Annotated in this window: 64 protein-coding genes and 2 pseudogenes (2 of these 66 running past the window's edge); 10 read left to right on the forward strand and 56 right to left on the reverse strand. The window is 40.2% G+C overall.

Annotated elements, in window-relative coordinates; genetic code table 11:
• Both ppsA and ACQKFO_RS18750 read right to left on the reverse strand, forming a co-directional pair.
• Positions 1 to 1118, reverse strand: the 5' end (the start) of a protein-coding gene (gene ppsA, locus ACQKFO_RS18745) for a phosphoenolpyruvate synthase (RefSeq protein WP_427600352.1). It extends 1471 nt beyond the left edge of the window; only the first 1118 of its 2589 coding nucleotides appear in the window; the start codon lies at positions 1116 to 1118; the stop codon falls past the left edge of the window.
• A gap of 313 nt (positions 1119 to 1431) precedes the next feature.
• The gene (locus ACQKFO_RS18750; protein WP_427600353.1) at positions 1432 to 1917 is read right to left on the reverse strand and encodes a GyrI-like domain-containing protein; all 486 of its coding nucleotides are present in this window, start codon (positions 1915 to 1917) and stop codon (positions 1432 to 1434) included.
• 112 nt (positions 1918 to 2029) lie between these two features.
• Between ACQKFO_RS18750 and ACQKFO_RS18755 the strand changes: the two genes are divergently transcribed.
• Positions 2030 to 2992, forward strand: coding sequence for a helix-turn-helix transcriptional regulator (locus ACQKFO_RS18755; protein ID WP_427600354.1), 963 nt, complete (start codon positions 2030 to 2032; stop codon positions 2990 to 2992).
• A gap of 47 nt (positions 2993 to 3039) precedes the next feature.
• On the opposite strand, the gene ACQKFO_RS18760 is transcribed toward ACQKFO_RS18755, so the two are convergent.
• The 3 genes from ACQKFO_RS18760 to ACQKFO_RS18770 form a co-directional block, all read right to left on the reverse strand.
• Positions 3040 to 3702 (reverse strand): AraC family transcriptional regulator, encoded by a 663-nt coding sequence (locus ACQKFO_RS18760; RefSeq protein ID WP_427600355.1) that lies wholly within the window; start codon positions 3700 to 3702, stop codon positions 3040 to 3042.
• 60 nt (positions 3703 to 3762) lie between these two features.
• Positions 3763 to 4110, reverse strand: a complete 348-nt coding sequence (locus tag ACQKFO_RS18765; protein ID WP_427600598.1) for a VOC family protein — start codon at positions 4108 to 4110, stop codon at positions 3763 to 3765.
• Positions 4111 to 4351: 241 nt separating this feature from the next.
• Entirely contained in the window at positions 4352 to 4591 is a 240-nt protein-coding gene (locus ACQKFO_RS18770) for a hypothetical protein (protein WP_427600356.1), read from the reverse strand.
• A gap of 348 nt (positions 4592 to 4939) precedes the next feature.
• Between ACQKFO_RS18770 and mraY the strand changes: the two genes are divergently transcribed.
• Entirely contained in the window at positions 4940 to 5890 is a 951-nt protein-coding gene (mraY, locus tag ACQKFO_RS18775; protein ID WP_427600357.1) for a phospho-N-acetylmuramoyl-pentapeptide-transferase, read from the forward strand.
• Between the two features lie 231 nt (positions 5891 to 6121).
• On the opposite strand, the gene ACQKFO_RS18780 is transcribed toward mraY, so the two are convergent.
• From ACQKFO_RS18780 to ACQKFO_RS18845, 14 genes and pseudogenes are all read right to left on the reverse strand, one after another.
• Positions 6122 to 6964: an alpha/beta fold hydrolase gene (locus tag ACQKFO_RS18780; RefSeq protein WP_427600358.1), complete on the reverse strand. Its 843-nt coding sequence runs from the start codon at positions 6962 to 6964 to the stop codon at positions 6122 to 6124.
• A gap of 408 nt (positions 6965 to 7372) precedes the next feature.
• Positions 7373 to 7936 carry a GNAT family N-acetyltransferase gene (locus tag ACQKFO_RS18785; protein ID WP_427600359.1) on the reverse strand — a complete coding sequence of 188 codons (564 nt, stop codon included), beginning with the start codon at positions 7934 to 7936 and terminating at the stop codon, positions 7373 to 7375.
• A gap of 320 nt (positions 7937 to 8256) precedes the next feature.
• Positions 8257 to 10212: a prolyl oligopeptidase family serine peptidase gene (locus ACQKFO_RS18790; protein ID WP_427600360.1), complete on the reverse strand. Its 1956-nt coding sequence runs from the start codon at positions 10210 to 10212 to the stop codon at positions 8257 to 8259.
• 43 nt (positions 10213 to 10255) lie between these two features.
• Positions 10256 to 10945, reverse strand: coding sequence for a phosphopantothenoylcysteine decarboxylase (locus ACQKFO_RS18795; protein WP_427600361.1), 690 nt, complete (start codon positions 10943 to 10945; stop codon positions 10256 to 10258).
• A gap of 85 nt (positions 10946 to 11030) precedes the next feature.
• Entirely contained in the window at positions 11031 to 11516 is a 486-nt protein-coding gene (locus tag ACQKFO_RS18800; RefSeq protein ID WP_427600362.1) for an NUDIX hydrolase, read from the reverse strand.
• A 58-nt stretch (positions 11517 to 11574) separates the two neighbouring features.
• Positions 11575 to 12048 (reverse strand): GNAT family N-acetyltransferase, encoded by a 474-nt coding sequence (locus ACQKFO_RS18805; protein WP_427600363.1) that lies wholly within the window; start codon positions 12046 to 12048, stop codon positions 11575 to 11577.
• A gap of 99 nt (positions 12049 to 12147) precedes the next feature.
• Positions 12148 to 12423 (reverse strand): hypothetical protein, encoded by a 276-nt coding sequence (locus tag ACQKFO_RS18810; RefSeq protein ID WP_427600364.1) that lies wholly within the window; start codon positions 12421 to 12423, stop codon positions 12148 to 12150.
• 86 nt (positions 12424 to 12509) lie between these two features.
• Positions 12510 to 12863 (reverse strand): annotated as a pseudogene (locus ACQKFO_RS18815) (GNAT family N-acetyltransferase); the annotation flags it as partial.
• Between the two features lie 149 nt (positions 12864 to 13012).
• Positions 13013 to 13537 carry a DinB family protein gene (locus tag ACQKFO_RS18820; RefSeq protein ID WP_427600365.1) on the reverse strand — a complete coding sequence of 175 codons (525 nt, stop codon included), beginning with the start codon at positions 13535 to 13537 and terminating at the stop codon, positions 13013 to 13015.
• Positions 13538 to 13554: 17 nt separating this feature from the next.
• Positions 13555 to 14469 carry a GNAT family N-acetyltransferase gene (locus tag ACQKFO_RS18825; RefSeq protein ID WP_427600366.1) on the reverse strand — a complete coding sequence of 305 codons (915 nt, stop codon included), beginning with the start codon at positions 14467 to 14469 and terminating at the stop codon, positions 13555 to 13557.
• Between the two features lie 94 nt (positions 14470 to 14563).
• Positions 14564 to 15418, reverse strand: coding sequence for a DUF2785 domain-containing protein (locus tag ACQKFO_RS18830; RefSeq protein ID WP_427600367.1), 855 nt, complete (start codon positions 15416 to 15418; stop codon positions 14564 to 14566).
• A gap of 401 nt (positions 15419 to 15819) precedes the next feature.
• Positions 15820 to 17286 carry a hypothetical protein gene (locus tag ACQKFO_RS18835; protein ID WP_427600368.1) on the reverse strand — a complete coding sequence of 489 codons (1467 nt, stop codon included), beginning with the start codon at positions 17284 to 17286 and terminating at the stop codon, positions 15820 to 15822.
• Positions 17279 to 17743, reverse strand: coding sequence for a sigma-70 family RNA polymerase sigma factor (locus tag ACQKFO_RS18840; protein WP_427600599.1), 465 nt, complete (start codon positions 17741 to 17743; stop codon positions 17279 to 17281). The genes ACQKFO_RS18835 and ACQKFO_RS18840 overlap by 8 nt, the downstream gene beginning before the upstream one ends.
• Before the next feature lie 376 nt (positions 17744 to 18119).
• On the reverse strand, positions 18120 to 18731 hold the full coding sequence (locus ACQKFO_RS18845) for a CGNR zinc finger domain-containing protein (RefSeq protein ID WP_427600369.1): 612 nt from the start codon (positions 18729 to 18731) through the stop codon (positions 18120 to 18122).
• A 120-nt stretch (positions 18732 to 18851) separates the two neighbouring features.
• Here ACQKFO_RS18845 and ACQKFO_RS18850 point away from each other — a divergent pair, with 120 nt between their 5' ends.
• From ACQKFO_RS18850 to ACQKFO_RS18860, 3 genes are all read left to right on the forward strand, one after another.
• A complete protein-coding gene (locus ACQKFO_RS18850; RefSeq protein ID WP_427600370.1) occupies positions 18852 to 19325 on the forward strand; it encodes a hypothetical protein in 474 nt (157 codons plus the stop codon).
• A 146-nt stretch (positions 19326 to 19471) separates the two neighbouring features.
• Positions 19472 to 20272 carry an AraC family transcriptional regulator gene (locus ACQKFO_RS18855; RefSeq protein ID WP_427600371.1) on the forward strand — a complete coding sequence of 267 codons (801 nt, stop codon included), beginning with the start codon at positions 19472 to 19474 and terminating at the stop codon, positions 20270 to 20272.
• A gap of 85 nt (positions 20273 to 20357) precedes the next feature.
• Positions 20358 to 20780, forward strand: coding sequence for a VOC family protein (locus ACQKFO_RS18860; protein ID WP_427600372.1), 423 nt, complete (start codon positions 20358 to 20360; stop codon positions 20778 to 20780).
• A gap of 205 nt (positions 20781 to 20985) precedes the next feature.
• On the opposite strand, the gene ACQKFO_RS18865 is transcribed toward ACQKFO_RS18860, so the two are convergent.
• From ACQKFO_RS18865 to ACQKFO_RS18890, 6 genes are all read right to left on the reverse strand, one after another.
• A complete protein-coding gene (locus ACQKFO_RS18865; protein ID WP_427600373.1) occupies positions 20986 to 21552 on the reverse strand; it encodes a DUF2812 domain-containing protein in 567 nt (188 codons plus the stop codon).
• Positions 21539 to 21856 (reverse strand): PadR family transcriptional regulator, encoded by a 318-nt coding sequence (locus tag ACQKFO_RS18870; RefSeq protein WP_427600374.1) that lies wholly within the window; start codon positions 21854 to 21856, stop codon positions 21539 to 21541. Before ACQKFO_RS18870 ends, ACQKFO_RS18865 begins: the two co-directional genes overlap by 14 nt.
• 619 nt (positions 21857 to 22475) lie before the next feature.
• Positions 22476 to 23723: a DUF4153 domain-containing protein gene (locus tag ACQKFO_RS18875; RefSeq protein WP_427600375.1), complete on the reverse strand. Its 1248-nt coding sequence runs from the start codon at positions 23721 to 23723 to the stop codon at positions 22476 to 22478.
• A 28-nt stretch (positions 23724 to 23751) separates the two neighbouring features.
• A complete protein-coding gene (locus ACQKFO_RS18880) occupies positions 23752 to 23967 on the reverse strand; it encodes a helix-turn-helix domain-containing protein (protein WP_148995982.1) in 216 nt (71 codons plus the stop codon).
• An 11-nt stretch (positions 23968 to 23978) separates the two neighbouring features.
• Positions 23979 to 24461, reverse strand: coding sequence for a DUF2975 domain-containing protein (locus ACQKFO_RS18885; protein WP_427600376.1), 483 nt, complete (start codon positions 24459 to 24461; stop codon positions 23979 to 23981).
• A 686-nt stretch (positions 24462 to 25147) separates the two neighbouring features.
• Positions 25148 to 25816: a DNA alkylation repair protein gene (locus ACQKFO_RS18890; RefSeq protein WP_427600377.1), complete on the reverse strand. Its 669-nt coding sequence runs from the start codon at positions 25814 to 25816 to the stop codon at positions 25148 to 25150.
• Positions 25817 to 26030: 214 nt separating this feature from the next.
• Between ACQKFO_RS18890 and ACQKFO_RS18895 the strand changes: the two genes are divergently transcribed.
• Together ACQKFO_RS18895 and ACQKFO_RS18900 are read left to right on the forward strand one after the other, a co-directional pair.
• Complete coding sequence (locus tag ACQKFO_RS18895) at positions 26031 to 26894, forward strand: helix-turn-helix domain-containing protein (protein ID WP_427600378.1); 864 nt, start codon at positions 26031 to 26033, stop codon at positions 26892 to 26894.
• 53 nt (positions 26895 to 26947) lie between these two features.
• On the forward strand, positions 26948 to 27325 hold the full coding sequence (locus ACQKFO_RS18900) for a VOC family protein (RefSeq protein ID WP_427600379.1): 378 nt from the start codon (positions 26948 to 26950) through the stop codon (positions 27323 to 27325).
• Positions 27326 to 27655: 330 nt separating this feature from the next.
• Here ACQKFO_RS18900 and ACQKFO_RS18905 read toward each other — a convergent pair whose 3' ends face one another.
• The 15 genes and pseudogenes from ACQKFO_RS18905 to ACQKFO_RS18975 all read right to left on the reverse strand — a co-directional run bounded on the left by ACQKFO_RS18905 (position 27656) and on the right by ACQKFO_RS18975 (position 39022).
• Positions 27656 to 28405, reverse strand: a complete 750-nt coding sequence (locus tag ACQKFO_RS18905) for an ABC transporter permease (RefSeq protein ID WP_427600380.1) — start codon at positions 28403 to 28405, stop codon at positions 27656 to 27658.
• Positions 28395 to 29168: an ABC transporter ATP-binding protein gene (locus ACQKFO_RS18910; protein ID WP_427600381.1), complete on the reverse strand. Its 774-nt coding sequence runs from the start codon at positions 29166 to 29168 to the stop codon at positions 28395 to 28397. Before ACQKFO_RS18910 ends, ACQKFO_RS18905 begins: the two co-directional genes overlap by 11 nt.
• A gap of 155 nt (positions 29169 to 29323) precedes the next feature.
• Positions 29324 to 29668, reverse strand: coding sequence for a DUF1048 domain-containing protein (locus ACQKFO_RS18915; protein ID WP_427600382.1), 345 nt, complete (start codon positions 29666 to 29668; stop codon positions 29324 to 29326).
• Position 29669: 1 nt separating this feature from the next.
• Positions 29670 to 30008 (reverse strand): PadR family transcriptional regulator, encoded by a 339-nt coding sequence (locus ACQKFO_RS18920; RefSeq protein ID WP_427600383.1) that lies wholly within the window; start codon positions 30006 to 30008, stop codon positions 29670 to 29672.
• Between the two features lie 192 nt (positions 30009 to 30200).
• Entirely contained in the window at positions 30201 to 31109 is a 909-nt protein-coding gene (locus ACQKFO_RS18925; protein WP_427600384.1) for a sensor histidine kinase, read from the reverse strand.
• A 20-nt stretch (positions 31110 to 31129) separates the two neighbouring features.
• Positions 31130 to 31879, reverse strand: a complete 750-nt coding sequence (locus ACQKFO_RS18930) for an ABC transporter permease (RefSeq protein ID WP_427600385.1) — start codon at positions 31877 to 31879, stop codon at positions 31130 to 31132.
• On the reverse strand, positions 31872 to 32795 hold the full coding sequence (locus ACQKFO_RS18935; RefSeq protein ID WP_427600386.1) for an ABC transporter ATP-binding protein: 924 nt from the start codon (positions 32793 to 32795) through the stop codon (positions 31872 to 31874). Before ACQKFO_RS18935 ends, ACQKFO_RS18930 begins: the two co-directional genes overlap by 8 nt.
• A gap of 107 nt (positions 32796 to 32902) precedes the next feature.
• Entirely contained in the window at positions 32903 to 33595 is a 693-nt protein-coding gene (locus tag ACQKFO_RS18940; protein ID WP_427600387.1) for a response regulator transcription factor, read from the reverse strand.
• A gap of 153 nt (positions 33596 to 33748) precedes the next feature.
• The gene (locus tag ACQKFO_RS18945) at positions 33749 to 34345 is read right to left on the reverse strand and encodes a class I SAM-dependent methyltransferase (RefSeq protein ID WP_427600388.1); all 597 of its coding nucleotides are present in this window, start codon (positions 34343 to 34345) and stop codon (positions 33749 to 33751) included.
• A gap of 93 nt (positions 34346 to 34438) precedes the next feature.
• Complete coding sequence (locus ACQKFO_RS18950; RefSeq protein WP_427600389.1) at positions 34439 to 34909, reverse strand: N-acetyltransferase family protein; 471 nt, start codon at positions 34907 to 34909, stop codon at positions 34439 to 34441.
• A 442-nt stretch (positions 34910 to 35351) separates the two neighbouring features.
• Positions 35352 to 35794, reverse strand: a pseudogene (locus ACQKFO_RS18955) (GNAT family N-acetyltransferase).
• Between the two features lie 257 nt (positions 35795 to 36051).
• Positions 36052 to 36606: a hypothetical protein gene (locus ACQKFO_RS18960; RefSeq protein ID WP_427600390.1), complete on the reverse strand. Its 555-nt coding sequence runs from the start codon at positions 36604 to 36606 to the stop codon at positions 36052 to 36054.
• Positions 36607 to 36621: 15 nt separating this feature from the next.
• On the reverse strand, positions 36622 to 37425 hold the full coding sequence (locus ACQKFO_RS18965; protein ID WP_427600391.1) for an SAR2788 family putative toxin: 804 nt from the start codon (positions 37423 to 37425) through the stop codon (positions 36622 to 36624).
• A gap of 13 nt (positions 37426 to 37438) precedes the next feature.
• Positions 37439 to 38263, reverse strand: a complete 825-nt coding sequence (locus ACQKFO_RS18970; protein WP_427600392.1) for a S8 family serine peptidase — start codon at positions 38261 to 38263, stop codon at positions 37439 to 37441.
• 276 nt (positions 38264 to 38539) lie between these two features.
• Complete coding sequence (locus ACQKFO_RS18975; RefSeq protein ID WP_427600393.1) at positions 38540 to 39022, reverse strand: hypothetical protein; 483 nt, start codon at positions 39020 to 39022, stop codon at positions 38540 to 38542.
• A gap of 174 nt (positions 39023 to 39196) precedes the next feature.
• Between ACQKFO_RS18975 and ACQKFO_RS18980 the strand changes: the two genes are divergently transcribed.
• Positions 39197 to 39559: a hypothetical protein gene (locus ACQKFO_RS18980; RefSeq protein ID WP_427600394.1), complete on the forward strand. Its 363-nt coding sequence runs from the start codon at positions 39197 to 39199 to the stop codon at positions 39557 to 39559.
• 195 nt (positions 39560 to 39754) lie between these two features.
• Here the strand turns inward: ACQKFO_RS18980 and ACQKFO_RS18985 are convergent, their stop codons facing one another.
• The 5 genes from ACQKFO_RS18985 to ACQKFO_RS19005 all read right to left on the reverse strand — a co-directional run bounded on the left by ACQKFO_RS18985 (position 39755) and on the right by ACQKFO_RS19005 (position 44187).
• A complete protein-coding gene (locus ACQKFO_RS18985; protein WP_427600395.1) occupies positions 39755 to 40039 on the reverse strand; it encodes a hypothetical protein in 285 nt (94 codons plus the stop codon).
• A 76-nt stretch (positions 40040 to 40115) separates the two neighbouring features.
• Complete coding sequence (locus ACQKFO_RS18990) at positions 40116 to 40841, reverse strand: alpha/beta fold hydrolase (protein ID WP_427600396.1); 726 nt, start codon at positions 40839 to 40841, stop codon at positions 40116 to 40118.
• A 141-nt stretch (positions 40842 to 40982) separates the two neighbouring features.
• Positions 40983 to 41726 carry a GNAT family N-acetyltransferase gene (locus tag ACQKFO_RS18995; protein WP_427600397.1) on the reverse strand — a complete coding sequence of 248 codons (744 nt, stop codon included), beginning with the start codon at positions 41724 to 41726 and terminating at the stop codon, positions 40983 to 40985.
• Between the two features lie 14 nt (positions 41727 to 41740).
• The gene (locus tag ACQKFO_RS19000) at positions 41741 to 42145 is read right to left on the reverse strand and encodes a hypothetical protein (protein WP_427600398.1); all 405 of its coding nucleotides are present in this window, start codon (positions 42143 to 42145) and stop codon (positions 41741 to 41743) included.
• A 461-nt stretch (positions 42146 to 42606) separates the two neighbouring features.
• Positions 42607 to 44187, reverse strand: a complete 1581-nt coding sequence (locus tag ACQKFO_RS19005; RefSeq protein ID WP_427600399.1) for a bifunctional metallophosphatase/5'-nucleotidase — start codon at positions 44185 to 44187, stop codon at positions 42607 to 42609.
• 856 nt (positions 44188 to 45043) lie between these two features.
• Here ACQKFO_RS19005 and arr point away from each other — a divergent pair.
• On the forward strand, positions 45044 to 45460 hold the full coding sequence (arr, locus tag ACQKFO_RS19010) for an NAD(+)--rifampin ADP-ribosyltransferase (RefSeq protein ID WP_427600400.1): 417 nt from the start codon (positions 45044 to 45046) through the stop codon (positions 45458 to 45460).
• 154 nt (positions 45461 to 45614) lie between these two features.
• Here the strand turns inward: arr and ACQKFO_RS19015 are convergent, their stop codons facing one another.
• The 8 genes from ACQKFO_RS19015 to ACQKFO_RS19050 all read right to left on the reverse strand — a co-directional run bounded on the left by ACQKFO_RS19015 (position 45615) and on the right by ACQKFO_RS19050 (position 54273).
• On the reverse strand, positions 45615 to 46160 hold the full coding sequence (locus ACQKFO_RS19015; RefSeq protein ID WP_427600401.1) for a hypothetical protein: 546 nt from the start codon (positions 46158 to 46160) through the stop codon (positions 45615 to 45617).
• A 119-nt stretch (positions 46161 to 46279) separates the two neighbouring features.
• Complete coding sequence (locus tag ACQKFO_RS19020; RefSeq protein ID WP_427600402.1) at positions 46280 to 46663, reverse strand: VOC family protein; 384 nt, start codon at positions 46661 to 46663, stop codon at positions 46280 to 46282.
• A 95-nt stretch (positions 46664 to 46758) separates the two neighbouring features.
• The gene (locus ACQKFO_RS19025) at positions 46759 to 47037 is read right to left on the reverse strand and encodes an ArsR/SmtB family transcription factor (protein ID WP_044339464.1); all 279 of its coding nucleotides are present in this window, start codon (positions 47035 to 47037) and stop codon (positions 46759 to 46761) included.
• 144 nt (positions 47038 to 47181) lie between these two features.
• Positions 47182 to 48753 (reverse strand): SagB family peptide dehydrogenase, encoded by a 1572-nt coding sequence (locus ACQKFO_RS19030; protein ID WP_427600403.1) that lies wholly within the window; start codon positions 48751 to 48753, stop codon positions 47182 to 47184.
• 20 nt (positions 48754 to 48773) lie between these two features.
• On the reverse strand, positions 48774 to 50720 hold the full coding sequence (locus ACQKFO_RS19035) for a TOMM precursor leader peptide-binding protein (protein ID WP_427600404.1): 1947 nt from the start codon (positions 50718 to 50720) through the stop codon (positions 48774 to 48776).
• Positions 50717 to 52621 carry a putative thiazole-containing bacteriocin maturation protein gene (locus ACQKFO_RS19040; RefSeq protein ID WP_427600405.1) on the reverse strand — a complete coding sequence of 635 codons (1905 nt, stop codon included), beginning with the start codon at positions 52619 to 52621 and terminating at the stop codon, positions 50717 to 50719. The genes ACQKFO_RS19035 and ACQKFO_RS19040 overlap by 4 nt, the downstream gene beginning before the upstream one ends.
• Positions 52622 to 52757: 136 nt before the next feature.
• Complete coding sequence (locus tag ACQKFO_RS19045; protein ID WP_427600600.1) at positions 52758 to 53027, reverse strand: heterocycloanthracin/sonorensin family bacteriocin; 270 nt, start codon at positions 53025 to 53027, stop codon at positions 52758 to 52760.
• A 304-nt stretch (positions 53028 to 53331) separates the two neighbouring features.
• Entirely contained in the window at positions 53332 to 54273 is a 942-nt protein-coding gene (locus ACQKFO_RS19050) for a DHH family phosphoesterase (RefSeq protein ID WP_427600406.1), read from the reverse strand.
• 93 nt (positions 54274 to 54366) lie between these two features.
• Here ACQKFO_RS19050 and ACQKFO_RS19055 point away from each other — a divergent pair, with 93 nt between their 5' ends.
• Positions 54367 to 54672, forward strand: a complete 306-nt coding sequence (locus ACQKFO_RS19055; protein ID WP_427600407.1) for a YtpI family protein — start codon at positions 54367 to 54369, stop codon at positions 54670 to 54672.
• A gap of 276 nt (positions 54673 to 54948) precedes the next feature.
• On the opposite strand, the gene ACQKFO_RS19060 is transcribed toward ACQKFO_RS19055, so the two are convergent.
• The 3 genes from ACQKFO_RS19060 to ACQKFO_RS19070 form a co-directional block, all read right to left on the reverse strand.
• A complete protein-coding gene (locus ACQKFO_RS19060; RefSeq protein WP_427600408.1) occupies positions 54949 to 56268 on the reverse strand; it encodes a DRTGG domain-containing protein in 1320 nt (439 codons plus the stop codon).
• 299 nt (positions 56269 to 56567) lie between these two features.
• A complete protein-coding gene (locus ACQKFO_RS19065) occupies positions 56568 to 56816 on the reverse strand; it encodes a hypothetical protein (RefSeq protein WP_427600409.1) in 249 nt (82 codons plus the stop codon).
• A 104-nt stretch (positions 56817 to 56920) separates the two neighbouring features.
• Positions 56921 to 57114, reverse strand: partial view of a metal-dependent hydrolase gene (locus tag ACQKFO_RS19070; protein ID WP_427600410.1) — the final stretch only. It continues 487 nt past the right edge of the window; only the last 194 of its 681 coding nucleotides appear in the window; its start codon lies beyond the right edge, outside the window — the gene reads right to left on this strand; it ends in the stop codon at positions 56921 to 56923.

The raw sequence follows: 57114 nt of genomic DNA on the forward strand, positions 1-57114 counted from the left end.
AAACGAGGCGTGCAATCAACAAACAACCTCCCACCTGCCACTCTCATCGGCGCAGGAGTCGTCAACAGGTAAAAGGACAAACCGAGCGGCTTCATGGCATCCGTCATCATTTGCTGGTGACCGACCGATATATACACATGATTGTCCCCATCAGCCGCTTCCGGGATCGGGAATAAGGTCGTAATCGGCCGACTTTGGACAATGTAGAAGGTGTCGTCTTCCAAGCACCATTCAATATCTTGGGGACAGCCAAAATGTGCTTCGATCTGTCTACCCAGGCGTGCCAGTTGTACGATCTGTTCATCTGTAAGGGCTGCTGCCATCTGCTGATCCGGATGGATGGAGTGTGTCTCCGTTCCTCCACCATTCCGTCCATGGATAGCCAATTTCTTTGATGCGATCCTCTTTTCGATGATCTTTCCGTCCTTCACTTTATAATTGTCCGCTGATACCAAGCCGGAAACCAATGCTTCACCAAGTCCAAAGCCTGCGTCGATGGAGACTACCTTCCGGTTGGAACTCACTGGATCAGCGGTAAAGAGAATCCCTGAAACCTGAGGGGAAACCATTCTTTGAATGATGACAGAAATGTGAATTTCACTGTGGTCGAACCCATTTTGCATATGGTAGATGACTGCACGATCAGTGAAGAGGGAGGCCCAGCATTTGCTGATATGCTCCAGGATGGCTTCTTTGCCGATGATATTGAGGTAAGTGTCCTGCTGCCCTGCAAAAGAAGCATGAGGCAAGTCTTCGGCCGTTGCACTAGAACGAACGGCATAAGCATGGTCTTCTCCGAACCGGGAGAGATATTGAGTAACGGCTTTCGCAACACCGGAAGGAATGGCTACCTCTAGAAGGACTTGTCTGATCTTCCGGCTGATTTCACCAATTTGATCCCGGTCCTCTGGTATGAGCTTGGTTAATCGATCCAACAAAGCGTGATACGTTTCATTTTGTTCAGTCGCTCTTTGAAATCCAACGGTTGTCACACTAAATCCTTCTGGTACTTGTATTCCCTGAATGTTTGATAACTCCCCTAAATTCAACCCTTTTCCCCCAACGAGCATTAGCTGTGTTTGTTCCATTTCCTGAAAACTGAGAACCAAGGAACTCATTCTACATCTCCCCTATCCATCAATGTTCTATTGATTTTAGCAGTAGAAAATGGGAATAAACAGTCTATAATAAGAATCTTCCTCATGCTATAATGGTATTAGGAAGAGATAGAAATTTATAATAAACAACGAAATTCCGGGTTTGAATCCCATTGAATAGCCTGTAAAAAATCTCTGAGTTATATTGCTCCAGAGCTTTTTTTATGGAGTTTTTTCGTTAAAACCTCCGCTTTTGGAATAAATACAACAAGAAAAGCGTAATCCAGTCAAAGGATTACGCCCTCATCATAACGAACCTTATTCCCATGTTCCTTTATTTCCTAACAACAGGAATCCACATTTCACCAAATACCTGCCCGTTTCGGTGCCCCATTTCAACCGTTGCATTAGGTGCACCAACATAAGCAACATCCTTTTCTTCTGGTAAGACTTGACCAAAGGCAATGGCAGTAACCATATTATTTAATTCTTCAGCCGTCTTCCCTTCGCCCTTCACAACCACATATTCTCCCTTAGGAAACTGAATCACTCTAGCCCCATCCGGTACTGTTGACGATGCCTCTGCCATGACGCCTGCATAATGCATCATTTTATTATTCACCGCTTCGTTCACTGCAAAAATGTAGTCGTTTGTGGCTATGGCTTTTAAAGTATCAAGCCTTCCATCTTCGCTTACAGCTTGCCAAAAATCCGCCTTTTCCTTACTCAATCCAGCAAAATCAGTATAATCGCTCTTAAGATCGGTTCCTAATCCTATTACGATAAAACCGTCTTTTTCTTCCAACTTATACTCTGCCATATTTCAAACCATCCTTTTGTTCATGTATTTCAAGCGATTTGTCTCCATCACTTGATAAATATATAATAGCGTTAAATAGTATCAAAAAATGACACCTTTTCTGGAGGTCCTGATGAAAAAAGTTGAACGAATTAATGTGATTATGAGATATATCAACAACCGGGCTCACTTTACCATTTCTGAAATCATGCGTGAGTTTGACGTTTCCAGGTCGACAGCTATTCGAGATATCAGGGAAATTGAGTCCATGGGGATGCCACTTGTCTCAGAAGCTGGAAGGGATGGGGGTTATTTTGTCATGCACAATTCTGTCCTGCCTGAGGTCCGTTTCACCGATCATGAAGTGAAAGCTCTATTTATTGCCTTTATGGCGACACGAAATCAGCAGCTCCCTTATTTAAAGAGCCGACAATCAATAGCTGAAAAATTACTCAGCCTCATCTCAGAAAGCCAGCAAGATGACCTGATTCTCCTGAACCAGCTCTTGCTGTTTGAAGGAACCAATCCCCATAATCCCGACTTGCTGGACCTATCAGACCTCCCCCATCCCATGGTGGAAACACTTTTCCAAACCCTCCTTTTGGATAGGTATTTATGGCTCACGATCCAAGAAGAAAAGGATATCAAATCTTATCCCATCTATCTGCTGCACCTTTACCATGAAAAAAGCTCCTGGATCATTGAAGGTTTTGACTTAACGGAAGAAAAGAAGCGGATTTTTCCCGCCGACCTCCTCCTCGACATCAAACCATACTCGCCGAAAAAAAGACTGAGAGAGCAAGAGATTATAGAAAAACTGAAAATGCGGGAAGAAGGAATCAACCTTGTCCTGGAACTTGGTCCAAAAGCGATTGCACAGTATAAAAAATACCATCCTTTAAGAGTTTCAATCGCCTATACGAATCCTTACCAAACCACAGCCATTCTAAAGACTTTTGTTCATGTTCATAAGCCCGATGAATTAACCGAATTCACAAACTGGTTGCTTTTCCTCGGCAAGGATCTCAAGATCAGGGAAATACCAGAAAAGATCTCAGAAAATGTACGAAGGGGATTAGACCTTTACCGGGAATAACAGCGGTCTGATTACATTTCCCCTTTACATTCTATTCCTATAGGATGTCATACATTTTGACGATATGACTTTATCATTTCATAGTATTGTGTATCTCCTAAGCCGTGGTCTTTGAAATTTTCGATTAGAAGAGACACCAGTTCTTTTATCGGGACGTCCTTGTGCTGTTGAATATACAACATAAGATCACTATCTTTCTTAAGGTAATTCAAGTACAGTTCAACCCCTTTGTATAAAGGGCTTGGATGAACTTCCTCAGGCATGGCTTTATGAATCAATACTTGCTTATAGAGTTGATCATATCCTTTTGCCTTTAGACTGTAATGACTTTCAGGTTGAAAATCATCACCGACAAGATAGAGGTCAATAGAACCTTCATATTCTGTTTGATCTAACCAGGCGAGTATGGTGAGAAGATTCATTTGACAAAACATATCCTCATCAAACCATAGTGCTATATGATCAAAATCCCCACAAAAGAGAGGCTGCAAAGGTTTTATGGTGATTTCAGCATATTGCGCAGTTGTTACTTGATGAACATTCGCACGCATTTCGATAAATTCATCGGTAAATAAATCTCCGCAGGTTTTCCCATAACACATTGCCTCGTTGAAGGGAATCATCCATTCGTCTTCAAGAAACTGTGTCTCTTTGAAATTCTTATACATTTCTGTTCCATTTAATATATGTACGGTCCCTGTTGGATTCACATTAACACCTCCTGTTCTGTTGACTTGATTCTGTAGCATTTCTCTATACCGTATACTTACTTATTTCTCCCACAGCTCAATCAGTCTACCTTCAGGATCTTTAATCCAAATAAACGTACCAAATTCACTAACCTCTTTTTCCTTTACAAGAGGTACACCGACTTGTTCCATATGCTCAATCGTCTCGTTTATATTATAAACTTGGAAATTCAACATCACTTGCTGTTCCGTTGGGAAGTAAGGATCATCTTCAGTAAAGAAAGAAAAAATGGTTTCATTTCCTGATTGGGGTTTTATAATAGTCCCATTCCAATCTTCCATTTCTATCTTCAACACTTCACTGTACCATTTTTTTAAAGCATCCTGGTTTTTAGTCCTCCAAAATATTCCCCCGAAACCTTTTATCATCATAATAAACTCGCTCCCTTCTCTACTTTCTTTCATTTTCCGTTTAAGTTAGAAATTCAAGAAATAAAAACAAATTCCTTCTTCAATCATACGATAGTTGAAGAAGGCAATATTCGGAGGTCATCGATTGACATTGCCTTTCCGACGTTATTATTCGTCTATACTCCTTGCCTTACAAAGTCCCGCCTTTCCAGACTTCAATCCGTGAAAATTATAAGTGTACATTAACATACTGTAGCTTTTAATTTTCTCTCAGATAATCAGCGTGTCTTATAGAAATGATTCTTTTCTTTTCATTAACTGAAAAGACACAATCCCAAGTTGGTTTTACCTGTATTTCGTCATTTGAATTCATCCAAATTACAGCATTTAATTCAAATGAGTTTTCCATAATAGCCATTTTTCTTTCTTCTTTATCGACAATAGTAAACAAGCTTTCATCTATTTCTATTTCCCAATTAAAAAAAGAGATCTTTTTCATTTCTTTCCTCCCCAATAAATTTGATTTACTAGTGACATTTTTTATCTATCAAGATTTTTAGTTCTTCCCTTCAACTCTTATAAAAATAGAACAAAAAGTATTCTAACAAATTCCATTACATATAGTTGATATATTAGTAGATTTTAAGGTTTATTTAAGGATTGCTTATGGCCACCGAGTTTTTTCGAATGCGGCCAATGAATTTTTGTTTAACTTCACCATCTTCTTCTATAATTCTTCTTTTAGGCATTATAGATGTAGAAAAAGTTTTGAAAATAGTTTAGAGGATATCTCCAGTCTTACTAGAACTTATTTATAGAAAGTAAATAGAAAAGGGGAAGATAAGAAGTGATCGATCAACTAATTCCGGCTATTATTGCTTTTATATTAGTCTCCATTTTATCCCCGCTATTCATTGCACTCTTACGAAAATTAAAGCTCCTGCAACCGATAAGAAAAGAACTTCCTTCCAATCATCAAATCAAAAAAGGGACTCCGTTAATGTTTGGAATCATTCTTTTCATCGGTATAATTGTATCGTTATTTTTTTCACCTACACCACTGATGTATTTCCTGGCGATAACGTATATATTATTCAGCTTTATAGGTTTCCTGGATGATTTTTGGAAAGCGTCACGCCAGGATCCTGGAGGGGTATCAAGTAGAACCAAGCTTATTTTCCAATTTCTCTTTACGGGGGCTTTGCTTTTTTATTTGATGAGTGAACTCGGAATAGACTCAACGATTGGTATTTATCAAAATCTCTCTTTGAATCTTCCAATAGTGGTATATTTCATTGTCATCACCTTATTTATTGTCGGTTCTGCAAATGCCATTAATTTTACAGATGGCTTGGACGGCCTTTTAGGAGTTGTCGCCATTCCTACTTACTTTTTCTTTTTTATGATTTCAGACAAAGCAGAGGTTCAGCTTTTTTGTCTAATCATGATCGGATGCTTACTCGGTTTTCTCATTTATAATATCTTTCCTGCCAGAGCTTTTATGGGGGATACAGGGTCATTAGCGATAGGGGGTTCCCTTTCATTTCTTGCCATTATCGAGAAAGTTGAGATTCTCATTCCCGTTTTATTCTTTATCTATTTTGCTGAACAGCTATCGGTCATATTACAGGTTGCTTCATTTAAATCGACAGGGAAACGAATCTTCAGAATGACTCCGATTCATTATCACTACGGTTTAAAATATGGCTGGGGTGAAACGACCATTGTTACCGCCTTTGGGTTTGTTTCGTGGATTTGTACGTTTATCTGTTATGCTTATTGGAAGTTTGTTCTCTAGCCATAAGGTAAAAGTGGCTGGGACAGAACTAAAAAATCACGGAATAAAGAGGTTGGTTCTTAATACCGCTAATGATTTCCGTGCAACCGCTGGAGACTGCTAAAAACAAATGGACCAAGATAAAATAAAAAACCCGAACCAATCCGCCTCTAAGTATCGGACTGGTTCAGGTCTTACTTAGACTAAAACACTTTTGTCCCAGCCTCTGTTGATTTATTCACTTCTATCCATTCAGACCAAATGAAAAGAGTCTTTCACCATCCCGCTGAATTTTTCTTGTTCTTCTAAATGAGGTGAATGGTTACTATTTTCAAAGATATAAAATGTTGAATTGGGAACAAGATTGAAAATTTCCTCTGAATACACAAACGGGCATTGAGAGTCATGTTTTCCACAAAAAACGATTGTCGGGGTTTTTATGTTGGAAATGTCTTCTCTGATATTAAACGTTGGCAATTCGTTATAAGCATAATACTCTAAGCGTTTTTGAACCACTTTTCCACTGCTTGGCTTAGAAAAGTATTCATCATATCTGCCTGGGTCATTCAGAGACATTTTCGTCCATTCCATACGTGCGTGCTTCCGTTCTTCTCTTGTTGCCTCATCGGAATTCAGGATGGAAAATACCTCTTTCAATCGGTCATTATTGGGATTTTCATCACAATAAATGCTTTCCTGATCGTCCATATATCCATTTGTAGCTGAGGCACCACCTACAATCAACCGCTTTAAAGAATCTGGATAATCAGCAGCATAAACCAGCCCTAACATCCCACCTGTGGAATGTCCTGCAAAACTCCAGCTATCATACCCTAAAGCAGATCGGATAGCTTCTAAATCCTTACTGGTTTCACTCATACTTAACTCATCTTCATCTTGAATCTCAGTGGAATTCCCCGATTCTTTCAAATTGACAAGATACACTTTAAAGTCGTCCACAAACCGGTCAGCAAAGTGGTAGCCACGCTCGTTAAACTCGCTATATAGATGAGTCACACATAATGGTTCACCATTCCCGGCTTCAAATATTTCAAATTCCCCTCGATCTGTTTTAATTAGCTTTTGTTCCCACATGTTTTATCCCCCATTCACTCTTCACGGCCTGTCACCTGAAAATAAGAAAAGCCGTAGAGGTGCTATAAATTTAACTGTATTTATCTAAATTGATCTTTCCCGAAGTAGAAAGAAGTAGGATGATACTTTTCACCAAATTCTCCTTCTGTGGGATTCCTGCTCAATCAACTAGTACTTACTATCTATTAGACGTTTATCAAAGAGTGAAAGTTTCGATTTTTTTAATTTCATTGAAAAATAAATAGGGCAATAGCTGGAGATCATTTTGGTGATCTTCAGCTATTGCCCCTTTAGTTTAAGCGAAATAATTCACATACTCCTCTAATTTACAACCTCTACATATACAAGAGTGCTTCCGTTTAAATGAATAAGTATTATATAAATAAGTGGAATCCTCTTTCACAAAGCTTACTTTATCTTTGAATAAATACAAGTGTCAGTCAGCTTGCTGCCATCTGAGGATAATTCATCATTTCTTAAGATTCCTTCTAATTCAAAACCTAGTTTTACGGGAATCGAACGACTTTTATTGTTTGTTGATTCACATCTTATTTCAATCCTTCTAAAGTTGAGTTGCTGAAAGCCAAGGTTAGTTAACTCACTTACTGCTTCTGTCATATATCCCTTGCCACTAAATTGAGAGTTAATCCAGTATCCAATTTCACATTTAGAAATCTTCCAATCAATACTATGGATGCTGGCAGTTCCAATAAAATCATTAGTACCTTTATGAAAGATCAGATAGCGAAGGCTTTCTCTCTTTAAAAAATTTATATAGGCGTTTCTTAGGAGAATTTCTGTTTCTTCAACAGTAGGGATTTCCTGAAATAAAGCCAACCATTGTTTTAACTCATTAATTGAACCCTTAATAGCTTGGTGTACTACATTCCCTTCCCCAGCTTGTTGTGGTGCCCGAAGAATTAATCTGTCTGTTTCTAATTGGAGCGGAACATCTATTAAAATAGGATTCATATAATTCCCCTCTCTAAACCTTTAAATTAAGACCTAATGAAACTCATATATTAAGTGTAATTCAACAAAAAACACATTAATCCTCCAGACCAAAGTACTTAAATTTGTTATAAAATTAAACAGCCCGCTAATCCAATAACACCAAAAAAAAGCGTTAATCCTTCTTAGATCATAGCCCCATTTTTTTGCTTCTTCTTTCTGTATAAGCTTTGCACCATTCGCTGCCGTAGAGTTTTATCTTGTTGTCAAAACTCATAGTTTCTATTCCCTTCTTTCAACGATCAGTTTGGTTTAGACAATAAGTTTGACTTTAACAGTTATTACAAAACTCTAAAACCATCCATACTCTCCCCAAGAATATAGTGTGAAAACCACACCAGATTCTGCTGCATAATAGCCCGGTGTATCCCAGGTTTCTCAGAGCTGTATCCCATTCCTTTAAATGTAACTAATTCTGTATCCACTCCCATATCCCGTAGTCCTTTATAGAGCTCATTTGCATTGGCCAGTGGGACTCTTGCATCCTTTTCTCCATGTTGGATCAAGGTGGGCGTACAGGCTGATTGTATATAGGTCATCGGTGAGGCTTTAGCATAGATCTCTGGGTCATTCCATGGTGTATCTCCTACATGCATCCTGATAAATGAAGGTAAATCCGTATTCACGTAATTGGTGATCCAATTACTAATTCCCCCTCCAACTGAGATCGCCTTAAATCGATTACTATAGGTAGAGCAGAATGCTGAAATAAATCCCCCCTGGCTCCATCCCATCACCCCTACTCGATTCTTGTCTACAATTCCCCGGTCAACGAGTGCATCCACTCCAGAAATCACATCTTTGTAGTCACCGATTCCCAGGTTTCGATAGTTCGCCTTTAAGAATTCATTCCCATATCCTGAACTTCCTCTGTAGTTTGGTTCTAAAACGATAAAGCCCTTTTCAATAAACGATTCAATAGGATATTTTTCATTGAAGCAGCTTGAATGGATGGGGAAGGAAGCCCAAGCCGGACCGCCATGGATGAAGACCAATAAGGGATATCTTTTATTCCAATCAACGTCTATTGGGGTTGTTAATACCCCTTCTATTTCAAGATTATCACTGCTGATCCATGAGATGATCTCCCTGTTACTTTTGAGTTTCCCCTCAAACAGACCATTCTCATTTGTTATATTTTCATCATCTACATAGACTTCGAAGGTTTCATTTGGTCCAGCCTTACGATAAGCTAGATGATTTCCATCCCCTGTTATAGAAGCCTCCATGATATAGCACTCTGTTGTTTCGCTTAACATGTTCAGCTTTCCATCTTCAGTTAGTAAGCCGATAAGATAATTTGTTTGATCCTGCCACATCAGTAGAATCCCTTTAGCTGTCCAACGTATTGGAATAACCGTCCGGTCAAAATCTATCAATGGTTGAATCCGCTCACCGCTCGTAAGGTCATAGATTTCGAGTGTACTGTCCATGATATGTGTCTTATAGTACTCTTTCTCTCGTATGCTTGCTGAATAACATATTTTGTTACCATGAGGAGAAATGCAAACGTTCCCTCCTACTACCTTATCTCCACTCAGCTTCCGTAACTCTCCTGATTGACGATCGAGTATGTAGAGATTTCCATTCTGATCATCTTCTCCATCGGGGCTTGGCTTTGCCATAAGCACCACTTTTTCCCCATTGTCTGAAACATTAAACTCGTGGATGTGAAAATCCCTGCCGTCAGTTAGTTGATGCGGAACATTTTCACCAAGACCAGTAGAATCTTTTATTTCCACATACCATAAACAATCATTCTGGTATTCTCTGCCTACATTGTGGAAATCTCCATATGTTTCCCTGCGTTTCTTGATTTCCTCAGATTCCTGTGACTGTGCAACATAATAAAAGCCCTTGCCAGTAGGGTCCCATTTGAATTGATTAACCCCTTCTTTCTCATCCGTCATTTGAACCCTGCCATCACCATCGATCGACTCCACAAAGATCTGATTCTTCTTATCACCCTCACCCACTGAACGAAGGTAAGCAATATGTTTAGAGTTCGGAGACCATATTGGGCATGTACCCTCTAACCCATTGGTTGTGAATGCGTAACATTCCCCCTTATTTTTTTCATATATCCATATGTGATTCCTATATGTATTGGCTTCCCAGTCAGCTGTATTTTTGACAAATGCTACGTTATTGCCATCCTCACTTATGTTTAAGCCTGATATGGTTGGTATTGAAAGAAGCTCTTCTATACTGAGATATGCTTTTTCATTCCAATTCATTCATAAGCCCCTTCCGTGTAAAATACTAATACTGCTTATCCTTTCAATTATTTAGATTAATATGATCTGCAAGCAAATGGATTAATCCCTCGGCTGTCTCTTTTTTACTACTATACTTTATTGGTAATTGAAATGTAGAAACAATAAAATGGTCTGATTCTTCACCATAGAGTGAACCTGTTTTATTAGCAACCATGAATTCCGCTTTGGAAGTCTCCATTCTAAGCTTTGCCCTTTCGAATAAGTACTCATGATCAAGTGTATGTTCTAACTTAAAACCGACGAGTAAGACGTCTGGATTCCATTTTTTTATTTGAGATAGTACTTTGGGGGCTTTCTTGAAATGAATGATTGGGGGTTCATCACTCGTCATTTTCCCTGTCTCCATAATTGGATTTCCTCGTTGGTCTACTACTTTATCAACAACCCAATCAGATCCGGCAGCTGCCATGATCACAACATCAATGTGTTCAGATTGTACAAGTTTTTTGATTTTCCAACCTAAATCATCTATACCCTCAAATTGTATCAAGCGCATGTTTCGATGGTTTTCAGGGACCTTTGCAAAATAGCCGTGTAAGTAAATGACCTCTGCTTCGTGGTTCAACGCTTCTTCCGCTAAATAACACCCCATTGTCCCTTTTGCTAAATTAGTATGTCCCCTGACTGCATCCCACTTTTCCAGGGTACCTCCGCTTGTTATCAGGATCTTCTTTCCTTTTAATAGACTCATATATTCACCTTCTATTTTCTTTTCGGATTCATATGTAATTCCATTGATTTACTATTAGTATTCCAAATCAGATTTAGACAAAGTATTATAGGAACTTACCAAAGGCCTTCAAAAATCCTTTATAAAAGTAAATTTTCGCAGGAGAAACTCTTAGTGATTTTTTCACGATTTCATCTTTGAATTTAAAATGATATCTAATTTGTTTTCTTCTATTCGGAATCATATGAAAGGGAAGTTTACGAGGGTTAAACCACTTTACTTCTTGCGTTTCCGGTCCCTCGGCAATCGGTGAACCACCTTTTAATTCCCCTAAAAATAAATGTTCTACATCGTTGTATTGGGGCTTATAGTATTCACCGACTTTCTGTTTAATTGAAATACTATAGCCGGTTTCTTCTTTTGTTTCCCTACTAGCACAAACTGCTAATTCTTCACCCTTCTCTAGTGTTCCTCCAGGGAGATCCCACAGAGGATAATCTTTTCGCTTGGCTAACAAAATATAACCCTTTTGGTTCATAACTATAGTAAAACACCCAGCAGTATTTTCCTTGATACTTATACCTCCTCTCATACTTTATTTGACTAACCAATAATTTTTAAAGTCAGATCAAAATTCTAAATAATAGACTCTACATCTCACTTCTTCTTCCAGAACCGGAAATGTCAAAAACGGATTGTTCATTTCCAAAGCGTTGAATCTTCTTCTCTAAACTCATCCCTACCGATATTAATAGTTTGCAAGATGCCTTGTTTTGTGACTGTGTTTCTGCAATGACCTTTTCTAATTTCAGGGTATGAATCCCATAATGTAATACCCCAATGATTACTTCTCTGGCAAGACCCTTCCCCCAGAATTCCGGTAAAAATTGATAGCCGATTTCTGTATGAATTCCATCATGATAGGTATCAAGGAAGACCATTCCTACAAATTCCCGGTAACTTTTATTGAAAATAGTCCAATAATGTTCTTTATTTGGGGAATGGATCATTTCATTAAATCTTTGTTTAAATGACTCTTCATTAACGGTTCCACCTAAATATTTACGTACTTGCTCGTTGTCATATAATTCTTTTATATGGTAGTAATCACTTTCCTTTAACATGTGTAACTCACATCTCTCAGTGGACAACAATGGCTTCACCCCTTTTGATAATGAGGGCTGCTGCTTGTTAAGCTATTCAGCTATTCCCCCATATTGTTATTAGTACCTAATCTTCCTATAGACCCCCACTCCCAGGTAATATAAGAGACCAATCCCCATAATGATCACGCCATAGATCATAAATCCTAATCCTTCAAATCCTCTGATAAAGACGATACCTATAACAAAGGATATATAACCAATAATTGATATAGATAACGGAATAATAAACCCTCTTTTATTTTTCACACTGAAGAAATGAATCGAACTCAAAATCAATAATGCTGTCAGCGCTGACACTGCAATCACTGCATCCCCATAGTACTGCCACCACATGGAAACTACCCCTTTCTTATTACCTTTCTCCCTTTACCAAGAAAAGATTGGATCGCATACATTCCTCTTTCAGTTAATAAAGAAGATCATTCAAACGGTACACTATACCAACTATAATTAAGCTTATTCCGAAACCCTATATTTTCTGCAACTGAAACAGAAGCTTCATTGATCTCCATACAATCCCAATACGGAATAATCTCATTCTCTAAACAGTCTTGAACAAAAGCATGAGCTCCCTTCTGGGCAAGCTTTTTCCCTTGATGAAGTGGTAACGTCTCAATGTCTATGCCATGCACATTTCCAGCTACAACCCCTGAAAAACAAACGCTTACAATTTCTTTTTCATAAACAACCATATACCCGACACCAAGATGTAAGAACCTTTCAAACGATGGCCAAAACTCTAATATTTTCGAATGCAAAAATCCAACGTTTTTATTGATTCCAAGAGTCCCCCGTGCACGAATAATTCTTTGCATTTATTAAATTGAGACTGTTCAAGCTCTGAAATCATCAGTTTTCATCCTTTCTCCTGACTATAACCACTAATCAATTATCTGGAGTGAGTGGCTCGATTGAACTCCATTTATTGACCAGAGCTCAGATATCGATCCTCTATCAACCTTCGATGGTGAATTTCATGCCCGGCTATTATGTACGCAATCGCACGGGCTGTCACTTCGGAGCCGTTTGCGTTTCCACGCCGGCACAACGCTTCTTCATCCATGCTGCTTAGAAGAAGAATGGTGTGTTGGCGGACAAGAGCTTGATGATGTAAAAGGTCCGATAATGGGAATCGATTGAAATTACCTCTTCTCACATACTCATCATCATCATAGCCAGGGAGCATTCCCTGTTCTCCCCTGCCAATACTGAGAAGGCGGTAGCACATAATGCGCTCCGTGTCGGTAATGTGGCCGATGACTTCCTTGATTGTCCATTTTCCGGGAGCATACTTATATTCTGCCGTTTCCTCACTTAAGGCGTTTAACAGTTTCATCGTTTCCTTTTGTTGATCCTCAAGAATCTGGAGCAGTTCTCCATCTGGGACATTGTTTACATATTCTTTATAATACGGGGGATATTCGTTTGTTTCTGGCTTCCTCAACATAGCTTCTACTCCCTTTTTCATGCTAAATACATATCAATGATCGATTTACTTCTAAGAAATCCAAGATCTTCATAAAGCTTAATCGCTGAATTATCCTTAATGACAGATAAGCGTGTAGCCGGGTACCCTGCACTCGAAGAATGGATCGAATGGGTTAACAAGTATCGTCCAATGCCCTTCTGTTGATGATCAGGGTCTACCACTAAACTCATGATAAGAGGATAATCTTCAAATTCCATGTGCAGACAGACGCCAACAATGTTGTTCGTACGATTATCGCTCACGACTCTTGAACACTCATCCATGATTTTATTATGTTTATGTTGATCGATAAATTCGTTTACGTGGAGAAGATAATCCTCTTTCGTTCCGATTTGCTTATATGCCGGATTGGCTATATAGGCTTTCATAAGTAAACATGCAATATCATTTGCATCTTCTCTTGAAACAGCCCTTGAACTATACCCTTCAGGGAGAATGGCCATCATCGGTTCCGTCGGACGAATCATCCATACATTCACTTCATGAATCTTGCATCCAAGTTGTTCATACGTTGCCACATGATCTTCAACAACTTCTCTTACAATGATTTTATCTTCAGTCTTCGATACCTTTTTTAAATAGTTTAATAGTTTGTGGACCAACCCTTCATAATCCTTATAGGGTGGCACTACAAATAAATCCGACATGAAATTAGGTTTTAGAAATACACCGCCAATGACGGTTTCACCTTCCATAATGAAATATCCGCTATCAAAAATGGAGGCGATTTCTATTAATGTCTCAGAGGACCTTCTAAAATAGGAATCTGCATTTTTTTGTCCATGATAAATGGAATAATAACGAGTGTATTCTTTCGGTTCTTGATAAACCAACCTTAATCCGCCTTCTATCTCGATAAGTTTATTTAAATATTGAATTTGCTCTTTCATATTTTTCACCCCCTTGATTAACTAAACAACCATATTGCCTATCGGAATCAAACAATCCTCTGACTATTTTATTCCTCTCCATCCACTACCTCCCCTATAATTCCGATAAGCACAACTCAATGTTTCGACGAAGAGAAATCAAATCGTCTCGTGAACTTATCTTTACGTAAAAGCTTTTTAAAAAGGTCTTACAGTTAGCTTCTAAAAACCAATAATTCTCTTCATTCACTTGTTCTTTCCTACGTTTAAGTTCGTCTGGTATTCCTTTTAGTAACTGTTCTATTTCCCCTATGTCTACTCCCTTTTCTAACATGGCCAATATCGGTGTTACCATTCTCTCGTCTTCACCATGAACATAGACACTGTCAGAAACAAGTATCTTCTCCCACAGTGGACGTAATATCTCTAAAAGATCTTTCTGTTCGATTTTGTTATTGAGTATCAATTCGTCAAGCGCGTCTGCCACATGCGCTATACTATGTGCCCAGCCTTTCCCTGGAACAAAGCCCCTCAGGTCATTTTCCGAGTTGATGTAGTCGATTAAATGATCTTTTGTTTTACAAACAGCGTGTTCGGGAAGAAAACCGTCCTCATTATCCTTGTATAAAATAACGGCGATGACAAGTGAGGTGAACGCCCTTGTAAACACGGTATCCGTGCCGTTTTCACCAATCCCCTTGAATAACATATCGTCACTTAAACAGTGATCTAATAGATCACTCAATAATTCATGCTCCAATTGGTTGTCTATGGCTAACTGACAAAAGGTGCTGTAGATCAACTTGTCCCTAAGCTCGCTATCGGTAGAACCGATAAAATGCATCATGGATTTCACAAGTCCAACATGATTCTTTACGTCCCATGATCTTTGCCCGCTCTTATATTCATGTAAGTACTTTTTCAGTTCCTGTTCTTCCATTACCAACTCGTTTGATCGAAAATCCACCATCTACTTTTCCTCCTAATAAATAAGACCAATCCTCATTCAATTGCTCTCTTCCGAATAAAAAAAGAGACTATCAATAAACGATAGTCCCCACATAATAATAAGATTAAGAAATCTCATGATTCACTATATGCAATAAGAAGGTTTGGACATCGTACATTTAATTGTTCTTGTATGAAGTTTCATTGAACGCACGATTTACAACCTCCTTCACTAATCAAATCCCTAACATATTTAATTATAACAAACTGGATTATTTTAGCAATTAAAGATGTGAATTTTCAAAAAAACACATTTACCTTTCCCAACTATAAAAACCAAAACGAATTCAATTTTCATTAGAAAATTTGAAGATTCATTTTGGTTTTTCTTCGACTATATCCTTTTGTCCATGCCTCTTTGATTTAATATTGATTTAAATAAATTGGAATGAACGACCAACCATTTTCTTCTCGAATTTTTTCAGCCTCTTCTGCAGTACTAGCCTCAGCATGACTAATAACACCAGATCTCTCTGATATACTAACGTCTAGAATTTTTGAGTTTTCATGACCTTTTAGCTTTCCTATGGCTTTTCTATTAATCGAAAGTTCTTTAGGAAATGTCTCCAGATATTGATTCATTTCTTCCTCTTCTTCCTTGGACAGTGGAACTAATGTATATCCATTTTCAGCTAACAACGCTTCCATTTCAGATTTTTCATCCTCTACCTTTTTTTGAATTACCTTTCCTGATTTATTTAGAGGTATGTCAACAGCATCACCTACTTCAAGAATACAGTCCTTTTGTTTCTTAATCGGAGCAAACGTCATAATATATTCGTCATTTTCTCCTTCAACTTCTCCTTTACTAAAAATCGGTTCCACTTTTTTGCCTTCTGATTTAATAAAAACTCCAGATTTCTTCTCGTTGACACCATATCCGTATTCTTTACTGGTTTTTCTTGCATTGAGAAATTGTCGTTCCAGTTTACTCATCACGTCGTATTCCATACCATTATCATCTGTCAGAATCCCTGTGTCAGACCCCGTAACCACTACCCTTGTTTCCAGCTTTGAGAACTCAACCCGGGTAACAGTGTATGTTTCCCTTTTATAAGTAAATGTTTTATTGAGCTCTATTGTTTTTCTTTCTGATACTGCAACCGGCTTGATGGTGAATTCTAACGGCCAGGTTGTCTCCACGCTATCCCGACCACTATCTTTATAAATCGTTAATTGATCAATTTCCAACCTTATGTTTTTCCCCTTATAATCCTTTAATGATTCAAACGAAAGGGCTGATACTACTTTGTTTTCCTTACTGTCATAATATCTACTTCCCCAGCCTACATTTTTCAATTTTCTTTTTTCACTTCCAACTATTATGTTGATCGAGCTTACCCCTTCAAATAAATCAATATAATAATCCTTTAAATCGGTTGTTTCACTTTGATAAGTAAGGAGGAGCTTTGTTTCTTTATCATCCGTCAACACCCGATCGAAATGGACGGTGATGTCATGTCTCTCATCAATATATGTTTGATCAAGGATCTGCCCATCCCCTGATATTACGGCATTTCTCACACCTGAATCATCAATATGCTTACTTGAGAAAATCTTGTCATAAACTTCTTGAATGGCCGCTATCACTGGTGTGAATGTCAAAGTCGAAGCTATTAGTAAGAGTGCCGCTGCAATGATCGAAAGTCTTTTATAAAGGTGCTTTTTGGTATTTTGAGAGCGTCCAGGACTGCGTTTGTTCTTCTTTACGGTGGTCTGACTCCGCTCATTGAATTCTGCTTTTGCTTTCTCGACGCCTAATCTGGCTCTACTATGTAATTCATCGGGAATTTCAATTTTTTCTAATTCTCGTCTAATATGGTTATTCATACATATCAACCCTCCTTACTTGTTTTCGGAGTTTTGCCAGTGCTCGATATAAAACAGACTTTATTGTGCCCAATGGTGATTCCTCGATTTCTGAAATTTCCTTAAGGGTATATCCATGGTAAAATTTCCAGAGTATGATGTTTTTTTCACTTTCATTTAATGTGTCAATCAAATCATGCAAGGATAATGAAAGGGGAAGATCATTGTCTTCTGTATCAATAGGAAGAGCATATTCAGGGTTCAGATGAATGATTTTCTTTCTATTTCTCAGCATATCCGTTGCACAGGTAATAGAAATCTTTATTAACCACGTTTTAAAATAGGCAGCATTCCTTAGTGTGCCTATCTTTTTGAATGAGCGATACGCCGTTTCTTGAACGACATCAAGGGCATCCTCCTGATTTTTCACGTATACATATGCCATTCGATAGATATCTTTTTCGTATTCTTGGAACATTGTCAAGAAAGCCTCTTCGTCGCCTTCCTGAGCTTTGTGAACTAATTCAATAATTGAACTCACCTTCTTTTTCTTTGTGTATTACTATGTATTAGACGCACATGTTAAGGATTTGGCTTCAGTAATTTAAAATACTACACATAAAAAAACAAGAGGAATGGCCCCCTTGCTTCTTTGGTTATTGATCTATAGCAATAATGAAAGAACAACTCTACTTGATGACCACATTTTGCGTGCCGTCACGTTTTGAAGAAACAGTACGTCAATCTTTCGGACATACTTATCATATTAGGTTCATTTTAGAATAATGAGTGAACGGGCTACTTTAACTAAATGAATAGCTCATATCCTTTTGTGGAGAAGTGACCGATCATGGTCACTTCCCTTTTTGATAAAACCGTCGCACTTTCGCACGATTGCCGCAATCGGCCATTGAACACCAACGGCGACTCCGGTTCCGGCTCGAATCGAAAAATAACCATCCACAAGGATCTCCCTCACATTGTTTGACTCGTTCCAATTCGTTTTTTGAAACAAGTAAATTTACAGCGGATTGCAAAATGGGAGGCAGCATAGTATTAAGATTTTTCTCTGGTTGTTTAAACTCCAACATGTATTGATCCTTTTCAAGGATGACTTGCAAAGATCGATAGAATTGGCTCACATATTTATTGAAGATGGCAATATCCTGCTCGTGCGGCGAGGTTTTCTTTGAAATGCACTTGAACATTCGATACATGATTTCACGCATTTCGATCGCCTGCTTCAGGACTTCTTCTGCATGAGAAGGATTTTCCCCGGCTTCAACAAGAAGATCTTGTGCCTGTTGGGCAGTCAAGACTTCAGCATGGACCGACCAGTCGATCAATTTAGCATAACTCGTAAACCAATCCCGTCTTTTCTCAGTACTTTCCCGCCAACTGACGGTATTGATGAAATCCATACACAAACGTTCTCCGACCATCATATAAGGGTTTGTTTCCGACATAATCATGACTCCTTTACTCTAACCATCATAATACATATTGACAGTTAGAAACAACCGGAGTAAACTTATAACCAGCTAAAGTGTTTTTGATGGTTAATCACAAATTCAGGAGGTACTAAGATGAATAATTCGATGTTGGCAGCTGTTAAAACGTTGTTGAAGGAAACATTCCAAGGACCTGAAGGAAGCGGAAGCTGGTACACAGAATCGAAGCCGGGCAGTGGTTTATTCGGAACGCTCGAAGGATTATCTGCAGAAGAAGCTTCTATACCGGTCAACGGTACGACAATCGCCGCCCAAACTGATCATACCCGCTATTATTTATGGGTTGCGAGATCCTATTTGAATGGAGAAGAACCCGACAAGGACTGGGAAGCTTCCTGGAAAATCACTAGCGTAGACACCAACACATGGACACAGTTCACTTCTGAACTTCAACAAGAATACACCACACTCCTTACAAAGATTGATTCACTTAACTCCTTAGATGAACAGACATCAACGGGTCTTTTGGGAGCGATCGCCCACTCCGCCTACCATCTCGGCTCCATACGACAAATGATCAAAGCGATCAGAGTCCCAAGCCAGCCATAAGCATGAAAAAAGCTCCAGGGAGGCATTCTTTGGAGCTTTGTGCTTTTCATATTTCTTTCCTGTCACTCAAATCTAATGAATTCTCCCACTGAAATGGTTAAACTAGATGGTAGTATGAACTATTCAAGTCTAATCGAGGTGACGTCATGAATCCTTTCCTTCCAATACAATCCCCTTCCATCCTACATTCAAACGGAAGTAACTATCAGGAATACCCCCCCCACCATTCACTAAGTCCCTATGTAGCTTGTTATTGGAGCCTGGATTATCATGCTACTCATGAAACCCACAGAGTATTACCGGATGGATGTATAGATATTATAGTGGGCTTAACTGCTTCCTCTCCTTCAAAAGGAGCGTTCATTACAGGACTCATGACCCGTTTTGATACGTTGAACTTTACGAACGAGCAGCATTTTTTTGGCATTCGCCTATTTTCAAATCACGCACAGCGATTTCTACACTATCCTGTACAAGAATTTATTGATGATCGTGTCTATCTTGAAGAAGTATGGGGAATAACAGGTCTACTATTTACCGAGGAAATTCAAGAAGCGCGAGGAAATCTTGAAAGAATGGAAATCGTTGAAACAAAACTAATTCACCTTTTGAAAATATTAGGTACTCACAGGAGTCCAGATATACTCCAGACCTCCCTTCATTATATTTTCTTGGATCACGGAATGACCTCCATTCAAACATTAGCAAATAAGGTCAGCTACAGTGAACGAACGATAAGAAGAGTATTCCGGGATGAATTAGGTGTCTCTCCTAAAGAGTTCTCACGAATTATCCGCTTCCAAAGTATTTTGAAAGATCTTCATTCTGTTCATAACCCACGTCTTATGGAAGTCGCTCTTAACTACGGTTATTATGATCAAGCTCACTTCAGCAATGAATTCAAACAATTTTACGGACTTGCTCCGAGTATTGTCTTTCCTACCTGAACCTAATGTTGTCCGTTTTTTACAAGTTTGATCACTTTGAATAAGGTATCCTAGAGAAGAAGCAGGAGACAAGGAGGAAAAAACAATGAAACCAAGAATTACCGTACTAACTCTCGGAGTAGATAATCTGGAAAGATCACTAGAATTTTATAAAAACGGTCTACATCTTCCAACTGAAGGGATAGTGGGACAGGAATTTGAGAATGGCGCTGTGGCCTTCTTCGATCTGCAAAATGGATTCAAACTGGCCATCTGGGAACGGAAAAGTTTAGCAAAAGAAGCAAATGTACCCCTCTCTCCCAGAAGTCCCTCTGAATTCACAATCGGTCATAATGTAAGCAGTAAAGCGGAAGTGGATCAGGTGATGCTGGAAGCAGAAACAGCGGGGGCGAAAATCACCGACCCTGCCAAAGATACGTTTTGGGGAGGATATTCTGGTCACTTCCTGGATTTAGACGGACATTTGTGGGAAGTCGTATGGAATACAGAATGGGAAGTAGAGGACTAAAAATGATATGGCTAAACCAGCTCATTGTTATTGTGCTGGTTTCTGCCCCCCCCTTTCTAAAGGTCAGTAACTTTGTTTCATCCATCCAGCATCTGTTAGAAAGTCTTTTCTGGTTAGTTTTTCTCCTCTAATATTTTCCCTATACGAATTGATTGTCCCGTAATATTTTCCCTATACAAATTGATTGTCCCGGCTTACGATCTTCCTATTCTTCTTTCAATATTGAATACTTCCGATAAGCTTTATAATAACTTCCAGCTAAAAAAACAACCATAAATGCGGGAAACAATTTCAAAAGAACAAATGGCGTTTCAAATAATAACGCTTTCCAAAATAATGCATTCTCCATACTCCAAAGACCTTCATGATATAATGTCGAATCCCTGTAGTACATAAAAGAATAAGCCAGAAACATCATACCAAACCAAAATGAATAACCCATTATTCTTTTATAATAATGCCCCTTTGATTGGCGATCAGAGAAGATTTCATTTTGATCATCATTTTCCTTTTGCCAATATCGTATTCCACTAAGCCAGTACCCCTTTATATAGTTCCAACCGAAATCCTCATAGATCCCTTTGTATTCCACGAACTTTTTCTTAGATAAATAGTCTTGATAATCAAGTCGCATAACATATCTTTTATCCGTTTTTTCGAAAGTGTATATTCCCAGCCCACTAATGTTTGTGCAGCGATAGCCTTTTTGTAATTGCTTGTTCAGCCAATGCTCTTCTTTTTCAATATTAATGAAAACTTTAAACTTCTTCATTCGAATCACTTCCTTCATACAAAGATAAAATATGCAATAGCCTTTCTTGCTCCATTTTCAAAATGGCTCTTCCTTCTGTCGTAATCATATACATTTTTCTCCTGCCTGAATCTCCAACAGGTTCAATCCAACCATGTTTATTCAAGTTTTCAATCGCACCGTATAATGTACCTGCTGCTAAAATAACGTTGCCATTACTTATTGTTTCTATCTTTTGCATCACGGCATAGCCGTGGAGTGGCTCACGGAGAGCTAATAAAATATAATGCATGGTTTCAGACAATGGTAATAATTTATGTTTCATACTCTCATCCTTTATTCAGTTCAACTATATAGTACAACTTAATAATAAGTTATTACAGTTCAACTGAATAGTCAACTACATTTTTTAAATTCATCGACGAAACTACAGGTAAACTAAAGAAGCCGATTCCCTTTACTTTGGGAAATCGACTTTTGTGTAATCTTTCAATTAAAAATTGGCCGATTGTTGAATACAAGTTAAACATCAATCTTAAACTAGACTGCCCCAATTATAGATAATACATCCTCGGGAAAGCCCTTAGAACATAAGGGAGAAGAAGTATGTTTTGAACCCTGAGGTTGCAATCTTTTTTCTAACATTTTTAACTCAGTTCGTAAACTCACAATCTCACGCAGCAAAACTACTTATACTGGGAGTAATATATACGTTATTGTCAATCACCTGTTTTACTGTATATGTAATTCTCATTCTATGAAAATGGCTAATGACTCCTATTATCCAAAAGTATGATGGAGAATGCTACGGGCATTGTATTAATTGGCTTTGGATTGAAATTGGCTTTAGAAAGACAACATTATTAGATAACAAAAAGAACATTGGGGGTTTAAGCTCTTCCCAATGTTCTTTTATCTTCAATTAACATACCTTATCGTACTTTCTAATTAAAAAGGAAAGGAAACGTAAAGATTACGAAAGCTGCCCAAAGTCCGTAGACCGGTAAATACTTAGTAACGGAATCCTGGATAGTTGAAGGTCCGGATTTGTTTTGTAGAAAACGCATATAGGAGAACATTATCCAAATTAGATTTGCCCAGATAAGTATGTTTACACCTAAAACAGCAAGTCTGTTAGGGGTAATCCCATAAGAAGAAAGTCTGAACACTATGGCTGACAATGCCACACTGTCAATGATAAGGGCAAGAACAATCAGGGCAAAATTTATATAATCTGAAATGGTTTTTTTCTCGTCTGAGTCGCTTTCGGTAATGGAAAATATGGTAACGACCAATACACCAAGGAGTATTCCGTTGAAGGCTATCAGGAAATTACGGTCCAGGAATGGATTTTTTCCGAGCCATATAACAGCAATAAGATAGACCAACAAGGTGACCAGGACAAGAGGGCTGAAGATTTTAGCTAGATAGGGTGTAATATTCTTAGCAAGTGTAAGATTCATTGATACCAGGTGAGCAGCCACAATAGCGAGAGCGGAAGCACCAAATAAAACGACATTACTAAAATAAAATTCCTCTATATTCAAGCCAATAAAGCTGAATAACTGCATGGTTAACGCTGTCAGTACCATTCCACTCACAGCCATGCTGGCGTAAAGAATACTATATTCCAAATTAAATTTGATATAGGCCAACCTAGTACTACCTTTTGAATACTCATCTCCTGTAAATGCAAGCCCTAACACGATCCATAAGAATATGGGAATGTGTAAATAGGCAAGGATAATACTGTCTTTATCATTTAAAGGCAGCATATTAAGATAAACCCCAGAAATGAGGAACAACCCTACAAGGGAATAAATAACACTTTTTTTCGGTGTATTTTTGTAAACAAAATAGGTAGCAATAAAAGGAATTATACCAAAGGCCAGGTTAATTGGAGCGATCACTTCCTGTTCGACAAAATGGAAAATGATTCTGGTAAATACTCCTGCCATAATGGCTAAAATGCCCATGAATATGAAATCTTTTTGGATTTTGGTAGATCTTTCTGTATTTGCTGCCTCCTTGAAATGCAATCGTTCATACCAAACGCTAAGAACCTGAGAATCAGGATTTTGTTCCCATGCCTGTAAGAATGAATGTTTAAAAGCTTTTGGGTCTTTTCTATAAATTCTCTCCAGCTCATGAGGGTTAGCCATGTTTTCAATAATCGAATTGTTATATTCCATCGTAATACCTCCCTTTCCTTCACAATTTTTACCTATCTTCGTCACTTTTGTATTCTAATATATCCCCAGGCTGACACTCTAAAGCCTTACAAATTGCCTCTAAGGTGGATAATCGAATCGCTTTCGCCTTTCCATTTTTCAATATAGAGAGGTTAGCCATCGTTATCCCAACCCTACCCGAAAGCTCTGTTACGCTCATTTTCCTTTTTGCTAACATCACATCAATGTTGATTATAATTGCCATCGTTATTCACCTCAGACCGTTAAATCATTTTCTGATTTAATATCAATTGCTTCTTTTAAAAGTTTCTGGAGAACTGCCGCAAACACTGAGATAACCATCGAAGCAAAAGGTACAACCAATCCGACAAAGATAACTCCTGGAGCGTCGTCTACTTCCGCAAAGATATAGAAGAGCGGCAAAACCAGTACATGCAAAATACTGATTGTGATTGCACAATATTTGATATTCTTCAAGGCTTTTACAGACAGATCAGAGAAAGCTTTATTTTTGTCAATGTAGCGCAGGAGTTTGAAAGCCTGATACAAAGCAAAATAAAAAGGTATGGCTGATGCATCAAAAACGATAAAAACGAAATATTTTATCACCGTAAACTCTGGAAGTAATGTCGCTGAAAGGTCCGCCAGCTCAGGCACCAAAAAGATGCATAGAGCAAGAATTGGGACTCCTAAAAAAATAACAGCTATTTTTAAGAACATCGTTGTAATATTTTTCATAAAAACACCTCATTGATTTATTCTGATTTTGATTTTAATACAAAGTTTATCGATTTACAATAAATTTTTATTAATTTTTATAATAATTTTATTGTAAATGAATTGTTTGCGGATACAAAAAAAGAGGCTGAGACAAAACTAAAACGCCACGAAATAAAGACGAACAATAGAAGTGTAGGCTCTTAATACCGCTAATGATTTCCGTGCAAGACTACGCTTTCCGCGGGTAGCTCGTAAGCCTCCTCGGCAAGCCTGCGGGTAGAAAAGCGAAAGGGCTTTGCTCAGAGGCGGTTGGCATAAGGCGGAGCGGCCTTGAAGGCGTTCTTTGCCTTCATGGACGATCAGACTTATGACATTTGCCTCTAAGCCCTATAGCTGGACAAGTCTCACATAAGCTACTTTTCCCGCAGGAGTCTTCGTCTTGCACTCCAATCAACCGCTGGAAAGCACTAAATCTAAATGTTTATTGGAACAAATTAAAAACCCGAACTAATTTGCCTTTAAGAATGCAAATTAGTTCGGGTTTTACTTATACTAATACACTTTTGTCCCAGCCTCCTCAAAATAAATTTTGATATTTCCCTCCAAGCAAAAAAGGATCTGGAATGTTACTTTCAGATCCTTACCATATTGAGGCTTTGAATTGCTTTATTTCCCATCAAATCTTATGGATGTTTCAGTGGTAACTATTTATTAATTCGTTTGTTAACTTCAATCGTAATGAACTCCGGCAAATAATTGGGAGTACATCCCTTTGATACCATTTCATCTTTGTAAAGACCGGTTTTCTCACCAAGTTTCATACAACGTGTTCGATACTTTTCATCATAAACGCCTATCCAGCCTGCGGTGAAATTCATAGCCCATTGAACTTCCGGTTCTTCCTGCGTAATAGTAGCTTCAATGGCAGATAGTAAGTCTTCGGTGTTATCAGGCGGTGTTTGTCCAGTCCATCTCAATCGCCCTTGATAATACCAGAAAGCCCGCCTTTGAAGAGCAAAAGGGCTATTTTCCCATGACTCCATCAATGCAATGGTCTTCTTGTCTTTGGTGAGCTGATTAGCCATTAACCAATCCATTAAGTTATTTCGCTCATCATATGTGTGAGTCTGCATATCCTGATCAAGCTTATTCAGTACATCCTGTGAAAGAAGTTTTTTGTCCATAATTAAGATTGCCAATAGTCTGGGCAAAAACTCTCCGGTTGACCAAAGTTCCATAGCTAGTTCATGATCTTTTTTAATGTCCTTCGCGATTTTTCGTAAGTCGCCTAGCTTCGATTTACTATTGATCTGAGATAGAATGTTTTCTGCTTTTGAAGAGCGTTTTATTTCTGTGCTTTTATTTTTATTCATTTAACACAACTCCTTATTAAAGCTCTGTTAGTCATTGGCGGAATATCAATATCTTTTCGCAAACAATTGTACCATAACAATGAAAAAGGAGTGATTTATTTCGCCGTTATTTATGGTACGGTTCATCTAAATGCATTGGTAATATATATGAACACAGTTAAAATTCCATTGTATAATAATACTATGGAAAAATAAGTTATCTGGAGATTGTATTATGCCAAAAAATGATTCTACCAATTTCGTTTTGAATGCAAAAAGTAAACAGTTTTACTGGGAAGGTAATGGTCAACTGTCCATTAAAACATTCTTTAATGGTAAAGCCCATTACAAGACTAACAAAGGCTTCTTTGCTGTTGAAGAAAGTAGATACCTACTCCTCAATGAAGGTGCATACACAATTTCAATTGAAGAACCTAAAGTTGTAGAATCCTTTTGTCTTTTCTTTAAAGATGGGTTTGCGGAAGAAGTCCTTCATTCCTTAAGAGAAACAAATGAGCGTCTTCTAAGTGATCCGTTTAAGGATACAAGTTCAATTGGTTTTTTTGAAAAAACCTATCATAAGAATAATACTCTATCTTATCAACTGGAATATTTCATGCAGATATTACCCAGTCTTGATATTGATTCCGTTGGTTATGAGGAACAATTCCATAAGATAATGTTTTCTATTTTAAATGAACACATAAATACATATACAGAAACCGAATCATTACATGCAATTCGTAATTCTACACGTGAAGAATTATACAGAAGGGTAAGTATAGCACACGATTATATTAGATCTTATTTTAATCAACCGATAAAACTAGAGGATGTTGCTAAAGTTGCTTGTTTATCACCTAACCATTTATTAAGAACTTACTCTCAAATTTACGGCAGAACGCCCCATCAGCATATTTCAGTATTTAGAATACAAAAGGCAAAACAATTACTAGCAGAATTAGACCATAATATGACCGATATAACCTTTGAACTTGGATTTCAAAACCCTGTATCATTTAGCAGAATGTTTAAGCAACATGTTGGTTTATCTCCTAGAGAATATCGAAAAAAAGTGAGATCGGATAAGAAATTATAAGGGAGATACTTTATTCTTATGAGGAATAAGAAATTTGAAGGGAGAAATGTTTTATGGATACTGCAATGATTAAGAATGTTGGGCAAATTGGAATACCTGTCAAAGATATAAAGAGGGCACTGAATTTTTATAAAGATAAACTAGGACTCTGTCTATTATTTAACACGGATAGTATGGCATTTTTTGAATGCGATGGCCTGCGGCTCATGTTAACTCTACCAGAAAAAGAGGAATTTGCTCATTCAAGTTCGGTAATTTATTTTCAAGTAAATAATATTAAAGATACATATGAGCGCTTAGTAGGTAAAGAAGTTACTTTTATCGATGAACCACATGTGGTAACGAAAATGGGACAAACTGAAATGTGGATGGTATTTTTTAAAGATACAGAAGATAACACTCATGCATTCATGAGTGAAGTACAAGTTTAAGAAAATAAAAAGGAGATCGTCTCAATTACACGAACGGTCTCCTTCAATATAAATTAAACTTTTTAATACTTCTTTAGCCAGAATTACTTCTTCCCTCTGCTTTACCACTATTTGTGATACGGTTCACCACTATCAATGCTAAACTACATCTTTAAACAATCTGGCCCGTTAACCCCATAACTCCAACAAAAAAAGCGTTCATCCATTCTAGATCAACGCCCCTCAACTTTAACTCCTTTACAAAATCAGTACATATATTCGATGATTTCCTAAAATCCATCTAGTGTTTCAAATACATTCACAACAACAGTAATGAACATATTGTTGCATTCAACCTAACTGACGTTTAAATACTTTACTAGCTATGAAATAAGCGATGATCATAATACCCATGCACCAGGCAAGCGAGATCCAGATATCGCTGCCCACGGTCCCTTCAAATAAGAGGGCACGAATGGAATTTACGATTGAAGTCACGGGCTGGTTCTCCGCGAAAACCCGAACAACCTTAGGCATTGTTTCAGTGGGGACAAAGGCTGAACTGATGAACGGCAGAAAAATCAGCGGGTACGAGTATGCCGTAGCTCCTTCCATGGACCGTGCTGTCAATCCGGGAATAACCGCAAGCCATGTCAGTGCTAATGTAAACAGCACGAGTATCCCAGCTACCGCGAGCCAAGCCAGGATATCAGCACTGGAGCGGAAACCCATCAAGAGTGCAACGAGGATAACCACCACAACAGTAAGCCCATTGGAAACAAGCGATGTCAATACGTGGGCCCACAATACAGACGAGCGCTTGATGGGCATGGTAATGAAGCGCGCCATCAGCCCACTTTTCACATCATTAAAGAGCCGCAAAGAAGTGTAAGCGACGCCGGATGCGATCGTGATCAGCAGGATTCCAGGCAATAGATAATTGACGTAGTTGTCTGTCCCAGTCTCGATAGCACCGCCAAATACGTAGACAAACAGCAGCATCATAATAATCGGCGTGATCGCCACCGTGATAATCGTATCCGGGCTGCGTAAGATATTGCGCATTAAACGTCCCAGTAATACCCCCGTTTTACTTTTCATTTAGATCTCCTCCTTTTTTACCGATGATTGAGAGGAAAATTTCTTCCAAAGTCGGCTGCTTCTCGATGTACTCCACTTTCGCAGGCGGGAACATCTCCTTGAGTTCCGTAAGGGTACCGGTCGTGATGATTTCTCCCCCGTGCAGGATGGCAATGCGGTCAGCCAGTTGTTCCGCTTCCTCCAGGTACTGGGTCGTCAGCAATATGGTCGTGCCACCGCCGGCAAGCTCCTTGACGGTCTCCCAGACTTCAATCCGTGCTTCAGGATCAAGCCCTGTGGTCGGTTCATCGAGGAATATAACTGGCGGCTTCCCTATCAGGCTCATGGCGATGTCAAGCCGGCGCTTCATCCCCCCTGAATAATGATCCGCACGTCGGTTGGCTGCATCGGTGAGACTGAATCTTGCAAGCAGACCATCGACGACTTGAGAGGGATTGGAAACTTCACGTAACTTGGCAATCATCATCAGATTTTCCCGCCCGGTCAGCATGCCGTCTAAAGCGGCAAACTGTCCAGTCAGGCTGATGCTCTGGCGGACATGATCCGGTTGACGCTGAACATCAAAGCTGCAAATACTCATTTCACCGCAATCCGGCTTCATCAGCGTCGAGAGGATATTGACGATCGTTGTCTTTCCCGCTCCATTAGAGCCAAGCAGTGCGAAAATTTCACCACGGTCCACCTCAAAGTCCACTCCTTTTAAGACTTCCTTGTCTTTAAAGGATTTTTTCAACCTTTTCACACAAATCGCTGCATCACTCATCTTTTTTCCTCCTTATAAAATGGGCTAGTTTACCTTTCCTACAGTACTCAGTAAGACCGATATTCTGTAATACTTACTACCGGATTAAAAAAATAACTGAATAGTGAAGGTACTACCACATTCAACAGCTATTCAGTCGGTATTCTCTTTTGCATTCACTTTTTTTCACGGCCAATCGTATCGTTCAACTTAGCACGATGCTTGTCACTCCACGTCTCCGAGCCCTTCACCATTTCATCACAGAAAGCGGCTACGTCCTCACCCGTGAGATCAGTGACTTTCTTGCCTTCCGCTGCACCTTCCTCGAACAGGTCGAGAATGCCATTAAAGATACGGCTCGTGTCCTTCCAATCGGTGAGACCACCAGCGGTCCACATATATTTTTGGATCGCTTTGTATGCGTTGAGGTACTCACTTGGGAGAGTCTTCGCACGCGCCTCCATCTCCCTCCATTCCCGCTTGTCAGCCAGACTTCCGATAATTTTTTCTATAAACTTCATCTTACCCTCTCCTTTTGATTTCTTTCGTTTTGAGTTCGTTCATTTTGCTTGAGATGAAATCCCATTTCCCCCAAAAAGTTTCGAGCTTCTCATGACCTGCTGCGTTGAGTGTGTAAAATTTTCTCGGTGGCCCAACAGTAGAGCGCTTTTTTTCAATGTCCACCAGATTGTTTTTCTCAAGGCGCATGGTAATCGTATAAACTGTGCCTTCAACCACATCCGTGAAGCCAAGTTCTCTCAGCTGTTGCGTGATTTCATAGCCATACGTTTCACCGCGGCTGATGATTTCAAGCACACAACCCTCAAGCACTCCTTTCAGCATTTCAGTAAAATTCTCCAAATGTTCACCCCCCAATTGTATTTCGTGTACTTCCTGTACTTTGTCTCTCAGGTAATTTGTGTTACTGATATTCAGTAATACTAACTACTGGTATATAGTATCGCAGAATAGCTCAGATTGTCAATCAATAATAGCCCATTTTTTAAAAAACTGACTAAACTTCAGCTCTGATGGTAATTGTGGAGTATTGTGTTAATCCGATTCCGCTTCCCATTCACAAATCATCGTTAAATGATTCTCTTTTAATTCAGCATGAATGCTTCCGTTCATTTTTTCCATTAGGCTTTTTGCGATCGGTAATCCGAGCCCAGTACCTTTCCCGGTTCTTGTTTGATCAGCCTTATAAAAACGGTCGAACATCTGATGTACGTCAAGCTCACTCATTTTCCCGACCGAGTTTGAAATTTTCAGCTGAACGGCTGTATCCGTTTCTTTAAGCTGAATGCTCACATTTCCTGTAGAGTATCGAATGGCATTCACTGCAAGATTTTCGATCACCCTTTTCATGAGAGAGGGATCGGCCATCATCATGATGTCTTGCTCCGGGATATGGATGTCCGGTTCTATGTCCCTTTTATTAAACTCCTCATAAAACCCTAATAGTGACTCAATAATCAAATGGTTAAAACTGACCTTCTCCATTTTCAAAGGGTAATCCGCTTGTTCAATAATCGATAGCTCGAAAAAATCTTCAAGTAACACCTTTAACCTACCTGCACTACTTTTGATTATTTCTATGTATTTCTTTTTTTCCTCATGGCTCATTTCTTCTGATTCCAGAAATTGAATATATCCTAAAATTGATGTCATGGGTGTTCGAATATCATGAGAAATATGGGATATAGCTTGTCTTAGTTCATTTTCAGTGGAACGCTTGACTGCTTCAGCCTGTTTCGTTAAATCAATCTGGTTATTTATTTCCTGTGCTAACTCCTCGAAATCGCGGTCATAAAAGCTAATCGTCATTTTTTTTGCTGAATCCTGTTGATGTAATTGCCGGAGTTGCCAGGTTGCCCTTTTAATTTCCTTTTTCAGCAGATAAAAACGGATGAGGACATATGCGAAGGCTGCCAAAACTGCCATCAATAAATAGAATATCATTTGACCTCACCCACTTTCGTTTACTTAATTTCTTTTCTTTGAAAAATCATGCTTCCCAAAGCACCAAATAACAGAAACGTGAGAATGGGAACCACTATCATATTTAAAACATCCCCGCTCTTCAACGTATCCACAATGATGATGTTATATATCAACATAAAGATGGAATGATTTAAAATGGTTTCAAACAAAGGCACTTTTGCCGCTAACATTTGCAGTGGCCAATCAGCAAATACAAAGAACAGAAGAAGAAACCCTATCGTTTTCCCACTGTCTGTGAACAGGATAGAAAAGATCGCCATGATGGAAGCGAAGGCTGCCCCGTACAATATAATCAGTCCCAATGTTTGCAGATAATATGTCAACTCAGGCATCTCTGCAAATCCGAAATAGATGGCACTGGTACCTGTCATGATGATCGGTAATAGTATTGATATGATAATGGCTCCAATTGAAAATACGATCAGCTTTGCAGAGTAGATTTTGAACCTGCTATTGCCTGAAGATACGATACTTTTCATCGTACCCATGGGATATTCGCTTGTGATAAAGAAGCCTGCCAAAATACTTGGAATAAGCTTCACTATATTCGCATGAGGACCGAGAATGCTCTCCCGATAGTAATCCTTTACAGTTGGCAATCCTGAAGCCCCATTATCGAATTCTATTAGTGGAAACAACACTGCAGCCGCAACTAACATCCAGGTCAGGAATCGAAATGACCGGTCTTTCCTTAATTTATACCACTCCGTTTTGAGTAGATTACCCATGCTGTACACCTCCGATGCGATGACTAAAGTACGTTTCCAAATCTTCTCCCATCGGCATAAATTCTTCTATGACCAATCCTTCACTGGTTAAGATTTTGGAAACTTCACGCGGTACGTCAACATAGGCAAACAACCTTATGGTTCCATCAGGCATCACTTCAAACTCTTGTGTTGAAAAATGATTTTCTATTACCGTTGCAGCTTTGTTTGGATCATCCACTTTTATATGCAAATATTGCTGACATTTTTCATTCAGTTCTTTCGCCGAAAGTTGTTCTAACAATTCTCCCTCATGAATAATCCCATAATGAGTGGCCAGTAAATGCAGCTCACTTAAGATATGACTGGAGATTAGGATAGTAATTCCATATTCTCGATTAAGCTTTTTAAGTAATTCCCGTACTTCGACAACTCCCATAGGGTCCAGTCCATTGATCGGTTCATCCAGGATCAGAAACTCTGGATCCCCTAATAATGCGATACCAAGGCCTAAACGCTGCTTCATTCCTAATGAAAAGTTTTTCGCCTTCTTTTTTCCTGTATTCTGCAAACCGACTAAATTCAAGGTTTTTTCGATACAGTCTTTTCCCGGTATCCCTTTCAGCAGACGGTGAGCTTCCAAGTTTTCAGCGGCGGTCATTTGCGGATATAGGGCCGGTCCTTCGATGATGGTTCCAATTCTTTTTCTTGCTTCAATAATATTTCGTTCCTGGCTTTCTCCAAACAATTCAAATGTACCTGTCGTTGGATAGGCGAGACCGGTTATTAGGCGAATCAGCGTTGATTTCCCGGCACCGTTCTGACCGATAAATCCATAAATGGACCCTTTTTTGATCATGACACTCACTTTATGAAGCGCCATTTTATTTTGATATGTTTTTGACAATTGACTGGTTTTTAATACATACTCATTCATCAATATTTCCCTCCTTTATTCACTTGTTCAAAGGGCTCCTCTTTGAACACTCTTAAAGTATAAGAAGGAAAACGTAAGAAAGTCTTAAGTCATATCTTAAGAAAACCTTAAGTTTTAAGTTTATAGCCCATTCCCCAAATGGTTTCAATATACTCTTCATTCTGATTCGCTTTTGCAAGCTTACTTCTGATATTACTTACATGAACATTAATGGTATTGTCATCCCCATGGAATTTCTCATTCCACACACTCTCAAACAAATTCGACTTTGAAAAAACCTTTTTAGGAGAGGACATCATGAGAAGCAATATCTCATATTCCCGTGCCGTTAGTTTGAGTTCATTATCATTCACTTTCACTATTTTTGAGTCCGTATCCAATACAATATCTTTATAAATCATTTGATTTGTTAGTGGAGCATCTGATAGATCACGATACCTTCTAAGACAGGAATCAATTCTGGCCGATACCTCATCAACATCGAAAGGTTTTGTAATATAGTCATCTGCACCAGCTCTTAACGAATTGATCTTCGTTTGTGTTTCAAGCTTTGCCGAAATAATAATGATCGGCACATTACTTTCATTTGTGACCTTTTTTAATAGATCTTCACCAGATAAACCCGGGAGCATGAGATCAATTAATACCATATCCCATTTCTGACTGTCCAGGTAGATCACAGCTTCCGTACCTGAGTATGCGGGCTTCGGGGAATAGCCACTTTTCCTGACAATATTGCATAGTAAGCGATTAATATCCTCATCATCTTCAATTATTAGAATATCAACTGAATCCTTCAACTGAATCACCCTCACATTTATTACCATCATCATTGATTGAATTCACGTCAATGTCAAGTGTTGAATAATCGTTGTACCCAATTAAAAAGAATCGAGCCTAAAATCTTTATGATTTCAAACTCGATTTCGTATGGTGTTATTGTTTCCCCTAAATCACTTTATACTACTGGATATAAACATAGAGGCATCCTGCTTCATGAAAATACGTTCTCCATGATGGAATGTCTTGATTTCCGTTGACTTAAATCCCGCTTCGGATAGCTTTTCTTTCAGTTCTTCATGGACAAAGCCGTTATGAACCTTCGGGTGGCTGATGTTATCGTTTTTGTCAAAATCAACAATAATGAGCTTGCCGCCATCATTCAGAATGTTGAACAACTCATGTAGAATCTTTTTAGTATCGGGAATATGAAGAAGGACGAGTGACATTAACACGATGTCAGCCTTAAGGTCAGGGGTTCCCTGGGTAAAATCTGAATAAAGTGCTTCCGAGTTGGTGATACCTTTTTGTGAGATCTTTGCTTTCGTAACCTCTACCATTTGTTCTGATGAATCCACCAACAAAATGGATTCCACTAAATCCGTTAATTCCAGACTAACAAGACCGGTGCCACTCCCGTAGTCGATCAGAGATTTTGATTGACTATTATGTAGTTCTTGTTTTACTTCACTAACAATTACCTTTGCCAATTCTATTCGATTTTCTGTATCGTATCTTTTCGCCATCTCTTCAAAGACGTTATTTTCCATCTTTCATCCTCCTATCCATAGCATTGAAGCTGCGTGGTAAACATTATATCAAATCATGAAGATCCAAGTGGACGGGATGGAACAGGGAGAGCCTTAAAACTCTATTTCCATCCGCCTCATTTTTGTCTTTAAATTCATTGATTCATAAAATTTTATGGCATTTTCGTTAAACTCCCACACGCCTAACTCTAATGAGTCTGCTTCTATACCCTTTGCGAACTCCAATATTTTCTCAAAGAATATTTTCCCGGCTCCTTTTCCCCTGTACATATGATCAACTCCGAAATCGTCCATGTAGACCACTTTCTTTGGAATGAGAATGGGTCTTTCCTCTGTATGTTTGATCGTAAGGATTGTATAAGCGATTGGTTGGTCTTCTTCCAATAAGAAGACCTTTGTATTTTCTCCCTCTATCAAGTTGTTAAAATACTTTTTATCCAACGTAGTATCAGCCATCTTATAATGGTCTGGTCTTTCCTTTGTATGAATTTCGTGTACCTGTCTTTGGATTTGATGAACCACATCATAATCATTCTTAGTGGCTTCTCTAATGCGCCTATTCAATATACTTTCCCCCGATGTTTGCTGTGTTGATTTTAATGTAAACTTCCGATACTTAAACACTATTAAATTAATCCTTTTTTACCTTATCCTTCTTCCATTTATAAGGGATTTTCGACCAATTATATAACATCAATAATAAGAACATTATAAAAGAGATCATTATATTATCTGTCCACTGAACTTGCCGATCATCGATTATTTGATAAACAGTTGATGCCAAGAAATATATTAAGGGGAGACTGATGCTTTCCTTTAACAATTTTATCCTACTCCCTTCTTTGTAGATTGCTTTCACAAGTAGTTATTCATCGATCAAACTACCATTTCAATTTATCCCAATTATTTCAAAATCCAATATCTTACTCAAGAAGATTTTTTACAAAAAAAGGTTCCCACCCTTCGGATAAACCTCTTCACTTTAATTAAAAATAGTATCCTTTAATTATCTTGTGTACTTAAAAATAAGTTCTCCATTTGGGTCTCTATCATTCGTTAACTCGAAACCTATGCTTTCATATAAACGATGAGCTATTTTATTTTCTTCAATGATACTTAAATATATAACGTTTACCCCATATTCTTTCGAAACTATGTCTATAAGTTTAGTCATTGCAATCTTCCCAAAGCCTTTACCTTGAAAATTTTGATCTATCATTATTCTATCAATCCAAGTATCTTTATTTGAACCAAACGAACCATACATTGCAAAACCAATAATCTCCTCATCAGAATAGATAGCTACTGGGTGCCATTCATGGTGAGCCTTAGCTTCTTCTAAACATTCTTCTACGGTTTCAATAAATGTATCTTGGCCAGGTTTTAATTTTATATTTTTACGATACATACATTAGTATTATCAATATCTCTAAAATACAAATTGCTCATGGAATTATCTATACCTCCACAAATTTAAAAAAACAAATATAATTGAATGCTACCTATTTAATACCAATTACTCAAAATCCTGCTTTTTGAACAAGAGAGTTCTTCCATCAACTTGACCTTTAATAGAACACGAACAGAAAAGTAGTGTCTATCCTCACTACAATAAAACATTGACGTGGTGAGGGGCATACACCCAAAACACAAAAACCGGCCATTATAAATGTGGCCGGTTTTTATCAATCTTGTAGACCTTTTACTTAAAATTGTTTTAAGAAGTCGTCAATCCATGTAATATCCGTAGAAAATTCCTTATTTGCACCAACCCAATATTGAAGAAATTTTTCTTTATCCTCTTTCCATTCGGGATACGCTTCTTTAAATGTGTCAATGAATAATGAATTCCCTGCAAGGATTGCGTGGTCTTCATGAGATATTTGCAAGCCCCACTCTCCTTGTGGTGAATAGAGGGAATTCTCGACCACAAGAGGCATGGATTGATAGTCTTCGTAGGCAATAGTATTCTCGACTACCCAATGCTGCGGTGCCATTTCCGAGTGAAAGTCCTGTGAAAGATTAAAAGAATCACCTTCCGACTCCGATACGAAAAAGGTCCCCTGTCCAACCTGTTCAATGGTTTTCATCAGAGCATGGAACTGATCTTCCTGAAGATAATATCCGTTGGTCGGGAAGATCAGTACCCTTTCGTTCAGGGTTTCTTGAAATGGATTGCCAAATGGATCCGATTTCTTACATACTCTCTGGAAGGCTTCCTTTAACCGGGAAATGTCGTCTGCCTTTTGTACTCTTTCCATTTATATACCTCTTCCCTATAGAAACTTTATTTTTCTAACGCCTTTAATGCCGTTGACATCAATGGTAGGAGGACCTGATTTAGAAGATTTCCTGTATGTAAAGGTTACTCCGTTTTTGTCTTTTCCGACAAATACTCCAGGTGATACTTCCCTATGACTAGAAACTTGTGCACTGAAGAAATCCCAGGCATCGGACGCATTGCCGTACATTTTTTTGATGTCATTTTGATCTGCTTTTGGAAGTGACTTTAAATCGTCTGCACTCCATTTTTTCTTCAAGCTTTGTTTCAAGGCGTTCTTTACGGCTGTTTTTCCAAACTTTTTAATAGCATACTTGATACCTAATCTTAATACAATACCCACGATAATCGGAATAACTGAAGCTTGTAGAGTGGTAGAGTTGATCTCGTACTCTTCACCTGTTTGCGTATCGGTTAATGTCGCGATGAGTATCTCATCATCTACTTCGTGGAAGACAACATGGTAGGATTCATCATATTCATTTCCTGATTCATCCACGATGCTTCCTGTGATCATCGCATCTTGGCTATCAAGGTCCATGGTAAGTTCTGTATCAACTTTAAGGTCTTCCTGATCTACTTTCATATCTAAAACAAGTTTCTCATCACTATCTTCTTTAATCTCTACTTTCACCTGTTCTGAAAGATCTACATCATGTTCTTCACTAAGCGACCTTTCAGCCTGTTCTAAATCGATTCCTTGTGGTTGAGCGTTTTCCTCTGTTGCTGCCATGGTCCCTTGAGGGAGTATGGAGAACAATAATGTGATGACCAAACACTTTAGTAATAGTTTTCTCAATGTGTGCACCTCTTTATTTTATTCTTACAAGTCCATGTCCATAGTCTTGGTCCGGTCCTGTTTCTCCTAAATCGATCGCTTCTCTTTGTAGCATCTTGTAAATGTTCTCGATCCCTTTGTGCTCACGATCTAGTATGCGGGCTGTATATCCAGATATTTGGGCAGCAGCGAAGGAAGTACCGCTGAAAGTTTCCAAGTCCCCATCTCTATTGATTGAAAGAACCTCTGTCCCAGTTGCGGCGAAATCAACCTTTCCCCTTGCCGCTAATGAAGATCGGACCATGTTGGAGTTTACAGATGTGATGGACCATACCCCTTCATAGCGTGCCGGATAGTCTGCCTCTAGCCCAAGTGTATTCCCTGCTGCCGCTATGATGATAATCCCGGAAGAAAGCGCCTCTTCAATGGCATTCTTCAGATGTTCATCATCTACTTGAAATCCTGAACTGATATTGATGATGTCTACCTTCTCTTCGATACACCAGTCGATTCCTTTGACCAAATCCGCTACCTTCCCGTTGCCTTTCTTATCTAGAACCTTTACATCATAAATGGACACATTTTGAGCCAGTCCGCTCATTTCGCCTCCCGGATCCTTGGCAGCTATGATGCCTGCGATCGGAGTCCCGTGACCATAATGATCTTCAATCGGCTGATTCGGCTGAATGGCATTAAATGATTTATGTATCTTTCCTTTCAATGCCGGATGGTCTTTATTGATTCCACTATCGAGTACAGCGACCTTGATTGGCTGCTTCTCATTAATCAAGTGCAACAGCGCTACTCCGAACAATAATGCGATGATGCCTATTACACGATAAGTCTCTTTACGTTTCATTTTGTTTGACGTAACCTTTCTCTTGGTCAACCCACTTTTTGACAAGATTCATTCTGTTGATAAATCGATCGATTCAACCTTTTTTGAAGAATTCTTCCTTCACTATTATACTGGTGGAAATTTACAGGAAGCTTAACGGAAGCTTAAAGGAACCTTAACTTTTTTTCCCTCATTAAAAGGATACAAAAAATACGCCTAATCCCATCAGGGAAAAAGCGTATTTTTAAACTCTGTTCACAGTAATCCTTTACTTCACATCATATCGATCCGCATTCATCACTCAGGAAAATGATCAAGTGTCCAGATAGCCAGGTCTTTCCCTGGTAAGGCAATGACAAGTTCACTATCCCCATCAACCCCTGCTTGCCAACATTCAAATTCTTCATGATATCCGTTAATGAATAATAAACAATCGTTTTCAAATCGAATGAGTAAGTGGGGAATTTGATCGTCAACCAGTTCTATTTTATTCACCACTTGTCTTCTCATTTGAATAATTTGGAGATATTTCTCCTCTTCCGAAAGATCTTCTATTTCATCCTCTTTTGAAGGATACCGTTTATCAATTGATGACAGAAGGCACCACTTAGATTCAATGTTTAAAAAAAGTTGAGCATTCTCAACATCGGTGTTTTTATAATGAAAGAAAGATAGCCTAAAAGGGCCAGGGGATACCCCGAATTGAACTCCATCTAGTTGAGATCCTCGGAAATAGTGGTTAAGTAGGGTCTCTGCTTGTACTTTATCTTTTATTTCCATTTGGTTTAAACTCCTTATTAGCTTAATATTGTGGCGGGTGAGAATTCTTGTAAAGTTATGTGAGTTTAATAATCTATTGTATTTAGACTCCACTTTAATAAATATAAGTCCTGGCTATATATTTATTGTTACACTACAAATAGTCTATTCTTAAAGAAACGAGGTAATTGACTCATGAAAAATATGACAGTGGAAGAAAAGCAGCAGTCGATTGAAGCGTTTCTATCGATCATCCGTAAATCGGAAAATGCCCTTGCTCATATGAAACCTGGTGCTCCTCAGACAAAATTGCTCGAGAAGCGATTGAAAGCCGCTCGGATTGGCACAGATGTGCTGCATGCTCGTTGGGAAGGGAAGGATTTGAATATCAGCAAAGGAGATTTGATAGAGGCAAAAGGGGTTCTCGAGGGTTTGCTGTTGACGCTTCCTTCTTTTCTTGAGAAGCTGAAGCCCGGAAGTGGGCAGCGGACTTACATCGAGAGAAGGATAAAGGCATTTCAGATTGCCATTTCCTATCTGCATGATTCGGTCAACTAAAATAGCTGACTGGGGACGGTGCCATTATTCTTTTGAGCTAGAGAGGTAGCCGTCCCCACTCTACTATGACTTTTCTTCATAAATAACTGAAGGTGACAGTATTTTTCAGGAAAAGTTTAAAACTTGTTGCCTGGTATGCATTTATCGCCCATTATACATTAAGTATATTATATAAATGATGTGGACAAAGAATAATTATTTCTTTCTTTTTAGATCTAAAAGGATAGGGGCTATATTTAATAAGATAGAAACAATCGTCAAAAACCATAATGCCCTTGCCATACCAGGTACTACATCCGATAATGCCGCCCAATCTTCCCCTTTTACCCACCCAGATACATAACTGTAATCTGCACAAACTGTTAATGCTGTAAAAGATAATGCTAACGCCATAGCGAGCTTATAGTCCTTTCCTGCTGTATACATATAAAGATTTATAAAAGTTATTACTATTGCAATAACCCCTAATATTACCCACATAACTTTCCCTCCATCTATTTTTATTTATTATTGGTAATAATACTAATATATTAATTTTTGCATTTTTATCAGACTCTCAAACTCTGTCTATCAATTTTTTCACAGCAGCTACTACCACTTCTGGTTCATCATTTTGTATATAATGAGCACTGTTTTCAGCTATCACCAATTCACCTTCAGAGGAGATTTCAAGTATCTCTCTCTGCATATGATTCCATAACTCTTGTGATTCCTTTGAATAGTGAGCTTTCTTACCTGCTGAAAGAACCATTAGTGGGACATTTAATTTAAGTCTGGTGTCTCTCAACTGTTTTAAGCTCTCCATAAATTCATCATAATTTCCTTCATAAATGAATTGCTTGTTGTATGCTTGTTGAAAGTCCTCTGACATTGTCGGGAGAAATCTTTCTCTATAATCTTCAGGTGTTGAATCAACCAAGACAAGTCCACACACTTCATCTTGATATTCAGTTGCAAACATTCTCAAATTCACTCCACCGAATGAATGCGCTACTAATAGATAGGGAGGTTTAATCTTGGCCTCAATAAGAAGTTCCTTCAATTCTTTTACCATCTCACCGCTAGTTCTGGGATTAGGACTTGTTTCACTTTTCCCAAGTCCCGCCCTATCATAAATTAGAACATTAGAGAGCAATGAAAGATCTTCGATTACTGAATCCCAAGCCTTGGAATAATCACCATATCCAGCATCCATTACAACAGTTGGTTTCCCATCATTTTCTCCCACCAATTTTGCATATAGTTTACAATCCTTTATTTGGACTAACATTTCTTTCATCATTTCATCTATCCCCTCATTTGGCCAACTATCAATAGTGAAAATTTAATCACATATAAGCTTACTTCTTCTGCTGAAATGCACGATGATCGAATAAAAAAGCTGAGGGCATACAGATCGGCGAAATAATACATATCGTTTCTCTTACCCGAATACCTGAGCAGCAATTCCATACAATTCACCATTTCTCTTGGGCATCTTAGTGGAATTAACCATCATAATGGGTGGATTACTCACGGTTACAAATCCGCATTTCTCAACGGCTACCTTAAATACTTCATTTCCTGATGGTAAATCGATCCTTAATTTGCCTTGGTGTCCTATAGCCAGCTTATCTAAAATTATAGATGCTACCCTAGCATCCGGTGCCACAATGGGACCTATTATAAGATTGACAGCTCCTACTATGGATAATCCAAAACCTATGATATCCCCTATGTTATCTTTTACGACTACATATGCCTCGGATTGATTGATTCTATGTTTAAGGTAATTGCTCCTTTTATCTCCAAAAGCCGCTCCATCCAACTCAATTATCTTGGTTAAGTCGCTTTCATTAAAATGTTCAATGGTAACTGTTGTATTGGTTAGATTTGAAGTCAAATAGGTATTACATATGTACTTATGCACACGATAAACAATATGAAACCCCATTTTTTCATAGAGAGGCTTTACGTCTTCAGTCGAAATGAGCATGATCTCAACGTCGCTTGAAAGGGAATTCATACATTGTTGCGTTGCTTCTTTTCCTAATCCCAATCCTCTATATTCTTCCTTGACTATGACCATACCAATAGAGGCGAAACTCGTTTCGTAGGGGACTATGGCCGCACTTGAAGCAATTTCACCCTCAGTATTTTTATGGCCGAATACTTTGCCTGATGACATCACTGAAGAAAAAACTAATTAATTGGTTCTTCTGTTTCCCTTATAACCATCCATTTTTCATTCATTAATCTCCAATTTTCAATGGTAAATAATCGTGCTAATACTTCCTCATCTTTTACAATCAATTGTTCATAGAACACTACTGCATTTTTGTTATCCCTTAGTCGAATAACTCTATTTTCAAACCTTTTGTTAGCACCTAGAAAAAGTCGAACCGATTGTCTCATACCATTTATAGCTTCTTGTTTAGTGAAAATAATTGGTTTTTCATTTCCCTTATTAAAAAAAGCAACATAGTAATCCTCTGACATTCTTTCTACTGAGGATGTGTCACCAGAACTCATCGCTCTGTTCCAATCACGTATAAACCCATCATGCATTTTTGTAAATTCAATTAAGCATTTTTGTAATTCAAGCATTTAAAAACCTCACTTTTAATTTACGTTTATGATTCTGTTCGCCACTACTACAAACGTGTTCCTTGTTCAAATAACCTGCTCCTTTATCAGAATAGTTGAAAGGGATTTCATCTCCCGAATATTTCTGGTACCATTGCTGAATAGCTTTTCCGGCTGGATCTACAGTTTTTGCCCCCTTATATGGAATGAAACTTAAATGGACTTTAAATAGTCTGCGTGACCTCTTATTGGTTCAACACCATCTCAATTCCAATTATTTCAAATCCACGAAGCTTACTCAAGGAAAATTTCAGATAAAAAAAGAAGCCCATCCGGTTTTGGATAAGCCAATATACTATCAACTCAACTAACAAATTCACTGAGAGTTTCCTATTTTTACGAAGGTGGAAGAACTGGCGACGTATTTTCAATAAAAATAAAACCAGTAAAGCGCAACCAGTTCCCGCTCTACTGGTTTTCATTTACTGTACCTTGATCCGATCTGTCTCAGGCGGTGCTATGCTTCCGCCAGATTCAATGATATAGGTAATAAATGAGTCCAATGTCGGCGGACCTTCTACAGAATCCTTGCCTTTTTTAAAAGCAGTGAACCCGTCTCCTCCGGTTGCAAGATAATTGGTGAGGGCTACGGTATACGTCTGGTCAGGCTGAATGGCGTTTCCGTCTCTATCAGTCATTGATGCGACTTTTTGTCCAGGTGGTGCGTCTTTATCGTAGGTGTAGTCGAGCCCCGATGTCTGCATGATGGTTTGAAAATCCCCTTTCCACTGCTGTTCCAGTACTTCTTTTATCTCGGCGCCGGTCAATGATAGTTTGACCAGGTTGGTGCCGAACGGGAGCATGGTGTACAGTTCTCCCCAGGTAAGGGCCCCCTCATCCAGGTTCGCCCGGATTCCACCCGGATTCATGAATGCGATGTCTGTGTCCATGTTCTCCCGGTGTGAATCTGCGATAAGATTTCCAATCGACCGCTCCCCGCTGGCGGTTTTATCCTTTGTGATGGGGGCTTCGGCCTGACCCATTTCCTGGGCCAGCATCATCTGTTTGTCGGCAGAGAAAGAATCGACCATCTTTTTGATTTTTTTGTCGGGCAGGGTTCCATCGTGATATGTGGATATGATGGCTGCTTGCTTATTGACGATTTCCTTCGTCTCCCGGTCGATTAGGAGGTCTACGTCTGAAAAGGCTGTTCCATATGAGTACGATTGAACAATCATTTTCCCATCAACTGACGTATTGGCAAAGCCATGACTGTGGCCGCCGAAGATAATGTCTACTTCATCATCGATGCGGGGGGCAAATTCAGCGGCGTCTTGGGCAGGATTTGTTCCGTCTTCGTTTGAAGAGGCGGAAACATGCCCGAGAACGACGATGGACTGAACTCCTTTTGCCTTCAATTCTTTTACGCTTTGATTGATGGCAGTGACTTCATCCATGAATTCAACGTCTTCAATCCCGCTTGGCAGGACGATATCTTTCGTTTCTGTCGTGACAACTCCGATAAACCCGATGGGCACCCCATCGACTTCTTTGATTAAATATGGTGGTAAAATCGATTTTCCTGTCTTTTTATTGATGACATTGGCAGCTGTGTATGGAAAAGCCGCCCCTTCAAAGTTACCCGTTTTCTCATGTTTGCCGCCATCAAGGAGCCTGAACATCTCCTCCGTTCCTTCATCAAACTCATGATTCCCTAACGTTCCGATGTCGAATCCGACCTCGTTCATCCATTCGATGGCAGGTTCATCCTGCATAAGAGATGACACAGGTGAGCTTGCACCGACCATGTCGCCTGAATGGACCAACAGGGTATTTTCGTTTTCCTGCCGGTGCTTTTTTAAATAGGCTGCCAAGTATTCAGCACCGCCTACCTGCTTTCCATTCCTTGTTCGAACCGTTTCCAGCTGGCCATGAAAATCATTGACTCCCAGAAGCTGCACAGATATATACTCTCCAGGGTCGGTGGAAGATGACGCAAATGATGATCCGATGAAGAAAACCCCAGCTGCGATTGCTGCCAACATCAATTTACTTAAAGACATGGAAAACCTCCCTGTGCTTTTGTCATCTTCAAGGTAGCACAGCAGTTTTGACCCATTTTTAATAGAAAGTTATTGTTTTGTAAAGACGTGAAAGATACAAACCACAAACTGATCATCAACTAAACGCTATGGGCACAGGTACAAGCCGTTTCGAAAAAGTAAAATAAGCGGAGATTTTCCGCTTACATTCAGAATGACAGTTGTTTTAAGGTAAATAAGCGGAGGTTTTCCGCTTAAGCACAGAAAAATCATCGCTATTGTATTTTTTGAGTCAATAGGCGGAATTTTCCCTTCTATTTCAGCTTTTTAATCTTACAATGACGAATTAAGCGGAATTTTTCCGTGTATCTGTCAACTCTGGTATGTAAGAGCCATGGGGACAGACATCGCGGCTCCGATTTAATGAGCCAATGGACCACCTGTCCCCGCGGCTTAAGGAATATCAATGCCGAAGAATGCAGTTGTTATTCGGGTTGATTAAGTCCATATGATTGTGTAAAAAGAAAGAGTCATTTTATTCCTTCTTGTCAACACTGTTTTCAATGACGATAAACAATGAGAAGAGGAATAAAGATGACTCAATTACAGTTCAACCTAGATTTGGATGCAATCCCACGAGGATCACGTCAAAACGATAGAATCACTTTTGGAAAATGATCATGAAGTTCATAAAATAACAAAGAGACCCCTGTTTTGTGGAGTCCCGTGATTTTGTATAGCAGGTGCAAGAGAACCTTCCGCTTGCATCCCTCTCTACCTACATTATTCTACTAATAAAAAATGGTTTACAGACTACATTTTCTCCATTTACTGCCCTATACTGTTAAATACAAATCTATTGAAGAGGTGTATTGGTATGAATGACAAAAAAGATGTCTTAGATAAAGGCCCTTTCTTTCATGGTACGAAAGCAGCCCTTAATATTGGAGATTTTCTAGTACCACAGCACAAATCGAATTACCAAGATAAGAAGTCGAATTATATCTATTTCACCGCTACATTGGATGCTGCAAAATGGGGTGCTGAATTAGCAGCTTCAGAATCAAAAGAGAGAATTTACATCGTAGAACCAACGGGTGAATTCGAAAATGACCCGAACGTAACTGATAAAAGATTCCCTGGGAACCCAACCCGTTCTTACAGATCCAAATCACCTTTGAAAATCGTAGCTGAATTAAGTGCGTGGGAAAGACACTCCGATGAAGACATTAACCATATGCTGACCTCTTTAAAAAAATTGAGAGCAGAAGGAAAAGCGGTAATATACGATTAAATCAGGATACCCGGATACGGTTCTCATCCAGGGTCCCGTTTTCCAATAAAAATAAAAAAGTAGAACGGGAACCGTCCCCGCTCTATTACACATAAATAAATTAAAAGCTGAAGACACTCCTATCTTCAGCTTCAAAACCTTGAAAATAGTTTAACTACTTCCATATAGCCATATATTTTTTTTCGTACTTTTTATCATCAACCGTATCGATCAATTCTAAAGCCGCTTGTTTGATGCTCTCATCATTAAAATGGTCATATAAATTTTTCATATTTTGAAGGATGTCATAACGAATTAACGTGAAATTTTTTTCGTCTGTTCCATTTTTAAAACGTTCCACCATATGTTCCATCACCATTTCTTTTTGCGGAGTACCAGCAGCTCCCACCTTCCAAATTGATTGGAGGCTATGTCTGGCTGTAACAAACTTTTCATCTTTTGTTACTTCCCACAACTTAGGGAAATCTTCCATCATTCTCATCTCTGGATCGCTTTTAGCTAGATTAGCCAAGTATTGTGCAGCACGGGGACGTTGATGGTTATCCTTATGAGTTAAATCCTCTACTAGTTGATCCCATACTTCATACGCCCAATCCACTTTTTGATCCGTTACAGCTAGAATCTTTTGATAAGCTTCATAACGCTCTTCTTTATCGCCTGATTTTGATTTTTCAAATGCCAATTTGATTTGACTATCCATTTTCATACCACCTAACACGTCACATAAAGACTAATTTTCGTGAATATCTTTGCGAAGAGACCCCAATTGGTCATTTACCGAACAAATTTCTCTTTCATTTAGTTGCATGGTTGCCCATATTACTGCTGAATGATCTGAATAAGATTGCCGCAAGTATCGTTGAAAACGGCTATTGTGATTTCGCCCATTTTTGTTGGTTCCATAGTGAACTGCACGTCTTTTTCAACTAATCGTTTATACTCTTTGTGAATATCTGAAACGCCAAACATTGTTACGGGTATGCCATCCTCAAATAACTTCTGTTGATACTTTTTTGCCGCCGGGTGTTCATTCGGTTCGAGTAAAAGCTCAGTTCCCTCTTGTTCATCTGGAGAAACAAGCGTTATCCATCTGTGTTCTCCTGTAGGGACGTCATGCTTTTTCACAAAACCTAACGTTTCCGAATAAAACTCTAATGCCTTATCTTGATCTTCTACGAATATACTTGTAACGATGATTCTCATGTTTTCCCCTCCTATGTTTTCTGCAACTGATCATGATTTGCTAACAATCAGAAAGCATTTCATCCATCTCTAATCCCGGTTAAGGTACTTTAAAATTATTCTACCCAACCTTTCAGTAAGTTTCTCAGTGGTTCGTTATGAAAGATAAGTACTCGATATTTCCCCTTTCTTTTTGATGTGACAAGCCCTGCCTCTTCCAATGCAGAAAGGTGTTTAGCTATCGCTTGTCGTGAAATGGAGAGGTTGTGCTTCATAATGAGGCGTGCCGTAAGCTCATATAACGTCAGCTCGTTACGTTCGGATAGCTCGTCCAATATAAGCCGTCGGGTAGAATCACTAAGTGCTTTAAATATTGCGTCTTTGTCCCAATTCATAAATTGATTATATGCAACTATCAGGTTGCGCGTCAAGCAAATGCAACTAAAAAGTTGCTTATCATACAATAAGGAGAGGAACCACGGGGACAGGTACCGCGGCTCCTATTTAAAAAGCCAATGTACCTGTCCCCGTGGCTCCCTCTAACTCAACAAACTCCCCCTCATCCAAGCCTTATCCCGATAAGGTCCGATCGGGATCTGGATCAAAGTGGTCCTGTCATTTGAATTCAGTTTGTAAATTCCATCGGTCAATTTAGTATCAAACCCAAGCAGGGGATGTCCGCCAAACCCGGCGGCTGACGTTGCCAATAGCAGGCGCTGCACAAGCATTCCGGCTTCCATTTGCATGATCCTGTAGCCTCTGTATCCCAGGGTGTCCTGATAGTGATTTTTGTTTCCGATGATGTGAAGGCATAGGGGCACCTGAAGCAGATTCACGTTATCCAGTGACAGACCTGATTGCAGCTGGCGACGATAATCCCCTGTGCCGATTTCCCGCAAGGAATGACGGTCACTGTCATAGACGTATGCGCCATTTGGAATGCCTTCTACATTATACAAACAGCCATAAATCGAAACACGGTTTTCCTTGCCGACATAGACGTCCTCTATGTCACTTCTGAATGCGTATGAATGGGTAGCCAATTTGAGTAAGGTCGATAACCGTTCCTGACTGACCCTCCCCATGACAAAATCCATTTCAGGTGAATGGCGATTTTTGCATGCTTCAACAAAATCATACGTATAGGACTCGATCTCCGGCAGATGGATTTCTTTTTCACCGCTTCTAAAATCCGGTTGTTTTCCAAGTGTCTGAAGATCACCTGTTGAATGTATTTTGGAAGCTTCATTCACCGCCAGTAACATAGGAAACTCCCTAACCCTTTCAGACTTTTCATAGTGTTCTACAGAAAGTGCGGGCAGCTCGTGGCATAATTCCTCAGCGGTGACTGTCCGTTCCAATCCGGTTCCAGCCCAATTCGTTGCAGCAACCGAAAGCGGGATGACGGAATAGACGCTTTCTTCCTCCTCTGTCAGCCCAAGCAAACGATTGATCGCTGAGTCCAGAAATTGAACATACACCCCTGACTCGAATCCAAACCGTTTGACCGTTTCCAGCAGCTGTCCCTTAAGGACACCGGCGTCCAGTCCTTGCAGCCGGTAGGAAAAGTTATTGTATTTAAAAAAGTTTTTCCAAAATCGGGTGGAAACAAAAGCTGTGCCAAAACACGTCGAGATGTCGCAGCGATTGCCGAGTGCCCGTTCTAAGTATGAATCAACATTCCCTTCCCGGAGCAGGACGAGGCGATGGTGGGCGACATCATAATGGTAGATTCCATCGGGCAAATCATCCAACTTTAAATAGATATATAGTTCATTCGGATACAGCGCCCCTCCTGAAGGAGCAAACCGCCGATAGGAGTGGATGGGGTAAGATTCCTGATGCTCGGAGTCTTCAGAATCCACCGACTGGCTAACCCCTGTGATGCCATAGACATACCAGAGAAAATGCCCGATTCTTTCTAAATCGGGTGTTGACGGCGGCTGGCTCTCGATCAGTGACACAGGTACTTCCAAAGACAATGGCAAAGCCCGCAAACCCTGGTAGAGCTTGTAGGGAAGAGGGGCATCCTCCCAGTCCACTTCCCAGTTTGGCTGATTGGCCCGATTGATATTAAATTGCAGATTGTGTAAAAACTCTTCCAGACTCATCCTCCTTACCTCCTACTACCTTAAGGAAACGGATGCGGTTTTTGATTAAGCTGATCATATGTCAATGTCCGGTCGGCATATCCCAGTTCCGCCGGGACGTTAAGGACTCTTTCCAATCCTGTCAGACGGGTGAGATGATGACCGAATGTCATGGGAAGCATGCCGGGAATCAAGACTTTCACACAGTATAGTCCGTTCTTTTCAAGTTCCGGGGCGGTTTGTTCAACTACAATGACATCAAGGCTCCGGCTTCGGAATCTTTCAAGAATATCCTTCAGGTCATCCGTAAGATCACTGTGATCGGAGCTCCAGTTGAATTCTTCTTTGAAACTTCGCAATGGACTGCTGTCATCTTGTAAAAACGTGAAACGTTCTTCAGCCTGTGGTAATCCATACAGCATGCCGTGATCATCCATCTGCCTTACGAGAGAATCATCTTCAAGCATTTCTTCATAATTCGCCTTGTTCTTCTCCAATTTCTCATCCAGATTCAGCATCATCCCGGCGAGCTCCTGAATCGCGCTTTTTGCCGCTCTCACTGGATCCAGATGGGCACCTGCCGCGAGGATCAGATTCACCCCTTTATCCTTCCTGTTCTTGGCCATCGCAAAGACGCTTGGAATTCCGTGCTCCATGGTCGAGTTATATAAATAGAGGTCATACCCTGCGACCGCCCTCATCCGTTCGATCATTAACTGCAGCTCCTCGTCCCCTGATGTAAGAGGATCAAGTCGCGGCAGATTGAGCTCTGCATACCAGGTCAAAAGGAACGAGTCCCGTTCGACCACCTCCATGATTCCGTAAAATATCGCTTCCTCCCTGCTTCCTCCAAGTGCACAGCCATTGGACGTTTCATAAACAAAACCGGCTGAGCTGCAGCCCAGACTGTAATAGGCAAGAAGCTCAGGGACGAGAATCGGACGTTCTTCGATGAGTGAATAACCCCACACCCAGTCAATAGCCCTGTCAGGATCAAACTTTTCAAATGGAAAACCTGGCATCGCGTACTGCTCGTCGGTGTGGACGCCGACCTTTAATGGATTCAGTGCATGCTCCGCCAACTGTCGGTAGCTATCATGGACGATTGTCCGTTTGCCCCGGGGCTCTAGGCCGCAGTGACGCTCCAATCCTTCAAGAATGGCAGTCAGCTCGCTGTCTGAGTAGGCTTGTGTCCGTCCGGCCGTCCCTTCATCCCCGGAGAACATCGGCATATTGACACTCGCATCTGCAAATGGCGTCACCAGGTCATACATCTTGCTGTTGAAAAGTCCGGTCCGATTATCCAGATAGTCTTTGATCAGGACGTTCTTCAGTTCATCCAGGGGAGTACAGCGGAAACTGCCGGCATTGATTTTAGGGCTGGGTTTCAGGGAAATACAGGCTAACTCCGGCGAATCGTCCGGTATCGGGCTGCAAGAATGGCATAATGAGTCGGGTACGAAAGAGTGCCAGGAGCTGTTCAATGTTTTTAAGTCGGTTAAACATACCTGTCCTTTGGAATGTGGCTTTGCCCCTTCAAGGACCCGGCCAACTTCTGCTGCGATGATGTGAGTCATGTGCACTAAACCGGTATTCGAAGCCCATGGGTCTTTCGTGATTCCACCCTCTTCAGCAAGTTTTCCCTGTACCTCCCGCATCTCATTCCGTTCCTTTCCTCCAAGGAGACGTCTCAGATCGGCACACTGTGAGCATCCTGGTGTGTTCGGATGAACCAGTGGGCCGATGATTCCCTCTCCAAACGAAACGAAGCCTCTCAGCCATGGGATAGACGACTGCCTCATCACTTCTTCTGCCATTTGGTGTACAGCCGGATTCCATGTATCATCCAAAGTCAGCACCAGATCTGTCTGTGCCGGGAACTTTTTTTCAACGTTTTCTTGCCGGAAAACGGGATACCGGGCTGAAATTTGCGCACACACAAGGTCCGCAAGCAGCCCATCCCCCACAATGACCACGAAAGAATTCATCCGGTTTCCTCCTCTCGCAGCAGTACGCCAAACACGCCTTCGAGCTCCTGTTTAAAAACTGGCTCAACATTCAGCTCATACACCACTACCTGCTTCTGATTCCTTTTCAAGGTTTCGATTGCTTCTTTCAGGTGCTGGGTCATGTCTTCATTAGCTGGAATGGTGATTCTCTCTGCCTTTCCTTGCTCCTCAGCAACGACAACAGGATTTGCGTCAAAAGCCTCCGTATCGTTCTGAAGCTGGAAGAGTGCATGCTGAAGAGAGGTTCTCAGTGCCATCGTGATCGTTACATCGGTATTTCCATACCAGCCATTCTTTCCGCGAACATAGACGACAGGAAATCCTTCCAAATCCTCACCTAATCCGATTTCAGGCATTCCTTGCATGGTGGTCAGTGCCTGTAAATAGAATCGGCATGTTTCATCCTCAACCCTATCCAATTCAAGACGGGAAATCGTGCTGCTTTGAACCGCTTCTCTTTTCCTCAGCCCATCAGCCAAACACTCCCGAAGACCGCGGCCGACGCATTCTGAAAACGACGCTCCTGAGCAGGTGGCCATATATTCACCCTGCTCTCGAGGAACGATCAAACTGGCCAATCTTGAAGCGTATCTCTCTATCCCTCTTAACCCGGCTTCCCGGCGTGCTTCTTCATGGGTCAAGCCATTGCAGATCACCTCATCCAGAAGTTCTGCAGGACCCTCGGACAGGACATCGACCGGCTGGACACGGCATTGAGCCAATGGCAGCTGCTTCGTATCCCCTTCTTCCCATATATGAAAAATCCCCGTTTCTTTTGACGTTAACAAAGTAAAGAGATACAGCACTTTCTCAGGGTCAGATCTTTCTGAAACCTGCTCTATCCGTGACTCCACATCCTGAATCGCTTCAGCTGCTAAATGTCCTTTCTCAAGGGGATGGGGTACGAAGGAATGCCAGCTTCCTTCAAGCGTTTCTGTATCCAGCAAAAAGATTCGATTTCTCTGATTCGATTTTGACACTCCCGTTACCTCTTTGAATAGTTCAAAGACAATCATGTTCGCAAGCATCGCTCCAGGGACCGCCGATTCGATCGTCACCTGATTTTCTTTTCGTAAGGCTGAAGAATGGACGCGCCTCCATGCAGATTCCCATCCAGCCTCAGTATCAGGGTGGATAATGGGTCCTGCGATTGCTTTCTCCCCGTGACAAATCGCCGGAATCAACAGCTTCTTATCGGTCCGGCAAATGGCATGGAGGAGCTCCAATTCCTCAAGGTTTTCTTTTTGACTTACGAATAAAATGGAATCGAACGGCTTCAGGGTCTCCCTCCATCCCCCTTCACTGAATCCGACTTCCATGAGCTCTATCTCCGGATCCGTTTTACGCGCATGTTCCACAAGTTCCTGCAGCCGCCCTCTATTCGTCGGTACCTCATCGGTCATGAACACCTGCAGCTTAGCCAATCCGGATTCAATCAGCGATGACACGAGTGAAGTCAGAAAAGGACCAGACCCTATTGCCAGGACATTAGCCCCTCGGTAGGTTTCAAACCTTGAAGCCCCCGAACCAGCCAAACTGTCGACAAATTCGATCTGTGATGCGAATTTATTCACTGCATGATCGGGCAGCTGGTGTGGCAGATCCCTGCTCACGTCCCGGACAAATCCATTTTTATGCAATACCTCTGCCATTTCCATGACCCTGTTTTTATAAGGTTCAGGCAGTCCGTTCGTCAAATACTCAAGGGAATACTCCCCATTGAACATCGGAAGCAGCTTCTCCACCCATTGATCAATTCCACGTCCCTCCATGCGGAAAGAGCATTGGTTATTCCTAAAGAAAACACCGTTGTTTGGTTCAGGGAGGTAAAACGTATCCCTCTTTACTTTTAAACACATAGAAGGGTCCAATTTTGCCATAGCGCTCCTCCTTACACCCGCTAATGTGACTATCATTATCATCGTATGAGTCTCACTTTGTCCCTTATGTATAAAAAAAAGACCCCTGCACCGAGTCATGCAGGGATCATGTTGACAACGATATTCTAAAAGCTGATTAACGCCCGCAGCGTCCACATCGGCCGCAACCGCCACATCTTCCGCAGCCTCCGCATCTGCCACAGCCTCCGCAACGGAAACATCCACCACAGCCACCACAACCAAAACAGCTAAAGAAGCATGAAAAACCAACGCCGAAGCAGCCTCCAAATCCAAGGAAAAGTCGTTCGTCATTAGGATCATACATGTTTTGATCCCATGAAACAGGCTGTGTTGCCTGGAAATCACCAACATTCAGATTTTGAAGTTCATTATGAAAATTATTCATCAATTTCATACCCTCCCATAAAAATTACCCAATGTCTCTCACAATTAAGGAACAAAAACAATTGAGCTTTCTAAGAAAAACTTCTGTCATTTAGGTAAATTCACTATAAATATGAACACTCCCAAACAATTTATGTCACCTTGCTGGGTATTGTGACTGATACAAAAGCCTAATTTACAGGGACATGAAGTAAAAAAGAACTCAAAAACACTCCCGTCAATGGACCGGAGTTTGAACTCTTTTATTATCTAGTTCCGCCAGAACATGAATAGAGGAGCCTGCGTCCGCCGGCTCCTCTTAAGTCTTATTTATGATTCCTGCACACTTCTCTTAAATCCTTCATCACTTCTTCTTTTTCTTCCCATGAATAAATCGAAGCTCCTGCAGCCAATGGATGTCCCCCGCCGTTGTATTTTTTGGCGATGGTGTTGATGACTGGTCCCTTAGAACGCAGACGGACTCTGATTTGATCACTTTCTTCAATGAAGAAGACCCACGCTTTGATGCCTTTTACGTTCCCCAATGTACTGACCAGTAAAGAAGCTTCAGAAGGAATGACCTGATGCTCCTCGAGAATTTCTTTCGTCATGATCATGCTTGCACAGCCGTCCCCATCCATTTCGAAGTTTTGAAGGACATATCCGTGCAGCTTGATGACATTGGAATCGATCTCGTACATTTTATTGAATAGTTCATTACGGTCAAAATCAAAGCGAATCAATTCGCCGGCGATATCAAACGTATTCTGGGTTGTACTTGGATAAAGGAATCTTCCCGTATCCCCCACAATCCCGGCAAATAAAAGTCTTGCGCCCTCATCAGATAGCGTGAGTCCTTTATCCTTACCGAACAAGTAGAATTCATAAATCATTTCGCTTACTGAGCTTGCGGATGTATCGATCCATAAATAGTCTCCGTATGCATCTTCATTGGGGTGATGATCGATTTTCACGAGCTTATCCCCTAACTTATAACGACGGTCACAGATTCGTTCTTCATTCGCTGTATCGCAAACGATGATTAACGCTCCTTCGAACACATGGTCTTCAATGACATCCAGGCGTTTTAAATAATGAAGGCTTTCATCTTCTTGCCCGACGGCATAAATCTTTTTATCCGGGAAGGACGTTTTCAGCATTTCCACCAGTCCTCCCTGGGATCCGTATGCGTCAGGATCCGGGCGAACATGTCTATGTACGATGATCGTTTCATATTGTTTGATAAGTTCCAGTATTTGTTCTTTCATGGGAATCTCCTTTGTAGTGGATTTTTTATTTGGCATTCTGTCCTGATATCTGTAAAATAGTAGCGAGAGAAGTCAACGATGGAGGACAAAACTATGTATTTTCTCGCACTACTGATTGTCGTAGCATTCACGTTTTATATCTTTTATAAAATCAGACAGGTTCGAACGAATCGACCAATGGAAAAGAAATGGTTATCGGCGAAGGCAAGCATCGCACTAGGGCTATTTGTTGCCCTGTTTGGGATCAATCAGCTGTTTTTATTCCCTGGAACGCTGACGTATTTTATCGGCGGTCTTTTTATCCTGATTGGACTTGGAAGCTGCTGGGCAGGGTATAAGCTGTACAAGCATGTGCTTCCGTATGCTCAAAGAGAAGCGAAAGAACTGGATAACCAATAAGGTACGAAAGACTAGATGGTTTATCTAGTCTTTTTTTGTTTGTTGGTACTTTTTAATGAGCGAGTAGTGGTTGATTTCCGCTCCAGATGCTCGCTTTCCGCGGGGCGTGAGTTGAGCCTCCTCGGGCTTTGCCCTGTGGGGTCTCAACTTTCCCGCTATTCCCGCAGGAGTCGAGCATCTTCCGCTCCAATCAACATAAGGATTAACTGTTTATCTTATACTTTCAAATCCAAACTAACCACTAAATTTATTGCCTTGTGTTGTTAATAAAGTGAACTAATGACGATCAATTAGCTGGCAAATCATCAGGGATTTCCCTACCATTACACCTTCACAATATACTTCTACATCCACTTTACCAAATTTTCTACCGACGTCGAGAACTTTCGGGTGAATTTCGAGCATGCTCTCCATTTGGACAGGCTTGATGAAATAGATGGTCATGTTTTCGATGACGATATCGCCTTTTTTGTAGGGCTTCAATGCACGATTGGCTGCTTCGGTCATCAGGGTCGTGAATACCCCGTAGGAGATCGTCCCGATACCGGTCGTCATCTGCGGCGTCACGGCGAATTGGTAAACTTCTTTATCGCCCTTCTTTTCAGCTGCGGCTTCCACTGCGTTACTGATCAGATCATCGATCGTTTCCCCGACCTGAGGCTGCCTTTGAATCATTTGCAGTGCTTTCAATACGTCCTGACGGCTGATGATCCCCTGGAGCCTGTTTTGTTCATTGACGACCGGGAGTAATTCGATCCCTTCCCAGATCATGATATGGGCGGCTGAGGCAACGCTTGTATTCGGGCTGACGGTGATCGGTTGCTTGGTCATGATCTTATCGATGCCCGTATATTTTTCCTGCCCCATGACGTCTTTAGAGGTGACCATGCCATGCACTTTCAGATTGTTATCGACCACCGGGAAACGGCTGTGGAATGTATATTGATTTTTTTCGTACCATTCTTCCAACGTATCATTGATATGCAGGTAAGCCGTGTCATCCGCTTTTGTCAGAATATCTTCTACCAATACGATTTCCTTTTTGATGAGCTGATCATAAATCGCCCGGTTGATCATGGTCGCCACGGTAAAGGTATCGTAGGAAGTAGAAATGATCGGAAGTTCGAGCTCATCTGCAAGCTTCTTGACATGATCTTCTGTATCGAATCCTCCGGTGATCAGAACCGCTGCCCCGGCTCGAAGTGCGTGCTCGTGGGCCTGTGTCCGGTTCCCGATGATCAACAGGTTCCCTGCTTCCGTGTATCTCATCATGGCTTCAAGCTTCATCGCTCCAATGACGAACTTATTGAGCATTTTATGTAATCCCGTTCTTCCACCCAATACTTGTCCATCGATGATATTGACCACTTCTGCATAGGTGAGCTTTTCGATGTTATCTTTCTTCTTTTGTTCGATACGGATCGTCCCTACGCGCTCGATGGTGCTGACGTATCCTTTGGTTTCGGCATCTTTAATCGCTCTGTACGCGGTTCCTTCACTCACGTTCAGTGCTTTTGCAATTTGGCGGACGGAGATTTTTTCACCGACTGGCAAGGTATCTATGTAGTCTATTATTTGTTCGTGTTTAGTAGTCAAGCTTTTCACCCTTCTTTATAACGTCCTGCTTCATATGTTTATTATAATGTGAAAAGCGTGGTGTTTCAATTTAATCGGGGCTTTCGGTTGTGAAAGCCCCACTTAGATTAGAGAGTGCTGGTTGATTTTCGCTGCAGGGGCTCGCTTTCCGCGGGGCCGGCGGTGAGCCTCCTCGGCGCAAGCGCCTGTGGGGTCTCACCTGTCCGGCTATTCCCGCTGGAGTCGAGCCCCTTCCGCTTCAATCAACTTATTGTGTTTGCAACTTCTACCTTTAAGCAATACCACTCTCTCCATAAATCTCATCCAAACGACCTTGATTTCACTCTGCGAACAGGTTTAGATTTCAACTTCTTGCCTTTATCTTTGCCTGTTCCTTTAGGTGTGTAAAGTAGGGCTGCAAGGTTTCCCGCTACCACAAATGTAGCAAGTACAAGCCAGCTGATGGCAAAGGTGCCTTGAAGGCCTTCTGCAAAGATGGACATGCGGGGGGCTCCGTAATAGATGAGGGCCCCTGTGAATAGTAGACAGAGAATGTATCGTTGTTTCACTCGTTTTCCTCCTCTCTAGGCTTGTATCATGTATATGCGAGGGAGTGTAGGATATTGTGTAAACATGAGAAAAAGGGTGATGCTAATGCACCACCCTTAAATAATTAGTATTCGATTACGTCTCCGGCTATCATGATTTGCCCTTCAGAATCCTCGAGCAGCTCGATGAATTTGTTTGGATCCTGTTTGATCGGCGGGAATGTATCATAGTGGATCGGAACGACTTTTTTCGCTTTTAAGAAGCTTGCTGCCGTTGCCGCATCCTCTGGTCCCATCGTGAAGTTATCCCCGATTGGAA

The sequence above is a fragment of the Rossellomorea sp. NPDC071047 genome, from assembly GCF_050270195.1.
Taxonomy (GTDB): Bacteria; Bacillota; Bacilli; order Bacillales; family Bacillaceae_B; genus Rossellomorea.

Bases quoted from the DNA above. Each gene is read 5' to 3' on its own strand.
- ACQKFO_RS18780 (WP_427600358.1), bottom strand. From the start codon at position 6,964: ATGTGGGAACAAAAGCTAATTAAAACAGATCGAGGGGAATTTGAAATA.
- ACQKFO_RS18805 (WP_427600363.1), bottom strand. From the start codon at position 12,048: ATGTTAAAGGAAAGTGATTACTACCATATAAAAGAATTATATGACAAC.
- ACQKFO_RS19025 (WP_044339464.1), bottom strand. From the start codon at position 47,037: ATGAATTGGGACAAAGACGCAATATTTAAAGCACTTAGTGATTCTACC.
- ACQKFO_RS18930 (WP_427600385.1), bottom strand. From the start codon at position 31,879: ATGGGTAATCTACTCAAAACGGAGTGGTATAAATTAAGGAAAGACCGG.
- ACQKFO_RS18820 (WP_427600365.1), bottom strand. From the start codon at position 13,537: ATGTTGAGGAAGCCAGAAACAAACGAATATCCCCCGTATTATAAAGAA.
- ACQKFO_RS18810 (WP_427600364.1), bottom strand. From the start codon at position 12,423: ATGTGGTGGCAGTACTATGGGGATGCAGTGATTGCAGTGTCAGCGCTG.
- ACQKFO_RS18960 (WP_427600390.1), bottom strand. From the start codon at position 36,606: ATGGAAAGAGTACAAAAGGCAGACGACATTTCCCGGTTAAAGGAAGCC.
- ACQKFO_RS18830 (WP_427600367.1), bottom strand. From the start codon at position 15,418: ATGGTGGATTTTCGATCAAACGAGTTGGTAATGGAAGAACAGGAACTG.
- ACQKFO_RS18975 (WP_427600393.1), bottom strand. From the start codon at position 39,022: ATGGAAATAAAAGATAAAGTACAAGCAGAGACCCTACTTAACCACTAT.
- ACQKFO_RS18825 (WP_427600366.1), bottom strand. From the start codon at position 14,469: ATGAAAGAGCAAATTCAATATTTAAATAAACTTATCGAGATAGAAGGC.
- ACQKFO_RS19015 (WP_427600401.1), bottom strand. From the start codon at position 46,160: ATGGATAGTCAAATCAAATTGGCATTTGAAAAATCAAAATCAGGCGAT.
- ACQKFO_RS18770 (WP_427600356.1), bottom strand. From the start codon at position 4,591: ATGAAAAAGATCTCTTTTTTTAATTGGGAAATAGAAATAGATGAAAGC.
- ACQKFO_RS18900 (WP_427600379.1), top strand. From the start codon at position 26,948: ATGGATACTGCAATGATTAAGAATGTTGGGCAAATTGGAATACCTGTC.
- ACQKFO_RS18905 (WP_427600380.1), bottom strand. From the start codon at position 28,405: ATGAAAAGTAAAACGGGGGTATTACTGGGACGTTTAATGCGCAATATC.
- ACQKFO_RS18945 (WP_427600388.1), bottom strand. From the start codon at position 34,345: ATGGAAAATAACGTCTTTGAAGAGATGGCGAAAAGATACGATACAGAA.
- ACQKFO_RS18880 (WP_148995982.1), bottom strand. From the start codon at position 23,967: ATGGCAATTATAATCAACATTGATGTGATGTTAGCAAAAAGGAAAATG.
- ACQKFO_RS18860 (WP_427600372.1), top strand. From the start codon at position 20,358: ATGAAACCAAGAATTACCGTACTAACTCTCGGAGTAGATAATCTGGAA.
- ACQKFO_RS18895 (WP_427600378.1), top strand. From the start codon at position 26,031: ATGCCAAAAAATGATTCTACCAATTTCGTTTTGAATGCAAAAAGTAAA.
- ACQKFO_RS18995 (WP_427600397.1), bottom strand. From the start codon at position 41,726: ATGTCATCAGGCAAAGTATTCGGCCATAAAAATACTGAGGGTGAAATT.
- ACQKFO_RS18840 (WP_427600599.1), bottom strand. From the start codon at position 17,743: ATGTTCCAAGAATACGAAAAAGATATCTATCGAATGGCATATGTATAC.
- ACQKFO_RS18990 (WP_427600396.1), bottom strand. From the start codon at position 40,841: ATGATGAAAGAAATGTTAGTCCAAATAAAGGATTGTAAACTATATGCA.
- ACQKFO_RS18935 (WP_427600386.1), bottom strand. From the start codon at position 32,795: ATGAATGAGTATGTATTAAAAACCAGTCAATTGTCAAAAACATATCAA.
- ACQKFO_RS19005 (WP_427600399.1), bottom strand. From the start codon at position 44,187: ATGTCTTTAAGTAAATTGATGTTGGCAGCAATCGCAGCTGGGGTTTTC.
- ACQKFO_RS18925 (WP_427600384.1), bottom strand. From the start codon at position 31,109: ATGATATTCTATTTATTGATGGCAGTTTTGGCAGCCTTCGCATATGTC.
- ACQKFO_RS19030 (WP_427600403.1), bottom strand. From the start codon at position 48,753: ATGAGTCTGGAAGAGTTTTTACACAATCTGCAATTTAATATCAATCGG.
- ACQKFO_RS18750 (WP_427600353.1), bottom strand. From the start codon at position 1,917: ATGGCAGAGTATAAGTTGGAAGAAAAAGACGGTTTTATCGTAATAGGA.
- ACQKFO_RS19055 (WP_427600407.1), top strand. From the start codon at position 54,367: ATGTATTTTCTCGCACTACTGATTGTCGTAGCATTCACGTTTTATATC.
- ACQKFO_RS19045 (WP_427600600.1), bottom strand. From the start codon at position 53,027: ATGAATAATTTTCATAATGAACTTCAAAATCTGAATGTTGGTGATTTC.
- ACQKFO_RS18855 (WP_427600371.1), top strand. From the start codon at position 19,472: ATGAATCCTTTCCTTCCAATACAATCCCCTTCCATCCTACATTCAAAC.
- ACQKFO_RS18785 (WP_427600359.1), bottom strand. From the start codon at position 7,936: ATGAATCCTATTTTAATAGATGTTCCGCTCCAATTAGAAACAGACAGA.
- ACQKFO_RS19040 (WP_427600405.1), bottom strand. From the start codon at position 52,621: ATGGCAAAATTGGACCCTTCTATGTGTTTAAAAGTAAAGAGGGATACG.
- ACQKFO_RS18870 (WP_427600374.1), bottom strand. From the start codon at position 21,856: ATGAAACATAAATTATTACCATTGTCTGAAACCATGCATTATATTTTA.
- ACQKFO_RS18970 (WP_427600392.1), bottom strand. From the start codon at position 38,263: ATGAAACGTAAAGAGACTTATCGTGTAATAGGCATCATCGCATTATTG.
- ACQKFO_RS18765 (WP_427600598.1), bottom strand. From the start codon at position 4,110: ATGATAAAAGGTTTCGGGGGAATATTTTGGAGGACTAAAAACCAGGAT.
- ACQKFO_RS18885 (WP_427600376.1), bottom strand. From the start codon at position 24,461: ATGAAAAATATTACAACGATGTTCTTAAAAATAGCTGTTATTTTTTTA.
- ACQKFO_RS18910 (WP_427600381.1), bottom strand. From the start codon at position 29,168: ATGAGTGATGCAGCGATTTGTGTGAAAAGGTTGAAAAAATCCTTTAAA.
- ACQKFO_RS19050 (WP_427600406.1), bottom strand. From the start codon at position 54,273: ATGAAAGAACAAATACTGGAACTTATCAAACAATATGAAACGATCATC.
- ACQKFO_RS19000 (WP_427600398.1), bottom strand. From the start codon at position 42,145: ATGCTTGAATTACAAAAATGCTTAATTGAATTTACAAAAATGCATGAT.
- ACQKFO_RS18835 (WP_427600368.1), bottom strand. From the start codon at position 17,286: ATGAATAACCATATTAGACGAGAATTAGAAAAAATTGAAATTCCCGAT.
- ACQKFO_RS18915 (WP_427600382.1), bottom strand. From the start codon at position 29,668: ATGAAGTTTATAGAAAAAATTATCGGAAGTCTGGCTGACAAGCGGGAA.
- ACQKFO_RS18790 (WP_427600360.1), bottom strand. From the start codon at position 10,212: ATGAATTGGAATGAAAAAGCATATCTCAGTATAGAAGAGCTTCTTTCA.
- ACQKFO_RS19035 (WP_427600404.1), bottom strand. From the start codon at position 50,720: ATGAATTCTTTCGTGGTCATTGTGGGGGATGGGCTGCTTGCGGACCTT.
- ACQKFO_RS18875 (WP_427600375.1), bottom strand. From the start codon at position 23,723: ATGGAATATAACAATTCGATTATTGAAAACATGGCTAACCCTCATGAG.
- arr (WP_427600400.1), top strand. From the start codon at position 45,044: ATGAATGACAAAAAAGATGTCTTAGATAAAGGCCCTTTCTTTCATGGT.
- ACQKFO_RS18845 (WP_427600369.1), bottom strand. From the start codon at position 18,731: ATGTCGGAAACAAACCCTTATATGATGGTCGGAGAACGTTTGTGTATG.
- ACQKFO_RS18890 (WP_427600377.1), bottom strand. From the start codon at position 25,816: ATGAATAAAAATAAAAGCACAGAAATAAAACGCTCTTCAAAAGCAGAA.
- ACQKFO_RS18865 (WP_427600373.1), bottom strand. From the start codon at position 21,552: ATGAAGAAGTTTAAAGTTTTCATTAATATTGAAAAAGAAGAGCATTGG.
- ACQKFO_RS18755 (WP_427600354.1), top strand. From the start codon at position 2,030: ATGAAAAAAGTTGAACGAATTAATGTGATTATGAGATATATCAACAAC.
- ACQKFO_RS18980 (WP_427600394.1), top strand. From the start codon at position 39,197: ATGAAAAATATGACAGTGGAAGAAAAGCAGCAGTCGATTGAAGCGTTT.
- ACQKFO_RS18985 (WP_427600395.1), bottom strand. From the start codon at position 40,039: ATGTGGGTAATATTAGGGGTTATTGCAATAGTAATAACTTTTATAAAT.
- ACQKFO_RS19020 (WP_427600402.1), bottom strand. From the start codon at position 46,663: ATGAGAATCATCGTTACAAGTATATTCGTAGAAGATCAAGATAAGGCA.
- ACQKFO_RS18800 (WP_427600362.1), bottom strand. From the start codon at position 11,516: ATGAGAGGAGGTATAAGTATCAAGGAAAATACTGCTGGGTGTTTTACT.
- ACQKFO_RS18795 (WP_427600361.1), bottom strand. From the start codon at position 10,945: ATGAGTCTATTAAAAGGAAAGAAGATCCTGATAACAAGCGGAGGTACC.
- ACQKFO_RS18850 (WP_427600370.1), top strand. From the start codon at position 18,852: ATGAATAATTCGATGTTGGCAGCTGTTAAAACGTTGTTGAAGGAAACA.